The organism is Pseudomonas sp. SJZ074 (assembly GCF_007828215.1).
In the GTDB taxonomy this organism is placed as follows: Bacteria; Pseudomonadota; Gammaproteobacteria; order Pseudomonadales; family Pseudomonadaceae; genus Aquipseudomonas.
Map to the genome: position 1 here is coordinate 229,823 of NZ_VIUE01000002.1, position 57,671 is coordinate 287,493.

At 61.6% G+C, this 57,671-nt stretch carries 47 protein-coding genes and 1 pseudogene (2 of these 48 running past the window's edge); 28 read left to right on the top strand and 20 right to left on the bottom strand.

What is annotated here, in order from left to right; all coding sequences use genetic code 11:
* Both FBX99_RS03355 and FBX99_RS03360 read left to right on the top strand, forming a co-directional pair.
* Positions 1–591: the end of an autotransporter serine protease gene (locus FBX99_RS03355; RefSeq protein ID WP_144922122.1), read on the top strand. The gene continues 2,502 nt to the left of window position 1, outside the view; 591 of the gene's 3,093 nt are visible here — the last part of the coding sequence; the start codon falls outside the window, past its left edge; the stop codon is at positions 589–591.
* Between the two features lie 72 nt (positions 592–663).
* Complete coding sequence (locus FBX99_RS03360; RefSeq protein WP_145130614.1) at positions 664–2,514, top strand: polyurethanase; 1,851 nt, start codon at positions 664–666, stop codon at positions 2,512–2,514.
* Positions 2,515–2,854: 340 nt separating this feature from the next.
* On the opposite strand, the gene FBX99_RS03365 is transcribed toward FBX99_RS03360, so the two are convergent.
* Entirely contained in the window at positions 2,855–3,079 is a 225-nt protein-coding gene (locus FBX99_RS03365; protein WP_024776392.1) for a YgdI/YgdR family lipoprotein, read from the bottom strand.
* A 216-nt stretch (positions 3,080–3,295) separates the two neighbouring features.
* Between FBX99_RS03365 and FBX99_RS03370 the strand changes: the two genes are divergently transcribed.
* The 4 genes from FBX99_RS03370 (at position 3,296) to FBX99_RS03390 (ending at position 10,338) form a co-directional block, all read left to right on the top strand.
* Positions 3,296–4,948 carry a VRR-NUC domain-containing protein gene (locus tag FBX99_RS03370; RefSeq protein WP_145130616.1) on the top strand — a complete coding sequence of 551 codons (1,653 nt, stop codon included), beginning with the start codon at positions 3,296–3,298 and terminating at the stop codon, positions 4,946–4,948.
* A complete protein-coding gene (locus FBX99_RS03375) occupies positions 4,945–7,281 on the top strand; it encodes an ATP-dependent DNA helicase (RefSeq protein ID WP_144922131.1) in 2,337 nt (778 codons plus the stop codon). The genes FBX99_RS03370 and FBX99_RS03375 overlap by 4 nt, the downstream gene beginning before the upstream one ends.
* Before the next feature lie 145 nt (positions 7,282–7,426).
* The gene (locus tag FBX99_RS03380; protein ID WP_144922136.1) at positions 7,427–9,355 is read left to right on the top strand and encodes a PAS domain-containing sensor histidine kinase; all 1,929 of its coding nucleotides are present in this window, start codon (positions 7,427–7,429) and stop codon (positions 9,353–9,355) included.
* Between the two features lie 446 nt (positions 9,356–9,801).
* Positions 9,802–10,338 (top strand): hypothetical protein, encoded by a 537-nt coding sequence (locus tag FBX99_RS03390; protein ID WP_144922146.1) that lies wholly within the window; start codon positions 9,802–9,804, stop codon positions 10,336–10,338.
* Positions 10,339–10,349: 11 nt separating this feature from the next.
* Here the strand turns inward: FBX99_RS03390 and FBX99_RS03395 are convergent, their stop codons facing one another.
* On the bottom strand, positions 10,350–11,687 hold the full coding sequence (locus FBX99_RS03395) for a sodium:proton antiporter (RefSeq protein WP_145130618.1): 1,338 nt from the start codon (positions 11,685–11,687) through the stop codon (positions 10,350–10,352).
* A gap of 240 nt (positions 11,688–11,927) precedes the next feature.
* On the opposite strand from FBX99_RS03395, the gene FBX99_RS03400 reads away from it, so the two are divergent.
* From FBX99_RS03400 to ligD, 4 genes are read left to right on the top strand one after another with little or no spacing between them, the layout of a single operon-like run.
* Positions 11,928–13,322, top strand: coding sequence for an iron-containing redox enzyme family protein (locus FBX99_RS03400; protein WP_145130620.1), 1,395 nt, complete (start codon positions 11,928–11,930; stop codon positions 13,320–13,322).
* A 9-nt stretch (positions 13,323–13,331) separates the two neighbouring features.
* Positions 13,332–14,333, top strand: coding sequence for a class I SAM-dependent methyltransferase (locus FBX99_RS03405; RefSeq protein ID WP_144922163.1), 1,002 nt, complete (start codon positions 13,332–13,334; stop codon positions 14,331–14,333).
* Entirely contained in the window at positions 14,305–15,468 is a 1,164-nt protein-coding gene (locus FBX99_RS03410; protein WP_144922166.1) for a carboxylate-amine ligase, read from the top strand. Before FBX99_RS03405 ends, FBX99_RS03410 begins: the two co-directional genes overlap by 29 nt.
* Positions 15,465–18,068 (top strand): DNA ligase D, encoded by a 2,604-nt coding sequence (gene ligD / locus FBX99_RS03415; protein ID WP_145130623.1) that lies wholly within the window; start codon positions 15,465–15,467, stop codon positions 18,066–18,068. The genes FBX99_RS03410 and ligD overlap by 4 nt, the downstream gene beginning before the upstream one ends.
* Positions 18,069–18,152: 84 nt before the next feature.
* Here ligD and FBX99_RS03420 read toward each other — a convergent pair whose 3' ends face one another.
* The gene (locus FBX99_RS03420; protein ID WP_144922172.1) at positions 18,153–18,764 is read right to left on the bottom strand and encodes a Yip1 family protein; all 612 of its coding nucleotides are present in this window, start codon (positions 18,762–18,764) and stop codon (positions 18,153–18,155) included.
* Positions 18,765–18,932: 168 nt separating this feature from the next.
* On the opposite strand from FBX99_RS03420, the gene FBX99_RS03425 reads away from it, so the two are divergent.
* The 3 genes from FBX99_RS03425 to FBX99_RS03435 are packed head-to-tail and all read left to right on the top strand — an operon-like array spanning position 18,933 to position 20,253.
* A complete protein-coding gene (locus FBX99_RS03425) occupies positions 18,933–19,433 on the top strand; it encodes a CinA family protein (protein ID WP_144922174.1) in 501 nt (166 codons plus the stop codon).
* Between the two features lie 9 nt (positions 19,434–19,442).
* Positions 19,443–19,958, top strand: coding sequence for a hypothetical protein (locus FBX99_RS03430; RefSeq protein ID WP_144922177.1), 516 nt, complete (start codon positions 19,443–19,445; stop codon positions 19,956–19,958).
* A gap of 7 nt (positions 19,959–19,965) precedes the next feature.
* Positions 19,966–20,253, top strand: a complete 288-nt coding sequence (locus FBX99_RS03435; RefSeq protein ID WP_145130625.1) for a YetF domain-containing protein — start codon at positions 19,966–19,968, stop codon at positions 20,251–20,253.
* A gap of 71 nt (positions 20,254–20,324) precedes the next feature.
* Here FBX99_RS03435 and FBX99_RS03440 read toward each other — a convergent pair whose 3' ends face one another.
* Positions 20,325–21,182 (bottom strand): SDR family oxidoreductase, encoded by an 858-nt coding sequence (locus FBX99_RS03440; protein WP_144922183.1) that lies wholly within the window; start codon positions 21,180–21,182, stop codon positions 20,325–20,327.
* Between the two features lie 190 nt (positions 21,183–21,372).
* On the opposite strand from FBX99_RS03440, the gene FBX99_RS03445 reads away from it, so the two are divergent.
* On the top strand, positions 21,373–21,792 hold the full coding sequence (locus FBX99_RS03445; RefSeq protein ID WP_144922186.1) for a VOC family protein: 420 nt from the start codon (positions 21,373–21,375) through the stop codon (positions 21,790–21,792).
* A gap of 57 nt (positions 21,793–21,849) precedes the next feature.
* Here the strand turns inward: FBX99_RS03445 and FBX99_RS03450 are convergent, their stop codons facing one another.
* The 6 genes from FBX99_RS03450 to FBX99_RS03475 all read right to left on the bottom strand — a co-directional run bounded on the left by FBX99_RS03450 (position 21,850) and on the right by FBX99_RS03475 (position 28,548).
* Positions 21,850–22,998, bottom strand: coding sequence for a MalY/PatB family protein (locus FBX99_RS03450; protein WP_145130627.1), 1,149 nt, complete (start codon positions 22,996–22,998; stop codon positions 21,850–21,852).
* Between the two features lie 49 nt (positions 22,999–23,047).
* On the bottom strand, positions 23,048–25,285 hold the full coding sequence (locus tag FBX99_RS03455) for a xanthine dehydrogenase family protein molybdopterin-binding subunit (RefSeq protein WP_144922192.1): 2,238 nt from the start codon (positions 25,283–25,285) through the stop codon (positions 23,048–23,050).
* Positions 25,286–25,297: 12 nt separating this feature from the next.
* Positions 25,298–25,771, bottom strand: a complete 474-nt coding sequence (locus FBX99_RS03460) for a (2Fe-2S)-binding protein (RefSeq protein WP_144922195.1) — start codon at positions 25,769–25,771, stop codon at positions 25,298–25,300.
* 137 nt (positions 25,772–25,908) lie between these two features.
* Complete coding sequence (locus tag FBX99_RS03465) at positions 25,909–26,862, bottom strand: GGDEF domain-containing protein (RefSeq protein ID WP_144922198.1); 954 nt, start codon at positions 26,860–26,862, stop codon at positions 25,909–25,911.
* Between the two features lie 3 nt (positions 26,863–26,865).
* Positions 26,866–27,864, bottom strand: a complete 999-nt coding sequence (locus FBX99_RS03470; protein WP_145130629.1) for a response regulator — start codon at positions 27,862–27,864, stop codon at positions 26,866–26,868.
* A gap of 255 nt (positions 27,865–28,119) precedes the next feature.
* Positions 28,120–28,548, bottom strand: coding sequence for a DUF2628 domain-containing protein (locus FBX99_RS03475; RefSeq protein ID WP_144922204.1), 429 nt, complete (start codon positions 28,546–28,548; stop codon positions 28,120–28,122).
* Positions 28,549–28,748: 200 nt separating this feature from the next.
* On the opposite strand from FBX99_RS03475, the gene FBX99_RS03480 reads away from it, so the two are divergent.
* A complete protein-coding gene (locus FBX99_RS03480; RefSeq protein ID WP_145130631.1) occupies positions 28,749–29,675 on the top strand; it encodes a Gfo/Idh/MocA family protein in 927 nt (308 codons plus the stop codon).
* A 196-nt stretch (positions 29,676–29,871) separates the two neighbouring features.
* Here FBX99_RS03480 and FBX99_RS03485 read toward each other — a convergent pair whose 3' ends face one another.
* The 4 genes from FBX99_RS03485 to FBX99_RS03500 form a co-directional block, all read right to left on the bottom strand.
* Positions 29,872–31,023: an acyl-CoA dehydrogenase family protein gene (locus tag FBX99_RS03485; RefSeq protein WP_144922211.1), complete on the bottom strand. Its 1,152-nt coding sequence runs from the start codon at positions 31,021–31,023 to the stop codon at positions 29,872–29,874.
* A 4-nt stretch (positions 31,024–31,027) separates the two neighbouring features.
* Positions 31,028–32,134 carry an enoyl-CoA hydratase/isomerase family protein gene (locus FBX99_RS03490; RefSeq protein ID WP_144922214.1) on the bottom strand — a complete coding sequence of 369 codons (1,107 nt, stop codon included), beginning with the start codon at positions 32,132–32,134 and terminating at the stop codon, positions 31,028–31,030.
* A gap of 134 nt (positions 32,135–32,268) precedes the next feature.
* Positions 32,269–32,976 carry an HPP family protein gene (locus FBX99_RS03495; RefSeq protein ID WP_144922217.1) on the bottom strand — a complete coding sequence of 236 codons (708 nt, stop codon included), beginning with the start codon at positions 32,974–32,976 and terminating at the stop codon, positions 32,269–32,271.
* A 175-nt stretch (positions 32,977–33,151) separates the two neighbouring features.
* Complete coding sequence (locus tag FBX99_RS03500; protein ID WP_144922221.1) at positions 33,152–34,531, bottom strand: UDP-glucose/GDP-mannose dehydrogenase family protein; 1,380 nt, start codon at positions 34,529–34,531, stop codon at positions 33,152–33,154.
* A gap of 427 nt (positions 34,532–34,958) precedes the next feature.
* Between FBX99_RS03500 and FBX99_RS03505 the strand changes: the two genes are divergently transcribed.
* Positions 34,959–36,038 (top strand): FAD-dependent oxidoreductase, encoded by a 1,080-nt coding sequence (locus tag FBX99_RS03505; RefSeq protein ID WP_218570557.1) that lies wholly within the window; start codon positions 34,959–34,961, stop codon positions 36,036–36,038.
* Positions 36,039–36,047: 9 nt separating this feature from the next.
* Here FBX99_RS03505 and FBX99_RS03510 read toward each other — a convergent pair whose 3' ends face one another.
* From FBX99_RS03510 to FBX99_RS03525, 4 genes are all read right to left on the bottom strand, one after another.
* Entirely contained in the window at positions 36,048–36,968 is a 921-nt protein-coding gene (locus FBX99_RS03510; RefSeq protein WP_144922227.1) for a LysR family transcriptional regulator, read from the bottom strand.
* Between the two features lie 38 nt (positions 36,969–37,006).
* A complete protein-coding gene (locus tag FBX99_RS03515; protein ID WP_144922230.1) occupies positions 37,007–37,546 on the bottom strand; it encodes a hypothetical protein in 540 nt (179 codons plus the stop codon).
* Positions 37,547–37,689: 143 nt separating this feature from the next.
* Complete coding sequence (locus FBX99_RS03520; RefSeq protein WP_144922233.1) at positions 37,690–38,493, bottom strand: putative hydro-lyase; 804 nt, start codon at positions 38,491–38,493, stop codon at positions 37,690–37,692.
* Positions 38,494–38,584: 91 nt separating this feature from the next.
* Positions 38,585–39,532, bottom strand: a complete 948-nt coding sequence (locus FBX99_RS03525; protein WP_144922236.1) for a LysR family transcriptional regulator — start codon at positions 39,530–39,532, stop codon at positions 38,585–38,587.
* 254 nt (positions 39,533–39,786) lie between these two features.
* Between FBX99_RS03525 and FBX99_RS03530 the strand changes: the two genes are divergently transcribed.
* The 4 genes from FBX99_RS03530 to FBX99_RS03545 all read left to right on the top strand — a co-directional run bounded on the left by FBX99_RS03530 (position 39,787) and on the right by FBX99_RS03545 (position 44,497).
* On the top strand, positions 39,787–41,028 hold the full coding sequence (locus FBX99_RS03530) for an OprD family porin (protein WP_144922240.1): 1,242 nt from the start codon (positions 39,787–39,789) through the stop codon (positions 41,026–41,028).
* 313 nt (positions 41,029–41,341) lie between these two features.
* A complete protein-coding gene (locus FBX99_RS03535; protein ID WP_145130633.1) occupies positions 41,342–42,784 on the top strand; it encodes a coniferyl aldehyde dehydrogenase in 1,443 nt (480 codons plus the stop codon).
* Positions 42,785–42,803: 19 nt separating this feature from the next.
* A complete protein-coding gene (locus FBX99_RS03540; RefSeq protein ID WP_144922245.1) occupies positions 42,804–43,739 on the top strand; it encodes an alpha/beta hydrolase in 936 nt (311 codons plus the stop codon).
* A gap of 83 nt (positions 43,740–43,822) precedes the next feature.
* Positions 43,823–44,497 (top strand): TetR/AcrR family transcriptional regulator, encoded by a 675-nt coding sequence (locus tag FBX99_RS03545; RefSeq protein WP_144922248.1) that lies wholly within the window; start codon positions 43,823–43,825, stop codon positions 44,495–44,497.
* A 31-nt stretch (positions 44,498–44,528) separates the two neighbouring features.
* Here the strand turns inward: FBX99_RS03545 and FBX99_RS03550 are convergent, their stop codons facing one another.
* Positions 44,529–46,352: a sigma-54-dependent Fis family transcriptional regulator gene (locus FBX99_RS03550; RefSeq protein WP_145130635.1), complete on the bottom strand. Its 1,824-nt coding sequence runs from the start codon at positions 46,350–46,352 to the stop codon at positions 44,529–44,531.
* Positions 46,353–46,626: 274 nt separating this feature from the next.
* On the opposite strand from FBX99_RS03550, the gene FBX99_RS03555 reads away from it, so the two are divergent.
* From FBX99_RS03555 to FBX99_RS29475, 7 genes and pseudogenes are all read left to right on the top strand, one after another.
* Positions 46,627–47,394 (top strand): coniferyl-alcohol dehydrogenase, encoded by a 768-nt coding sequence (locus FBX99_RS03555; RefSeq protein WP_144922255.1) that lies wholly within the window; start codon positions 46,627–46,629, stop codon positions 47,392–47,394.
* Between the two features lie 94 nt (positions 47,395–47,488).
* Complete coding sequence (locus FBX99_RS03560) at positions 47,489–49,135, top strand: DUF1302 domain-containing protein (protein WP_144922258.1); 1,647 nt, start codon at positions 47,489–47,491, stop codon at positions 49,133–49,135.
* Between the two features lie 42 nt (positions 49,136–49,177).
* Positions 49,178–50,515, top strand: coding sequence for a DUF1329 domain-containing protein (locus tag FBX99_RS03565; protein WP_371921387.1), 1,338 nt, complete (start codon positions 49,178–49,180; stop codon positions 50,513–50,515).
* Between the two features lie 78 nt (positions 50,516–50,593).
* The gene (locus FBX99_RS03570) at positions 50,594–51,673 is read left to right on the top strand and encodes a YCF48-related protein (protein WP_144922264.1); all 1,080 of its coding nucleotides are present in this window, start codon (positions 50,594–50,596) and stop codon (positions 51,671–51,673) included.
* A 95-nt stretch (positions 51,674–51,768) separates the two neighbouring features.
* Positions 51,769–54,165, top strand: coding sequence for an RND family transporter (locus tag FBX99_RS03575; protein WP_256662459.1), 2,397 nt, complete (start codon positions 51,769–51,771; stop codon positions 54,163–54,165).
* Between the two features lie 4 nt (positions 54,166–54,169).
* Positions 54,170–55,270, top strand: a pseudogene (locus FBX99_RS29470) (methyl-accepting chemotaxis protein); the annotation flags it as partial.
* A complete protein-coding gene (locus tag FBX99_RS29475) occupies positions 55,265–56,128 on the top strand; it encodes a methyl-accepting chemotaxis protein (protein WP_371921388.1) in 864 nt (287 codons plus the stop codon). The pseudogene FBX99_RS29470 and the gene FBX99_RS29475, both read left to right, overlap by 6 nt.
* Positions 56,129–56,139: 11 nt before the next feature.
* On the opposite strand, the gene FBX99_RS03585 is transcribed toward FBX99_RS29475, so the two are convergent.
* Complete coding sequence (locus FBX99_RS03585) at positions 56,140–57,036, bottom strand: LysR family transcriptional regulator (RefSeq protein WP_178111853.1); 897 nt, start codon at positions 57,034–57,036, stop codon at positions 56,140–56,142.
* A gap of 131 nt (positions 57,037–57,167) precedes the next feature.
* Here FBX99_RS03585 and FBX99_RS03590 point away from each other — a divergent pair, with 131 nt between their 5' ends.
* On the top strand, positions 57,168–57,671 hold the 5' end (the start) of the coding sequence (locus tag FBX99_RS03590; RefSeq protein WP_144922273.1) for a CitMHS family transporter. It continues 789 nt past the right edge of the window; the window shows 504 of its 1,293 coding nt (coding positions 1–504); its start codon is at positions 57,168–57,170; its stop codon lies beyond the right edge, outside the window.

A 57,671-nucleotide genomic window follows, 5' to 3' on the forward strand; every position in this document is an offset into this window, starting at 1 on the left:
ATCGACGCGCTGCGCCTGAGCGTCGGTGGCGCCTACAGCTGGCATCGCATCGACGTCAAACGTGAGTTGCAGTGGGCCGAGGTCAGTGGCCGGGAGAAAACCAAGCGTGATGCCCGCACCGGCCAGGTCTTCACTGAAGCGGCCTATCGCCTCGACTTGCAACCCATGGTCCTGGAGCCGTTCGCCAACCTGGCCTATGTGCACCTGGACAGCGACAGCTTCCATGAGAAAGGCGACAGCGCAGCCCTGCACGGTGGCGATGACCGTCGCGATGCGCTGCTGTCGACGCTGGGCGTGCGGGCCAGCCACAGCCTGGCGCTGTCGCGGACCCAGCAACTGCAACTCTCCGGCTCCCTGGGCTGGCAGCACAACTTGAGCAACACCCGTTCCGAACAGGACCTGGCGTTTGCCGGCAGCACAGACACCTTCGCGGTGCAGAGCGTGTCCATGGACCGCAACGCCGCGGTGATCGGCGCTCGGGCAGGGCTCGCGGTGGCCAGGGATGTGCGCGTCAACCTGGACTACAACGGCGTGCTCGGTGCCCGGGATAAAAGCCATGGCGTCGGGCTGACCCTGGATTGGCAGTTCTGAGCCGAGGAGAAACGGCCGGCTGGCCCCTTCACTTTGCACCTATTCCAACAACAAAAAGAGAGGCAGCAACACATGGGTATCTACGACTACAAGAACCTCGGCACCACCGAGTCCAAGGCATTGGTCAGTGATGCGATGGCGATCATGCTGTATTCCTACCATAACCTCGACAACGGCTTCGCTTCCGGCTACCAGCACAATGGCTTCGGTGCCGGTCTGCCGGCGACCCTGGTCACGGCGCTGTTGGGCGGCACCGATTCCCAGGGAGTGATCCCCGGCGTGCCGTGGAATCCCGACTCGGAAAAGCTTGCCCTCGAAGCGCTGCAAAAGGCCGGCTGGACTCCCATCAGTGCCTCGCAACTGGGCTACGCCGGCAAGGTGGATGGTCGTGGAACGTTCTTTGGTGAGAAGGCCGGCTACACCACCGCGCAAGTGGAGATCCTTGGTAAGTACGACGCCCAGGGTCATCTACAGGAGATCGGCGTGTCGTTTCGTGGTACCAGCGGCCCCCGGGAAAACCTGATCACCGATTCCATCGGCGATGTAATCAACGACCTGATGGCCGCCCTGGGGCCCAAGGATTATGCGAAAAACTACGCCGGTGAAGCCTTCGGCAACCTGCTTGGGGATGTCGCCAGGTTTGCCCAGGCCCACGGCTTGACGGGCAAGGACGTGCTGGTCAGCGGTCACAGCCTCGGCGGGTTGGCGGTCAACAGCATGGCGGACTTGAGCGCGGACAAGTGGTCGGGGTTCTTCAACAGCGCCAACTACATCGCCTATGCCTCACCGACCCAGAGCGGCACCGACAAAGTGCTGAACATCGGCTATGAAAACGACCCGGTCTTCCGGGCGCTGGACGGCTCGACGTTCAATCTGGCGTCGGTGGGCATGCATGATGCGCCACAGGAATCGGCCACCAACAACATCGTCAGCTTCAACGACCACTACGCCTCCACGGCCTGGAACGTGTTGCCGTTTTCCATCCTCAATATCCCCACCTGGATTTCCCATCTGCCCACCGGTTATGGCGATGGCATGGGACGGATCATGGGGTCGGCGTTTTACGACCTGACCGAAAAAGATTCAACCATCATCATTGCCAACCTGTCGGACCCGGCCCGGGACAATACCTGGGTGCAGGACCTCAATCGCAACGCCGATGCCCATACCGGCAGCACCTTCATCATTGGCAGCGACCAGGCCGATCTGATCCAGGGTGGCCAAGGCAACGATTACCTGGAAGGCCGCGCCGGCAACGATACGTTCCGCGACAGCGGTGGCTATAACGTGATCCTGGGCGGGCAGGGCACCAACAGTCTGCACTTGCAGCAGTCGGTGAAGAATTTCAGCTTCGCCCATGACGGGGCCGGAACACTGTATATGCGTGATGCCCACGGCGCGATCAGCATCACCCGCGACATCGGTACGCTGGTCAGCCAGGAGCCCGGATCGCTCTGGGGAATGCTCAAGGATGAGGTGAGCCACAGCATCACCGCCAACGGCCTGTTGACCGGGGGCAACCTGACCGCGTACGCATCAGCGGCCAACGGCAGCGCGGCTGACGATACTCTGGTGGCGCGGGGCGCCGGTGACTGGCTGTTCGGCCTGGAGGGTAACGACCGGTTGCTGGGCGGTGCCGGGAACGACACGTTCGTCGGTGGTTCGGGCAATGACCAGATGCAATCGGGCGGCGGCAACGATACCTTCATCTTCAACGGCGTGTTCGGCCAGGACCGGATCAGCGGTTATGACGGAGGGGACACGTTGGTGTTCATTGGCGTACAGGGGGCCGGGGCGGGTTATGACTACAGCCAGCACCTGTCGCAGGTGGGCGCCGACACGTTGCTCACGGTGGGCGACAGTTCGGTGACTTTGGTGGGGGTAGGGTTGGGGCAGGTTGGGGAGAACATTGTGTTCGCCTGATGCCTCTGTGGAGCTGAGCTTGCTCGCGATAGCGGTGGACCTGCTTGCAGCGGTGTTGAATGTGCCGCCATCGCGAGCAGGCTCGCTCCCACATTATCTGGCGGTGACCGTGATTCCGTGATCACCGAAGATCCCCTGTGGGAGCGGGCTTGCCCGCGAAGGCGGCAGTACAGTCAACCTTTAAGTGACTGGTTCACCGCTTTCGCGAGCAAGCTCGCTCCCACATTGTCCGGCGGTGACCGTGATTCCGTGATCAAACCCCCCTGTGGGAGCGAGCCTGCTAGCGATGGCGGCCGTGCGGTCGCAAAATGGTGTCGGCTGACACTCGCCCACAGAGGGTTCAGTCTTCCTTGCGAATCGTCGCCACGTCATCGGCGCGCACCCGGACCTTCTTGCCGGCAATGTCTTCGAACTCGTAGAAGCCGTCGGACGTGCGGGTGTTGGGGGTGTCCTTGGTCAAATACTGGGTACCGTTCTGCAAGGTCACGACGGTCGGCGTCGAGCAACCGGCCAGCGCCAGGAACGCCGCGGCAGCCAAAGGCAGGCCCAGAAATCTGATATTCATATCCATACCTCTCGATCAAAAGGACGCAGCTCATCCGGCCGCGCCATCACTGTAATCAACCGCCATTGGTCCTGCTTACTGTAGGAAAGTTCATCGTCCACCACGGGATTTCACCTTTTAATTGAGGGAACCACTCATCCTTTGCTGTTGCCCGTGTCCTCCGTTGCTGGTATCTGTACGCATAACCAGTATTTCAGCACCATGGCGCTTCTTCCCGTGACAGCCAACCCTCTCGACGACCCCTTTTACTACCTGAACAATTTCCAGCAGGTGCTTGCCTGGCTGACGCAACGCTATGCCGACGTGCTCAGCATCGAGGAGCAGCGGTTCATCGACGACTTCGCGTCCTTGCCACGCTCGTCCCAGGGGCTGCTGGTGCGCATGGTGATGCGCAAGGGGTTACGCTTTCGGCACAGCAAATTGCATTACCTGGAAATCGGCGACATTGGCGCGGCGGTCGAGCCGCTGCTGGCCCTGGGCTGGGTTCAGGATCAGCAGCCCTTGAATCTTGTCGAACTGTTCGAAGTGCTGCTCAAGCCGGAAATCATCCTGTGCCTGGGCCACCTGATCGAACGCCCCAAGGCGAAAAAGACCGAATGGCTCCAGGCTTTGGGGGACCGCCTGGACGAAGCACAGTCATTCAATCAGTGGTGCCCGCAACTGCAGGACCGGTTGTACAGCCTGACGATCATGGAAACCTGCGACCGGCTGCGACTGATGTTCTTTGGCAACCTCTATCAGGACTGGTCGGAGTTCGTGCTGGCGGACTTGGGCATCTTTACCTATGAATCCGTGGCGTTCAGTGCCGAGTCCCGTGGCTTGCGCAGTCGTCAGGATGTCGATGCCTGTCTGTCCCTGCACGATTGCCAGCAGCGTTTCGAAGCCGGCGAGCCATTGCAAGACATCGTCGCCCAAGTCAATGCACTGGCCCTGGACAACCCATGGCTGGAGCGGCGGCGGGGCAAGTTGCTGTTCCAGATCGGCCAGCACGCCGAACGCATCGGCGATTTTGCCCAAGCTCTGTGCATCTATCGCGATTGCACCTACCCCGGTGCACGGCTGCGGATGATCCGCGTGCTGGAGCGCATCGGCGAGTACGTCCTGGCCCTGGAACTGGGTGAAATGGCTGCCCGCGCGCCGGAAAACGCCGCTGAAACCCAGGCATTGCTCAGGGTCCTGCCGCGTTTGCAACGCAAACTGGGCGGGCCGCCGGTGCCCCGTGCCGTGGCCCGGGAGGTGGAGCGGCTGGACCTGCACCTGCCCCGCGTCGATCCGGTCCTGTCGGTGGAGTATCACGTCCAGGCCCATTTGCACGACGACACCGCCCCGGTGCATTACGTCGAGAACAGCCTGATCAACTCGTTGTTCGGCCTGTTGTGCTGGCCGGCGATTTTCGCGCCGTTGCCGGGGGCGTTTTTCCATCCGTTCCAGCGCGGTCCGGTGGACCTGCTCAACGAGGATTTTCCCGTCCGCCGCGCCGAGCTGTTCTCAGCCTGCTTCGCGGAGCTCGACGACGGCCGCTATCGGGACACCATTGTCCGTCGCTATACGGAGAAATGGGGCATCCAGTCGCCTTTCGTGTTCTGGGGCGCGGTGTCCGAAGAATTGTTGCATCAGGCGCTCGATTGCCTGCCGGCCGAACACCTCAAGCACTGGTTCAATCGCTTGTTGCTGGACATCAAGGCCAACCGTGCCGGCATGCCGGACCTGATCCAGTTCTGGCCGCAGCACAAGACGTATCGCATGATCGAAGTCAAAGGCCCCGGCGATCGCCTGCAGGACAATCAATTGCGCTGGCTGGCGTTCTGTCACGAACATCGGATGCCGGTTGCGGTCTGCCATGTGCAATGGATGGAGCAGGGCGCATGACCCTGGAGCCGACCTACAGCATCGCCGTGCGGGCGTTATGCGAGTTCACCGCCAAGACCGGTGACCTGGACCTGCGCTTTACCCCGTCGCCCACGGCACTGGAAGGTATCGTTGGCCACCGCACCGTGGCGTCCCGGCGCAGCGAGACGTATCAGGCCGAGATCACTCTCGAAGGCCGTTACCGGAGCATGCGGGTCAAGGGACGGGCCGACGGCTACGATCCGCTGCGCAACTGCGTCGAGGAGGTGAAAACCTATCGCGGCGACCTGTCCGGGCAACCGGCCAATCATCGCCAGTTACACTGGGCCCAGGCGAAGATCTACGGCTGGTTGATGTGCCAGAAGCTGCAGCTGTCGCGCATCGACGTGGCTCTGGTGTATTTCGACATCGTCAGTGAGAAGGAAACCTGCCTGACGCAAGGCTTCGAAGCGACGCAGCTCGAAGCCTTCTTCGAACAGCAGTGCGCCTTGTTCCTGGCCTGGGCCGAACAGGAAATGGCCCATCGACAGGCGCGCAATGCCGGCGCACAAACGCTGGCCTTTCCCCACGCCGGCTTCAGGCCAGGACAGCGGCACCTGGCCGAGTCGGTGTTCAAGGCTGTCAGTACCGGACGGTGCCTGATGGCCCAGGCGCCTACCGGCATCGGCAAGACCGTTGGAACGTTGTTTCCGATGCTCAAGGCCCTGGCGCCGCAGCGATTGGACAAGGTGTTTTTTCTCACAGCCAAGACGCCGGGGCGCAGGCTGGCCCTGGATGCGGCGCGAGTGATCACCCATAGCGCGCCGTCGATGCCGCTGCGGGTCCTGGAAATGGTCGCCAGGGACAAAGCCTGTGAGCACCCGGACAAGGCCTGCCACGGTGAGTCCTGCCCGCTGGCCCGTGGCTTCTACGATCGCCTGCCCGCCGCCCGCGAGGCCGCCAGCAGGGTCACCTTGCTCGATCAGGCCGCTTTGCGCGAGATCGCGTTGGCCCATGGGATGTGCCCGTACTACCTCAGCCAGGAAATGGCCCGGTGGGCCGACGTGGTCGTTGCCGACTACAACTATTATTTCGATTTCAGCGCCTTACTGTTCGCCCTGGCCCAGGCCGATGGCTTGGCTGTCGCGACGCTGGTGGACGAGGCCCATAACCTGGTGGAACGGGGACGGCAGATGTACAGCGCCACTCTCGACCAGTCGACACTGGCCGCCGTGCGCAAAACCGCTCCCGAACCCCTGAAGAAGTCCTTGCAGCGGGTCAATCGCCAGTGGAACACCTTGCACGCTCCGCAGGTGGCGGCCTACCAGGCCTATGAGAAACCGCCGGAGAAACTGCTCCAGGCGCTGTCCCTGTGCGCCACGGCCATCGGCGATTACCTCAACGACCATCCCCAGGGCCTGGGCGGCGACTTGCAGGCGTTCTACTTCCAAGCCTTGCAGTTCGGCCGGGTGGCGGAATCGTTCAATGAGCATTTCCTGTTCGACATTCATAAGCGTGAACTCGGCCGTCAGCACAGCCTCTCCACCTTGTGCCTGCGCAACGTGGTGCCGGCCGGTTTCTTGCGGCCAAGGCTCACGGCGGCCCGCAGCTGTGTGCTGTTCTCCGCCACCCTGAGCCCGCGCCACTACTACGCCGACCTGTTAGGCACCCCGGCGGACACGGTGTGGATCGACGTGGAGTCGCCTTTCCATGCCGGGCAACTGGACGTCCAGGTCGTCAGTCGGATCTCCACCCGTTTTGCCCACCGCCAGGCTTCGCTGGAGCCGATTGTCGGTTTGATGGCGCGCCAGTTCGGCGAGCGTCCCGGCAACTACCTGGCCTTTTTCAGCAGCTTTGATTACTTGCAACAGGTGGCCGGGCTGTTTGCCGAACGGTATCCGGACATCGCCATCTGGAGCCAATCCCGGGGCATGGACGAAGCATCCCGACAGGCCTTTCTCGAACGGTTCATGGAACACAGCCAGGGCATCGGCTTCGCGGTGCTGGGCGGTGCGTTCGGCGAGGGCATCGACTTGCCTGGCTCGCGGCTGATCGGCGCGTTCATCGCCACCCTGGGGCTGGCGCAGTTCAATCCGGTCAACGAACAGATCAAGCAGCGCATGGCCGCGATCTTTGGCGACGGATACGACTACACCTATCTGTATCCCGGCTTGCAGAAAGTCGTCCAGGCCGCCGGTCGCGTCATCCGCACCCAACAGGACCGGGGGGTGGTGATGTTGATAGACGACCGGTTCGGCGAAGCCCGGGTGCAGCACTTATTGCCGGTTTGGTGGTCTGTCAGTCAAGAACGCAGCAGTCCTCCTGTGGGAGCGGGCTTGCTCGCGAAAGCGGTGGTACAGCCAACACCAACATAACTGACCCACCGCTTTCGCGAGCAAACCCGCTCCCACAAAGGGATTTGCGTCGATTTCCATTTTTGCTCCCGCCGGTTGATAATTTTTCCGAGGCAGGACTTGCACCATACTTCGCAAAGAATCTACACGGACACCCCGGCCAAAAATGCTTGAGAACAATCAGAAGACTGCCCGCATCAACGAGGAACAGCGTTTTCGCCTGTTGATCGACGCCGTGGTCGATTACGCCATCTACATGACCGACCCTACGGGCATCATCACCAGTTGGAATTCCGGTGCCCGGCGCTTCAAGGGCTATGAAGAGTCCGAGATCCTCGGCCAGCATTTCTCCCGTTTCTATACCGAGCAAGACCGCGCCGCCGGCCTGCCGCAACGGGCGCTGGACACGGCTCTGCGCGAGGGCCGTTTCGAAGGCGAGGGCTGGCGGGTGCGCAAGGACGGTACGCTGTTCTGGTCCCACGTGGTCATCGACCCGATCATCGACAGCCAGAGTGGCGCCTTGCTCGGCTTTGCCAAGATCACCCGCGACCTGACCGATCGCAAGATGGCCGAGGAAACCCTCAAGCAAAGCGAGCAGCAGTTTCGACTATTGGTACAGAGCGTCACCGACTACGCCATCTACATGCTCGATCCTGACGGCCAGGTGACCAACTGGAACCAGGGGGCGCAGCGCATCAAGGGCTATCTGCCAGCGGAGGCCATCGGCCAGCATTTTTCGATGTTCTACACCCCCGAAGACCGTGAAAACGGTGAGCCACAGCGGGCGCTGAGCATCGCCGCCAGCGCTGGGCGCTTCGAGAAGAAGGGCTGGCGCATGCGCAAGGACGGTACACGGTTCATGGCTCACGTGGTCATCGATGCGATCCGCAGCGACACCGGCACGCTGCTGGGGTTTGCCAAGATCACCCGCGACATTACCGACGCCACCCAGGCGCAGTTGGCCCTTGAGCAGACCCGTGAGGCGTTGTTCCAATCGCAGAAGCTGCAAGCCATCGGTCAGCTCACCGGCGGCATCGCCCATGACTTCAACAACCTGCTCACGGTGATCCTCGGCAATCTGGAGATCGTGCGCAAACGCATGCCCAGCGACCCGAAACTCGGCCAATTGCTGGACAACGCGACCCAGGGCGCGCTGCGGGGTGTTTCACTGACCCAGCGGATGCTGGCCTTTGCCCGCCGGCAGAAACTGACGTCCGAATCGGTCGAACTGGCGGCGTTGGTGCAAGGCATCAGCGGTCTGCTGCAAAGCTCCATGGGCCCGTCGATCCACATTCAGACCCGTTTCGCCGATGCGCTGTCGCCGGTCCTGGCGGACGTCAATCAGCTGGAGTTGGCCATCCTCAACCTGGCGACCAACGCCAGGGATGCAATGCCCCATGGCGGGCGCATCCTGATTGCGGCCAATGAGCGACGGGAAACCGGGGCACCGGAACTGCCCTTGAAGCCCGGGCGGTACGTCTGCCTGTCGATCACCGATGAAGGCGAGGGCATGGATGACGCGACGCTGGCGTCGGCCGTGGACCCGTTCTTCACCACCAAGGGGGTCGGCAAGGGTACGGGCCTGGGCTTGTCCATGGTGCATGGCCTGGCCGAGCAGTTGGGCGGTCGGTTGATTCTCAAGAGCCAGAAGGGTGTCGGCACTACCGCCGAGTTGTGGTTGCCGGTGGCTGATCACTCGGCATCGGAGACACCACCGGTCCAGGCGTCGGCGCCGTTGTCGCCCCAGGAATTGCTGGTGCTTGTGGTCGACGATGACAGTCTGGTGCTGACCAGCACCCGCTTGTTGATCGAAGACCTGGGGCACCGGGTGCTCTGCGCCCCGTCGGGCGCGCAGGCGCTGGAACTGTACGAGCGCAATCCGGACATCGACCTGGTGATCACCGACATGGCCATGCCGCAGATGGACGGTGCGCAACTGGCGAAGTTGCTGCGAGACCGACAACCCGCCTTGCCGGTGATTCTTGCCACCGGTTACGCCGAACGCCTGGAAGGCTTCGCCACACAACTGCCACGGCTGACCAAGCCGTTCAAACAGATTGACCTTGTGCAGGCTATTGGGCAGACGATGAAATAACCTGACTTGTGGTAACCCTTCTGTGGCGAGGGGATAAATCCCCTCGCCACAAGGGCGTGTCTTCTGACTATCCGGTGGTATTTTTCCTGAACCCCCGCAAATTCATCGCACACAAGCAGAACTGCAACACAATCAACGCATACGCATCCGAATGCAGCCCCCAGATCACCCACAGAATGTTGCTCGCGATGAAGCAACTGAAACCCATTACCCGTCGTCGCGGCTGGCGCGATCCGATCAGCCAGGCGGCGAGTACCGTCACCACCATCGCCGGCCACTGCACCCATCCAAGATAATCCACACCGCTGTCCTCACATGCCGTCGATGATCTACAGACCCTGGCGGCGGAACGGCGTTTCGTTGGACCTGCGGTCCATCGGCTTGAACTTGCCTGGCGGCGCGATCATCCAACAGGTTCGAACCATCACTGAGGGATAGCCCGCGCAATGCCCCGAATCCTGACCAGCCAGACCCAGGAAGAAGAACTGACGGAACACCAGGCCAAGCTGTTCGGCTCCCCCAAGGAGCGACTGGATTTCTATCGTCGGGAGATCCAGTACGAAACCAGCATCCTGGCCAATCGTACCGATGCGTACCTGGCCGCCCAGTCGTTCCTGGTGATTGCATTCGCCTCCTGTATGGCCAACCTGAACCCGGAATGGGGCAAGTTGTTCACCTTGATCGTGCCGCCATTCCTGGCCTTGCTGGGTTTTCTGAGCTCCCTCAATGCCTGGCCGGGCATTCGTGCCGCCTACGAGATCATCGATCATTGGCACTTCAAACAAAGTGAGTTGCTGCGCTCCGAGCCGATGATGGGCCTGGTCTATGACGAGTCGCCGCTGTTCAGCGAGCGGGAATCGACGCACAAGGGCTACCGCAAGTCGCTGCTGTTTTCGGTGCGCACGCCGTGGATCTTTGCGACCTTCTGGGTGTTGCTGGGGGTGTATTCGGTTTATATCCAGGTCAGCGACCCCGGGGCTTGAAGCCCGCTGGCCTAGCCTGATTGTTTATGGCGTTCATACCACGCCAGGGTCGGTTGGGTGCTCAAGCCGTGGACCAGAATGCTCAGTGACACCACCGAGAGCGTGAGGTTGATACACAGGCTCGCCAGCTCGGGTTGCAGGTGATGGTTCAAGGCAAAGAACAGGTAGAACAGACTGCCGATACCGCGGATGCCGAACCAACCGATCAGCAGCCGTTGCGCGCGATCCAGCAAACGCCCCCAGGGCATCGCCAGCACGCACACGGGACGGATGACGGCGAACAACAGGGCGCCGATGGCCAGGGCCCGCCAGTCCCAATGATTGGCCAGCACTACCCCGAGCAGCGTCACCAGGAATACTTCCATGGCGCGCTCCACCAGGCTGCCGAAGGCGAGCATGTCGCCCATCATCACACCGGCGGCCACCTGGCCGTCATCCAGGGATTCGGTGTCGCCCAGCACGGCTTGCCGAGGGGCAACCGTTTCGTGTCCCACCACCGGTTGCACCAGGTGTTCGGCCGGCGGCGAGTCCTTGTCGGTGGAAGCGACCTCGGCCTGACGCAACCCCAAGCCAGCGGCGAACACCGAGAGGAAGCCATAGCCCTGGACCGATTCGGCGGCGACATAAGCCAACGCGATCAGCGCCAGGGCCAGGTAATCGTTGGGTGACAGGGTGCTGTCGGCATTCTTGATGCGCATCGACAAGGTCAGGCGGCCAATGCCGCGGCCCATCGTGTAACCGATCAGCAAGCCTGCCGGTACAGCCCACAGCACATTGCGCAAGGCCCATTCGGCGAGGAAACCGCCATCGTCGTCGCGCAGCATCAACAGGCCAAGGATCACGAACGGAAACGCCGTGCCATCGTTCAACCCGGCCTCACCGGACAGCCCGAAACGTACCCGATCGTCATCCCGGGCATCGTTGACCTGCACCAGCGCCGCCAGCACCGGGTCGGTCGGGGCCAACATCGCGCCGATCAGCAGCGAAACGCCCCAACCGAGGCCGAACAGATAATGCAGAACCAGACACAGGCCGGCGATGCTCAGTATCATCACCGGACCGGCCAACCCATAGGCCACACGCCATGTACGGTCCTTGAAGGGCAGGCGCAGCTTAAGACCGCTGACGAACAGCGAAAATACCACGGCGATTTCGGTGAGATGCTCCATCCAGATCGTGGAGTCGCCGACGTCCAGCTTCAACAACCCCAGCCCGGCCGGCCCGATGGCGACACCCAGCGCCAGACACATCGCCGAAGTGGTTACCGGCATCCAGCGCAGGTAGGAAGAGGTCAGGGCCAGGGTCAGCAATACGGCACCGAGCACCGCAACCCACGCTGTGAACATCATTGGAGCTCCTTGGATAACCGCAACGCCAAACTGTTGGCAGAACCCTTGTGGCGAGGGGGGGACCACATCACCTGATGTCTTTCATTCGAGGGCATGGATGAAGCGAGGGTTCCCATTACAACAGCGCGCCCCGTTTATCCGGCTGCCTTTCAATCCGAGGGAATTTTTCGCCGCGCCCAAGGCTCTGCTCTGGAAGAGACGTGCTGATTCAGCGTCCTGCCAAGCACCCATGAGGCCCTTATGACTGCGCTGACTTCCCTTCACCGGCCCGCCACCGAGCGGCCGTTCACAGATCCGTTCACCGCCGCGGGGAACGTTCGCCAATGTTACGAGCGGCTGCTCCACGGCCCAGATGATGCCGACAGGCAAGCCGTGGCCCAGGCTTTCCTTCAATCATGCCTGGAGAAGGCCGAGGCGCTGCCCCAGGAAATGCCCGACGATCCGATGGCCCTGCAAGCCTGGGTCGAGCAACACAGTGCCGGCGTGGCCCGGCAATACGGCGATTACCTGGAACGGCGCAAGAGTGGCGGGGCACGGGAGTTCTTCACCCACAAAGCCCACGCCTTGTATTTCCTCCAGGCCGTCGCACCGACCAAGCTGGTGGACGGCGCCTGGTTGTATGGCGTGCTCAAGCACTGGCACGACCACCGCTTCGAAGGGTTACTGTGCACCTACCTGGAAGAGCTGGGCGATGGCGTCCCGGCGCAGAACCATGTGGTGATCTACCGCAAGCTGCTTGCCGAACACGGTTTGGCGGATGCGCCGGACATCGACGATGAGCGTTACCTGCAAGGCGCAGTGCAACTGGCCCTGGGATACGCCGGCGATGAATACCTGCCCGAGGTCATCGGCTACAACCTGGGCTATGAGCAACTGCCCCTGCATCTGTTGATCAGCGCCTATGAGCTGAGCGAGCTGGACATCGATCCGTATTACTTCACCCTCCACGTGACCATCGACAACGCCAGCACCGGCCACGCCCACAAAGCCGTGCAATCGCTGTTGCAACTGATGCCGATGGAAGCCGACCGCGAAGCCTTCTGGCGTCGGGTGACCCTGGGGTATCGCCTCAATGACCTGGGGCAGGGCAGCCGGACGATCATCGAATCGTTCGATCTGTATCGCGAAGTGTTGGACATGCTTGAACGCAAGCGCCCGTTCGGCCAGCACATGCACTCCGATTACTGCAAGTTCGAGGGCAAGACGGTCAACCAGTGGCTGGCGGCGCCGGGCCAACTGGAAGGCTTCCTTGACGCGCTGCAAGGCAAAGGCTGGATCCGGCGTCACGAGGACCCGCAGAACAGTCGGTTCTGGACTCTGATCGAAGGGGCCGGCGCGGCAATGTTCGGCGTGTTCAGCCCCTATGAAAAGCAACTGCTGCACGATTGGATCGCCGGTGATTGGCTGGAGAAAAGCACTCGTTCGACGCCCCGGCGCAACCATGGTGCCGCCGGCGAGCTCCCCGCGTCAGTGGAAGATCCCGATGTGCAAAGTCTGCGGCAGGCGCTGCGTGGCCAGACGCCCGACGAGCAGATGCAGACCTTGATGCCCTGGCTCTCGGCCCGCTGCCACAGCCATCCGGCCGGGTTGCTGGCGACCCGTCGGTTTATCGAACTCAAATCCGTACTGCGCTAGGAGCCCTGCATGAATCAGGAAGAACGCCTCTCTGAACCCGACCTGGCGCTGTTGCAGCTGGGCCGTCGGTTACAAGCCGATGGTTATCGCTTCATCACGCCAACGCCGCTGACCCATGAACGGGTCAACCAGCGGCCCGGAAACGAGCGTTCCAGGACATTGCGCGACGTGTTCGGCTGGTCGCGGCCATTTGCGCCGGGACTGATCTCCGCCGACGAACAGCGTCAACTGCAAGAAGCCGAGGTGCTGGAAGAGCGCCAGGGCCTGCTTCACAGCCGGGTGCGCTGGTCGAGCCTGGACGGGTTGCTGTTTGCCCATTCGGCATTCCCTACCCAGTCCAGCGATGCAGTGTTTTTCGGCCCGGACAGCTACCGCTTCGCACAACTGATCCATACCCATCTGCAACAGAATTTCACGGCGGTGCATCGCGCCGTGGATATTGGCTGCGGCGCTGGTGTCGGGGCGATCGTCATTGCCCGGGCCCGTCGCGAGGCCCAGGTACTGGCCCTGGACATCAATCCGTTGGCTCTGCGCCTGAGCGCGGTCAATGCCGCGTTGGCCGAGGTGGGCAACCTCGAGATTGCCCACAGCGACCTGCTGCAGAACGTCGACGGCCAATTCGACCTGATCGTCGCCAACCCGCCGTACATGGCCGATCCGGCGGAGCGTGCCTATCGCGACGGTGGTGGCGCCCTCGGCGCCGGGCTGTCGTTGCGCATTGTCGAGCAGGCGTTGCCCCGGCTCACCCCGGGCGGCTCGCTGGTGCTCTACACCGGGGTGGCGATGGTCGATGGTCGCGATCCGTTCCTGGAGGCGCTGGGAACATGGCGCGACTCGCCGGAGTTTGGCTGGACCTACAAGGAACTGGACCCGGACGTCTTTGGTGAGGAGCTGCTGACGCCTGGGTATCGGAATGTGGAAAGGATCGCCGTGGTGGCGTTGGTGGTAACCCGCATCGGCGCGGGTATCGGAGGGATTATCGATGAACAGGCGTCTGAAGTTCGGCATTGAAGAAGAATATTTCATCACCGATCTGCAAACCCGCTGCATGCCAGGTCAACCGTCCGAGGCTGCGGTGGCCGAGTGCCGGATCGAGCTGGGCAAGCACTTCGCCCATGAAATGTTCCAGAGCCAGGTCGAGGTGGCATCGCCCATCTTTCGCAGCCTGCCCGAAGCCGCCGACTACCTGAGCGAGGTACGCACAGGCCTGACGCGGCGTTTGGCGCCCCATGGACTGGGATTGCTCAGCGCCGGATCCCACCCCATGGCGGCCCAGGTTCTGCAACCCACCGATGAATTGCACTTCCAGCAACTGTTCGATGATTACCAGCGGGTGGCCCGACGCAGCGTGCTGTCGGGCCTGCATGTACACGTCGAGGTCCCGGCCGACCGGGATCGGGTCCGGGTGATGAACGAGGTCTTGCCCTGGCTGCCGATGTTTCTCGCGCTGAGTGCTTCGTCACCGTTCTGGAACGGCGCGTATAGCGGTTTCAGCAGCTACCGCCAGGTCGCCTGCGATGAGTGGCCGCGCATGGGCGTCCCGGAGTTCTTCGAAGACGAGTCGGCGTTTGCCGAGTACGTCGACTTGCTCATGCGCACCGGCTCGATTCGCCAGGCCAGCGATTGCTGGTGGGTGATTCGACCTTCCTCGCATTTTCCCACCCTGGAAATGCGCATCTGCGATGCCTGTCCACGGATCGACGATGTCCTTTGCCTGGTCTCGCTGTTTCGCCTGATGGTGGCCCACGCCATTGCTCAGCCCAAACCCGGGGCGCACTACAGCCAGACCTCCCAGTGGATCCTCAAGGAGAACCGCTGGCGGGCCAAGCGCCACGGGATCCTGGCGGAGTTCATCATCGAGGGCCAGGAGCAGCCGATGCTCATCGGTGAATGGCTGACCCTGGCCGAACAGACCTTTGGTGAAACGGCCGCGGCCCTCGGGGTCAGCGACGTGTTCAAGCAGGCGCGGCGGATCGTGCAGGAAGGCACCAGTGCCGACCGGCAAGTGGTTCTCTACGAACAGGGGTTGTTGCTGGGGGATACGCCTGCGCAGGCTTTGGGCCGGGTCGTCGATCAACTGATGTCGGAGACCGCCGGGTTGCCCGTGGCCGGTCCGACGCTCCAGCAAGCGGCAGGTGGCCGATGACCAGCAAGAACCTCGATGACTACAACCGCATGCGTGATTTCGCCGCCACCCCGGAGCCGGCGGCGAAGCGCTCGCGCAAGTCGAAGAAAACCGCTCACGCCTTGCAGTTCTGCATCCAGAAACACGATGCCTCGCGGCTGCATTACGACTTTCGCCTGGAACTGGACGGCGCCCTGAAGAGCTGGGCGGTACCCAAGGGGCCGAGCCTGGACCCCAAGTCCAAGCGCCTTGCGGTGCATGTCGAAGACCATCCGCTGGACTACGCAACGTTCGAAGGCAGCATTCCCGAAGGCCATTACGGCGCCGGCGATGTCATCGTCTGGGATCGGGGCGTCTGGATCCCCCAGGGCGATCCCCATGAGGCCTACGAAAAGGGCCGGCTCAAGTTCGAGCTGCAAGGCGAGAAGCTGGCCGGCTTGTGGAATCTGGTCCGCACCCACATGCCGGGCAAGCAGGAACAGTGGTTCCTGATCAAGCATCAGGACGACGCCGCCCGGCCCGAAAGTGAATACGATGTGGTGCAGGCCGAGCCGGACAGCGTGCTCAGCGACCGCACCATCATCCCCAAGCGCCGTGGCAAAGCTGCCGCTGCCGCAGTGGTGAAACAGCCGGATAAAGCCGCCAAGCCCACGTCATCGAAACAATCTTCGAAAAACATCCTCAGCGGCGCGGTGGCCGGGCCAATGCCCGAAACCCTCAAGCCGGAGCTGGCGACCCTGGTGGAAAGCGCCCCCGACGGCGAATGGCTCTATGAAATCAAATTCGATGGTTATCGGGTCATGGCCCGTATCGAAAACGGGGATGTGCGTCTGATCACCCGCAACGGCCACGACTGGACCCACAAGTTGCCCAGCCAGGCCGAGGCCCTCGCCGGGCTCGGGCTTGAGTCGGCCTGGCTGGATGGGGAAATGGTTGTGGCCAACGAAGAGGGCGTGCCGGATTTCCAGGCCTTGCAGAATGCCTTCGACGTCGGCAGCAGCGGCAAGATCGCCTACTACCTGTTCGACCTGCCTTATCTCAATGGTATGGACCTGCGCAAAGTGCCGGTGGAACAGCGCCGGGCTGCGCTGGCGGCGGTGCTGAAGGGCAACGAGGATCCGTTGCTGCGTTTCTCCGATGCCTTCGAGGAGACCCCGGATGCGTTGCTCAACAGCGCTTGCCAGATGAAGATGGAAGGGCTGATCGGCAAGCGCGCCGGCAGTGCCTATGTGTCCCGGCGCAGCAGTGACTGGATCAAGCTCAAATGCAAGAACCGCCAGGAGTTCGTGGTGGTCGGCTTCAGCGAACCCAAGGGTGCCCGCAGTGCCTTCGGCGCGTTGCTGTTGGGGTTGCATGACGCCGATAGCGGTGAGCTGCGCTATGCCGGCAAGGTTGGCACCGGGTTCAACGAAACTACCCTCAAGAGCATCCACCAGCAGTTACTGCCTCTGGAGACGAAAAAAGCCGCGGTGGTCAATCCGCCCACCGGCTACGAAGCCAAGGGCGTGCACTGGCTCAAGCCGACGTTACTGGCCGAGGTGGCATATGCCGAGATGACCAAGGAAGGGTCGGTGCGGCATGCGGTGTTCCATGGTTTGCGCAACGACAAACCGGCCAGGGAAATTACCCAGGAGCGCCCGAAAGCCGTGGACAAACCTGAGGAAGTCGAAAAAAAGCCGGCCAAGTCCACGACGAAAACCAAGGGCAAGGCCACCCAGGCCCCGGCGATGGACGGCAAGGTGCGGATCACTCACCCCGAGCGGGTTATCGACGCCACCAGCGGCACCACCAAACTGCAACTGGCCGAATATTACGCCAGCGTCGCAGAGTTCATTCTGCCGGAACTGGCCGAGCGCCCGGTGGCGCTGGTACGGGCGCCGGACGGGATCGCCGGCGAGCTGTTCTTTCAGAAAAACCCCGAGCGCCTGGCGATTCCCGGGATTACCAGCCTGGACAAGGCCTTGACCGGGCAGCCGGTGATGATCATCAATAATGCTGAGGCGCTGATCGGCGCGGTGCAGATGAGCACGGTGGAGTTGCACACCTGGAACGCCACCGCCGTCGATCTGGACAAGCCGGACCGTTTCGTCCTCGACCTTGACCCGGACCCGGCGTTGCCTTGGAAAAGCATGGTGGAAGCCACCCAACTGACGTTATCGGTGCTTGATGAACTGGGCCTCAAGGCATTTCTCAAGACCAGCGGCGGCAAGGGCATCCATGTGGTGGTGCCACTGACGCGCAAACTCGGTTGGGACGAGGTCAAGGGATTCAGTCACGCCATTGTCAGCCACATGGCGAAGCTGCTGCCGGATCGCTTCTCCGCGGTGTCCGGGCCGAAGAACCGCGTCGGGCGGATCTTCATCGACTACCTGCGCAACGGCCTCGGCGCTACCACCATCTGCGCCTACGCGGTCCGCACCCGCGAAGGGTTGCCGGTGTCGGTACCGATCTTTCGGGAGGAGGTGGCGGAGCTCAAGGGGGCGAATCTGTGGAATGTGCATAACGTCCACGAGCGCCTGGCGGAAGTGGGTCACGAGCCTTGGGCCGACCTGAAGAAAACCCGCCAGAGCATCACGGCGGATATGCGTCGGCGGGTTGGGATGAAGAAAACGGATAAATAGTAGGGATTTGCAGGGACTTCTGTGGCGAGTTTCGCTAAATCCCCTCGCCACAGAAGCATGAAGCCAAAGCGTCCAACGTTGTGATCAACCCACCGGAAACCGCAGATATTCCGGCTGCAACACGTTGAACCACAGCAGGATCATCTCCACCAGCATAGTCACCAGTACCAGCAACCCGACACCCCAGACACTTGCCGAGTACAACAGTCCCTGTTCCTTTTTGACGCCCATGAACTTGGGCAGGCCGATGAATAACAGGTAAGTCGAATAGGCCGAGGCGACCAGCAACACCGCCACCGCCAGCCAGCGGCTGGGGTAAAGCCCGGAAAGTCCGGCCAGGAAGTACGGGGTGGCGGTATAGGCGGCAAAGCCGATGCACTGGTTGACGCTCGGGCGCGCTTCGAAGGTGCGGGACATCCAGCGAATGAACAGCCCCATGAGCGCCACGCCGGCGACAATGGTCAGGTACAGCAGCACGCACAGTTGCAGTGCGCTGGCGGCAGTGAGCCGTACCGTTTCGTTCTCGGCCAGGCTCCAACCGGTCCAGGTGGTGCCGATGAACAGGCACACCGCCGGAATCAGTGCCAGCAACAGCAGGTGACCGAGGTAATGACGTGGATGGGCCTGTTCTTCTTCGCGGATGTCCTGCCAGGCGAATTCGGGATGCGTGAACAGTTTGACGAAAGGTGCGGACATGACGACCTCCTGATCGAGTCAGCCTCAGCGTGAGACCCTTATGGGTTTGAGGCGCAGGATCGGAGGACGGTTTCATTTATTTGTCGCGGCGCGTCGGGAAGCGATCGGAGGGAATGAATCCAAGCGGCAGGGGTCAACCCATCAGCACCTCAGAAGGACTTTCGCACCATGACTGTTGCCCAGACCCTGGTTGATTACCTGCGAGACCATGACTTGCGCCTGACCACGGCCGAATCCTGCACCGCCGGCCAGATCGTCACGCTGCTGGCCGAAGTGCCGGGCAGCGGCTCGCTGATCGAAAGCGGTTACGTGGTGTACTCCCCCGAGGCGAAACAGCGGTTGCTGGGCGTGAGCCCGCGCACCATCGCTACCTTCAACCTCACCAGTCGTGAAGTCGCGCAGGAAATGGTCCTCGGCGCCTTGCATGATGCCAATGCCAACGTGGCGGTGGCCACCACCGGGATCCTCGGGCCGGACGACATGGATGGCATTCCCGCTGGCACCGTGTGTTTTGCCTGGGCCTTCCAGATCAATGGCAAGCGGGCACTGTTCAGTCGCCAGGAGCGCTTTTTCGGCACGCGCGGACAAGTGCAGTTGCGGGCCGCCGAGCATGCGCTCGTGCAACTGCGGTACTTTCATCAGCGTGCCCTGGCGGGTGAGTACCGATAGGACAGCCGCATGAGCCATCACACCGAGCCGGAAGACTGGCGCAGTCGCGAGTTTCCAGTGCGTGAAGACATGGCGTATCAGCTCAAGGTCTGGCGGTTCGAGCGGGTCGGCTGGTATGGGCTGGTGCTGCTGGTGATTCTCACTTTACTGGGGCAGTTTTCACGGGGCCCGTTGAGCTCCCGCGACGTGCAGAGCAGCGATGGCCGTTTGGGGGCCAGGTACGAGTTTTTTCATCGCAACGGCTCCAACAACGCCATGATCCTTCATCTCAAGGGGACGCCCGGCGCGGTATTGGAGGTGGAGTTGGGCGGCGACTGGCTGGAAGGCTTCGACGTAGAGGCGTTGCATCCCCATCCCGTGCGTTCGGCGAGCGCGGGGCAGGGGATGAAGGTTTGGGTTCAGGCCGACGCCGAGGGTAAGGCAAGCCTGTACCTCTCATTGGTCAGTACCGGGCTGGGGATCTACCACAGCCGTATCGCCATGCCCGGCAGCGCGGTCAGTTTCGATCAATTCATTTTCCCTTAGGTGACCTATGGATTCCGTACTGTGCGCCGGCGCGATGTACCTGGCATTAATGGTGCTGTTCAAGATCGCCGGCCGCCGCTCACTGGCCGACCTCACCACCTTCGACTTCGTGCTGCTGATGATCATTGTCGAGGACGGCCGGATCCTCCAGGGTCGCATGCGCCTTGCCCGGCTGGTGGAAGCCGACATCATGGAAGCGGCGCGTTCGAGCCAGGGAATCGAGACCCTGGAGCAGATCAAGTTTGCGATTATCGAGCGCAATGGGAAGATTTCTGTGATTGCCAAGGAGTCCTGATTCTGGTGATTTGAGTGTTGCCTCTGTGGCGAGGGGATAAATCCCTTCGCCACAAAAGAACACACCAGGATTCAGAGGATCGGCTTACCCCCCGTTATCCCATACCGTGCCCCGGAGATGTAGCTGGCCTCGTCCGACGCCAACAGCACATAGATCGGCGCCACTTCCACCGGTTGGCCCGGGCGCCCCAGGGGTGTCTGGGAACCGAAGTTCTGCACCTCTTCCTCAGGCATGGTCGCAACAATCAGGGGGGTCCAGATCGGCCCCGGCGCCACGCTGTTGACCCGGATACCCTTGGGCCCGAGCATCTGCGCCAGGCCGCCGGTGAAGTTGGCGATGGCGCCCTTGGTGGTGGCATAGGCCAGCAGGGTCGGCTTGGGCATGTCGGAGTTGACCGAACTGGTGTTGATGATCGAACCGCCGGCCTTCATGTGCGGTACGGCGGCCTGGCAGATCCTGAACATCGACGTGATGTTGATATCGAACGTGCGCACCCATTCCTCATCCGGAATGTCCTCCAGATGCTCGTGGGTCATCTGGAACGCGGCATTGTTGACCAGGACATCGATACGTCCGAAGCGAGCGACGGTCTCATCGACAACCTTGCGGCACTGGGTCTTGTCTGCCAGATCGCCTGGCAACAACAGGCACTGACGGCCGGCCTGCTCGACCCAGCGCGCGGTTTCCCGGGCGTCTTCGTGTTCGTCCAGATAAGAAATGGCCACGTCCGCGCCTTCACGGGCAAACGCAATCGCCACGGCGCGACCAATGCCACTGTCGGCACCGGTGATCAGGGCGATCTTGCTCGCCAGACGCCCGGAACCGGTGTAACTCTGTTCGCCGCAATCGGGATACGGGTCCATTTTTCGCTGGGTGCCGGGCACCGGTTGGCTTTGCTTCGGGAAAGGTGGGGTAGGGTAGTCGACCATGGCATTCTCCAGGCAAGGTGTGGATGCGATGCAGGGTGGACCGCGGTTTTTTTGGCAGAGTTCGGTTGGATCATTCGGTCAGTCGATGAGCGTTGCGCAGGGCGTTTCGTCGAACAATAGTCATCGGCAAGCGAACGTCGGAGCACAGGAGTTCTCCAATGGCCATACGTATTCAACAAGGAGATGGAAATTGTTCAGTCATATACAGATCGGCGCGCGAGACTTGCCGAGGATGATCGCTTTCTATGACGCAGTCCTGGGGTGCCTGGGGCTGGTGCGCATGGACAGTGAAAACGATTCCGGACCGCCCGGGGAAGGTTGGCATCAACCCGGTAAGCGCTGGCCCCAGGTATTCGTGCAACAGCCCTTTAACGGCTTGCCCGCCACGTGGGGCAACGGCATGCAGGTGAGCTTCGCCGCCGACTCACCGCAGACCGTGCGCGCCGCCTGGGACCTGGCCATTGCCATGGGGGGGTATGACGAAGGCCCGCCGGGCCCGAGGCCGCAGTACTCGGAAGGTTACTTTGGAGCCTATTGCAGGGATCCGGAGGGGAACAAACTGTGTTTTGTGTATGCGCCGGATTTGCATGAGCATAACGCCCCGCTCTGAATCCAATGTGGTGAGGGAGCAAGCTCCCTTGCCACAGTTGATGATCACTTCTTGTGATCAGCGCCGAGCCTTCAGGCTTCTCTCCATCCGCGCGATCCCTTCCTCCAGCAAGGCCCGCGGGCAGCCGAAGTTCAGGCGCACGAACTGTTGGGCGTCGTCGCCAAAGTCCAGCCCGGCGCTGAGACCGACCTTGGCTTCATGGAGGAAGAAGGCGTGCGGGTCGTCCAAACCCAACCCCGAGCAATCCAGCCACGCCAGGTAGGTGCCCTGGGGCACGGTCATGCTGATGCCGGGCAGACGTGTCTGCACCGCATTGATCAGATAATCGCGATTGGCTTGCAGATACACCTTCAACGCTTCAAGCCACGGACCAGCCTCGCTATAGGCCGCCCGGGTCGCCTCGAGGCCCAGGGCATTGACGCTGTCAACCATACCGGCACGGGCATTGTTGACGCGTTCGCGCACCTTGGCGTTCTGGATGATGGCGAACGAAGTTTTCAGCCCGGCGATGTTGTAGGCCTTGCTGGCGGACATCAGGGTGATAGTGCGCTCAGCGATTTCCGGGCTCAGGGTCGCGGTGGGGATGTGCACCCGGCCGTCGAAGCACAGCTCGGCATGGATCTCGTCGGAGATGATCCAGGCAGCCTGCTCCAGGCAGATGTCTGCCACGGCCTTGAGTTCCTCCCGTCCGAACACCTTGCCCAGCGGGTTGTGGGGATTGCTCAGCAACAGGGCGCCACCGCCGTGCAGGGCCTCACGCAACGCCGCCAGGGGCGTATGGAATTCACCGCCGGCCAGGTTGAAAGGCAGCTCCACCTTGTTCAACTGCCAGTGGCCCGGCGCATTGCGCAGCGGCGGGTAGTTGGGCACCTGCACCACGACATTCTGCTGCGCTTCCACCAGCCCGTGCAGGGCCATGTTGAAACCCGGTTCCACACCCGGCAGGAACACGATCTGCTGGGGCTCGACGCGCCAGGCGTATTTGTTCCAGAGATCAGCCACAATGGCCGCCCGCAGGCTGTCCTGGGCCACGCTGTAGCCAAGCATCGGATGCTCGAGACGCTTGCGCAGCGCATCGATGACCACGGGTGGAGCAGCGAAGTCCATATCGGCTACCCACATCGGCAACACATCGGCCGGGTAGCGGCTCCATTTGGTGCTGCCGGTACCGTGGCGCTCGAACACGGGGTCGAAATCGAAAGTCATGGTCGTTCCATCAGGTCAGGGATTTGAAATGATGGTCATGATAACCCAGTCACGTCAGTTGGAACGGCAACTGACGCAACGGCTTGCCCGTCAGGCTCGCCAGCGCATTCGCAAAGGCCGGCGCCAATGCCGGCAGGCCGGGTTCACCCATGCCGGTGGGGGGCTCGGCGCTGGGCACGATGTGAATCGAAAACTCCGGCGTATCGGTAATGCGCGGCACGTTGAAGTCGGCGAAGTTGCTTTGCTGCACGACGCCGTCTTTCAACGTGACGGCACCGCCCGGCAGACACATGGACAAGCCCATCAGGGCCGCACCCTGTACCTGCGCCTCGACGCTGCGGGGGTTGACGGCCAGGTTGCAGTGCACGCCCGCAGTCACTTGATGCAGCACCGGACGGCCGTTCTGTACCGAGGCCTGGACCACGTAGGCCACCACCGAGCTGAACGACTCGTGCACCGCCACGCCCCAGGCTCGCCCTTCGGGCAGTTGATCCTTGCCGTAGCCACTCTTGTCCACCGCCAGTTGCAATGCGGCGCGATGACGTGGGTTTTGATCGGCAAACAGTTTCATCCGATAGGCCACTGGGTCCTGCCGGGTTGCCCGGGCTATTTCATCGATCAACGTTTCCATCACAAAGGCCGTATGCGTGGAGCCCACGCTGCGCCACCACAACACGGGTACGTTGAGCTTGGGATGATGCACCGTCAGACGCATCGGCAACGGATAAGGATTGCGCAAACCTTCCGTAGCCGTGGGGTCGATGCCGTTCTTCAAGCGGGCACCGAACATCGTGTCGGCGAGGATCGATTGCCCTACCAGGACGTGATCCCAGGCCAGTACGTTGCCGTTGTCATCGAAGCCGATATGCGCGCGATGCAGGTGCATCGGGCGGTAGTAGCCGCCCTTGATGTCGTCTTCACGGCTCCACAGGGTGCGAATGGGCGCATCGAGCCCGGCGGTGCGCGCGGCCTTGGCGACTTCGCAGGCGAGCACAACGAAGTCGCCGGAGGGGACGCCACGCCGGCCAAAGCCACCGCCTGCCGTCTGCACATTGACCTGAACTTGCTCCGGCTTGAGATTCAACACCCGCGCCGCCGCGACGCCGTCGCCACCGGGGAACTGCGTACCGACCCATAGCTGGGCGCGGTCCCCGGAAACCTGGACGGTGCAATTGAGCGGCTCCATGGGTGCATGGGCGAGGTAGGGAAACAGGAACTCGGCTTCCAGTTGATGCGGGGCCGTGGCAAGCGGTGTCATGTCGGCATCGAAATGAAGGGGGCCGGGTTGCTTGGCCAGATCCCGGTACTGGGCCAGTTGTTTTTCGCTGTCCACCTTTTCGACCGTTGAGGTATCCCATTGCAGCTTGAGCGCATCACGGCCTGTTTTCGCCTGCCAGTAGCCGTCCGCGACCACCGCTACACCTTCGGCCCCTCCGTCCACCGGCACCCGCAGGACGGCTTTTACCCCTTGGGTGGCACGCGCCGCACTGTCATCCAGCGAGGCGATGCGGGCACCGAATACAGGCGGGCGCGCCACCACGGCGGTGAGCTGTCCGGGCAGGTGCATGTCGATGCCGAAATCCTGCCGGCCGCTGCTCTTGGCCTTAGCATCGATGCGTGTGGTTGCCTGGCCGATGATGCGGAAATCCTTGGGATCCTTGAGGGTGATGGTTTCGGGCACGGGCAACGCCATCGCCGCTTCGGCGAGTTCCCCGTAGCTCGCTTTTCGGCCTCCAGGGCCGAGCACCATACCCGCCTGGGTGCTCAGGCTCGCCGCATCCACGCTCCAGCGTGCGGCCGCCGCCGCGAGCAACATGGCGCGAGCGCGGGCACCCAGTTCGCGGTACTGGGTGTAGCTGTTCTTGATCGAGTTGGAGCCGCCGGTGATGTGCATGCCGAAATTCGGGTCCTGATAAGCGGCGTCATTACTGCCGTTGCGCGTGCGCACCAGGCTCCAGTCGGCGTCGAGTTCTTCAGCGAGAATCATGGGCAGCCCGGTCTGCACACCCTGACCGAACTCCAGGCGGTTGATCGTGACCGTTACTTCGCCGCTGGGCGCGATCTGTACGAACGCCGACGGTTGCTGGGTAGGCTTGAGCGCTTGCGCGTTGTCACCGGTTTGTTGTGCCAGGGCCAGGTGCGGGAATGCGCCCAGGGCCAGCCCGCCGATGCCGACAATCTTGAGGAAACTGCGCCGGGGGAGGGTGGTGACGCTGCCGGTGTCGTCATCGGTGAAGATCGATTGCAGGGTGCGAGGGAGTTCGTCAGGGAAAATGTCGTTGAGCATGGCGCACTCCGGTCAGGCGAGGGCTTTGGCGGCATCGGCCACGGCAGCACGGATACGGGCGTAGGTACCGCAGCGGCAGAGGTTGCCGGCCATGGCCGAGTCGATTTCGGCGGCGGTGGGTTGCTTGCCCCTGGGTTGGGCCTTGAGGAACGCGGTCGCGCTCATGATCTGACCGCTCTGGCAGTAGCCGCACTGCGCGACGTCATGCTTGACCCAGGCTTCATGCACTGCCGTGCCGACCGGATCGCTGCCGTCGGTGGCGGCTTCGATGGTGGTGATTTTCTTGCCTTCGGCAGCGGCGATCGGCGTCACGCAGGATCGGATGGCCTGGCCGTCCAGATGGACCGTGCATGCGCCACACAGGGCTGCGCCGCAGCCGAACTTGGTGCCGGTCATGCCCAACGTATCACGCAATGTCCAGAGAATCGGGGTGCCAGGATCGACGTCGACCGTGTATTCACGGCCATTGATGTTGAGGGCGCTCATGGTGGGACCTGCTCCGCGAGGTTTGGCTCCGATCAACTATAGGAAGGAATCTGCAGGGCAACATTGCACAATTCAGGCTGATGATTGCCCGATCCTGCGAATTCCAGCCCGTAGCGTCCGCCGTCGCTTCCACGAGTCTATTCGTGCACTGTTACCCGATTGCGCCCGGTTTTCTTGGAGGTGTACAACGCTTCGTCCGCCCAGGCGATCAGCTCGGCGTGGCTGCTGGACGGCCGGCTCAAGTCGGCCACCCCCAGGCTGATGGTGAAACGGATGACCACGTCGCCGTACGGCACGTCCATTTCTTCGACGGCCTTGCGCAGGCGCTCGGCAAACATCCGTGCACCGGCCTTGTCGGTATCCGAAAGCACCACGCCGAACTCTTCACCGCCATAACGCCCGGCGACGTCGGAGTCGCGCACATGCTCGCGGACCAGGCGAGCGACCTGTTCGATGACCTTGTCGCCTGCCTGGTGACCGTAGGTGTCATTGACCCGCTTGAAGTGGTCGATGTCGAACATCACCAGGCTGGAGTTATTGCCATAGCGCTGATGCCGGGCATAGGCGGCCTTGAGGCTCTCTTCCCAATGGCCACGGTTGTACAGGCCGGTCAGTCGATCGGTGCTGGACAGTAGCTGCAACTGGGCGTTGGCGGCCTGGAGCTGATGCCGGTTGGTGGCGACGTCGGTGACGTCATAGATCACCAGGCAGATATGGTTGATATTGCTGTCGGGGGAACGCAGGGGCAGCAGGGTGGTGTTCTGGTACATGAACGCTTCGTGGCCGGTGATCGGCTGGTAGTTCTTGAACCGCACCAGATAGGGACGCTGCTCCCAGACCGTGAAGGCGGGTGTGCCCAGGGCGGCGACGCTTTCCACCTTGCGGCTGAACCACTGTTGGTCGACTTCGGGAAACAGGCTGAAGAAATGCTGGTTATGGGCATCCTTCGGTTGAACCCCGGAACGGTTCTCCATAAACGTGTTCCAGACCTGCACCCGATACTTGCGGTCAAGCACCACCACCCCGACGTCGATGCTCTGGACAATCGCCAGCAGCCAGTGGAATTCGTTCAGATCAACAGGATTGTTCATGGCTCAGCTCATCAAGTAGGCGAGTTTGTGGGTCAACCGCTCGATTGAGTCTTCCGTGAACAGCAATAACAGGTCGAAGCGAATGTCGTGGCCTTCCAGGCTGTAGCTGATTTCCACGGCGAGAGTCTTTTTCCAGCGGGTCTGGTTGACCCGGATCAGCTCGTCGATCGCCGCATGCTGGCCGAGCACCTGCGGGTGACCTTGGGAAAACACCACGTCGATCTGTTCGGCAATGCTGCTCAGGCACGCGCCGATCAGCACGCTGGAAAGATCGAGGACCATTTCCAGGTCCGAATAATCGGCGCTCTGGCGCTGCATCAGTTGCGCGATATCGGCGACTTCCGAGTCATGGAACATCAGCAGGGCCTCACCGGCGATGCCACTGCCGATAAAGCCCTGGCAGATGGCTGTGAGCTGCTGGGAGCTGCCGGCATCGGCGAGCGCCATGTGCAGTTCACCGACTTCGAGGACGTTCACATTCGGCACCGGCAACTGCACGAAGACCCCCAGGACCTTGGCGATCAGGGCGGCGGCCCGGCCGATGGCAACGTTGACCGTTTCGCGGAATGCATCATGGAAATGGATGGCGGTATTGGTTGTGGGGCGATGCTGTTGAGGTGCCTGAGCGGACTTGTTCAGCAGGCCCAGGCGGCTTAGGGTCTGGCGCAGTTCGGTTTCATCGAAAGGCTTTTTCAGGAAGGCCAGTGCGCCCAACTCACCGACGCGACGTACCGCTTCCTCCTGGACGTCACCGGAGATCACGATGACTTGTGCCTTCAATCCTTCGGTGCGCAGCGCGCTCAATACCTGATAACCATCCATCTCCGGCATGGTCAGGTCGAGCAGAACCACTTGGCCCAGCCCCTTGCGTATGGCCTCCATGGCCTGGCGGCCGTTACTGGCTTCGGTAATGGAGACCGACCAGTCCGCCGGCAATGCTCGTAAAACTTGCTTACGAGCCATGTTGGAGTCATCACATACCACTAGGGGAATCTCTGACACAACCAGCCTCTCATCAGGGAAAGTACTAGGGCATCATGCCATAGGCTGACAAAGACCACCTAATCGTCAGGGTTATGGACGCGCCAGAGCTTCGGCGGCCTTTCCTTTTTGAACAAACGATCGCCCGGGAAGTTCGACACGCATATTCGCAGCACGAACGACTGCATGGACTCATCCGGGATTCTTCGGCCTCGGAAACAAAAAGCCCGCATGCTCATGATGAGGTGCGGGCTCTTGGACGGCCGGAGGCTGCGGTCAGAAGCGCATGCCTTCGAACGGGTTCCAGCTTTGTTCGCCTTTGACTTCTTTCAGGTAGTACGCGTAGTTGGTCATGATCGCGTACATCACCGAGAAGGCGGCGCTCATGCCAGAATCCAGCGCCCTCGGGGATTCCATGCCCATCAGTCCGAAAATCACGCTCACTGCGATACTGAGTCCGATCATGATGCCGATCATGGCCAGGTTCTTCTTCCAGAGCCCCAGGACGAACAGGTAGATCGGGCCGAAGAAGAAGGCAATGACGTTGGCATTGATCAGGATCTTTTTCTTGAAGCCTGGCAGGGCCTTGAAGGCTTCTTTGTGTCGCGGGTCGTTCGGCGCACCATAGGTATCAAAGAAATTAAAGCGCTCCTGCCATTTGGCGCTGTATTTGCCAGTACCTTGTACTTGTTCGGTGGTGCTCATTGTTACGGCTCCTGAGGGTCCATGTAGGGGTAAAGCTTTTCTTCCGCGAATTCCTGAGCGTTTTATAAGCGTTTATTGAGAAAAAAGCCCTTCGACGGCTCAGGCGCCCGTTTGATCTGTGATGCGCATCACTATTGTCTGCCAAGCGTTTTACGTCTAGTTTGCTGGCCGATTACAAGTAAAAAAATCAGGAGTCTTTGATGCAACCGATTCGTCTCGGTCTGGTGGGCTACGGCAAGATTGCCCAGGATCAACATGTTCATGCCATCCACGCCAATCCCGCGTTTCAACTGGTGGCGGTCGCCACGCAAGGGCAGCCCTGTGCCGGGGTAGAGAATTTCAAGTCCCTGGGCGAGCTGCTTGCCAGCGGTCCCCAGGTTGATGCAATAGCGTTCTGCACGCCGCCGCAGGGTCGATTCGCGCTGGTGGAGCAAGCCTTGGCCGCTGGCAAACACGTGCTGGTGGAGAAACCGCCGTGCGCTACCCTCGGTGAAGCGATGGCGTTGGTCGGCCAGGCTGAAGAGCAGGGCGTCAGTGCCTTGTTTGCCTGGCACTCACGCTACGCGCCCGGCATCGAAGCGGCCAGGGACTGGTTGGCCAGCCGCACTCTGCAAAGCGTGCAGATCGACTGGAAGGAGGATGTGCGCAAATGGCATCCCGGCCAGGCGTGGATCTGGCAACCGGGCGGCCTCGGCGTGTTCGATCCCGGCATCAATGCCTTGTCCATCGCGACCCATCTGTTGCCACGGCCGCTGTTTGTCAAATCGGCGCAGCTGCGGGTTCCCGATAATTGCCAGTCGCCTATCGCCGCAAGCATCCAAATGTCCGACGCCCGCCACCTCGATATCCGCGCGGAATTCGATTTCGACCACGGTCAGGATGAACTCTGGAGCATCGAGATCCGCTGCGCCGAAGGCACCTTGCGCCTGGACAACGGCGGCGCCCTGTTGAGCATCGATGGAGTTCGCCAGGCGGTTTCGGAGGAGGGTGAATACGCGGCGGTGTATCGGCACTTCCAACAGCTGATCACCGACAAGGCCTGCGACCTGGATCTGCAACCGTTGCGGCTGGTGGCGGATAGCTTTTTTGTCGGCAGCCGGACGTTGGTTGAACCGTTCTACGATTGATCGCCGGAGCAACAGACATACCGCTACATGGGACCCATAGGGTACGCAGCATTTGTGTCCGCCGCCTGATCCTGTGGGAGCGGGCTTGCCCGCGAAGGGGGCGGCACATTCAGCATTTCAGTTACAGACAGACCGCTTTCGCGAGCAAGCCCGCTCCCACATGGGATCTGTGGGAGCGAGCCTGCTCGCGATGCTTTTATACCAGGTAGTTCTTCAATTCCCGGGCGATGACCATCCGCTGTATTTCGCTCGACCCTTCATAGATCTGGGTAATCCGCGCATCGCGGTAGTAGCGCTCCACCGGATAGTCTTCCAGGTAGCCGTAGCCGCCATGAATCTGCATCGCCGAGGAACAGACCTTTTCGGCCATTTCCGAGGCGAACAGCTTCGCCTGGGAGGCTTCCGAGAGGCAGGGTTTGCCGGCGCTGCGCAGGCGAGCGGCGTGGAGGATGAGCAGGCGGGCGGCATTCAGGCGGGTGTGCATGTCGGCCAGCAGGTTGGCGATGCTCTGGTGCTCGATGATCGGTTTGTCGAACTGCACCCGATCCCGGGAATAGGCCAGGGCAGCCTCGAAAGCTGCCCGGGCGATGCCGAGGGCCTGAGCGGCGATGCCGATGCGTCCGCCTTCCAGGTTGGAGAGGGCGATCGCCAGGCCTTTGCCACGGGCACCCAGCAGGTTGGCCTCGGGCACGCTGCAGTTGTTCAGGGTGACGGCACAGGTGTCCGAAGCGCGGATGCCCATCTTGTGTTCGGTGCGATCGACGATGAAGCCCGGTGTATCGGTGGGCACCAGGAAGGCCGAGATGCCTTTTTTGCCCAGATCCGGGTCTGTCATTGCGAACACGATCGCCAGCTTCGCCCGTTTGCCATTGCTGACGAACTGCTTGGCGCCATTGATGACCCAGTGGCCGTCCCGCAGTTCGGCGCGGGTGCGCAGGTTGTGCGCCTCGGAGCCGGCCTGGGGTTCGGTCAGGCAGAAGCAGCCAATGGCCTGTCCGCTCGCCAGGTCGGCCAGCCAGGTCTGTTTCTGTTCATCGGTGCCGAAATTCAGGACCGGCCCGCAGCCTACCGAGTTGTGGATGCTCATCAGGGCCCCGGTGGCGCCATCACCCGCGGAAATTTCCTCCACCGCCAGGGCGTAGGCGACGTAGTCGACGTAGGTGCCGCCCCACTCCTCGGGTACCACCATGCCCAGCAGGCCCAGCTCACCCATCTTCGCCACCAGGCCATCGTCGATCCACCCGGCCTTTTCCCACGCCTGGGCATGGGGCGCGATTTCGCCACGGGCGAAGTCCCGGGCCATGTCGCGGATCATCACTTGTTCTTCGGTCAATTCGAGGTCATGCATGGGCTCAGTTCCCGAGGTCGTCGAGGCCGACGAAGAAACTCGCCACCTGGTTCGCGTCCAGCGCATCCAGGGTCGGCGGGTTCCAGCGTGGCGTCTTGTCTTTGTCGATCAGCAGGGCGCGCACGCCTTCGATCAGGTCGCCGCGCTCGAACCATTGCCGGTCCAGGTGCAGCTCCAGGGCGAAACAGTCTTCCAGGCTCAGGTGGCGGCCACGTCGCAGCATCTCCAGGGTGACCGCCATGGCCAGGGGCGAGCGGGTTTCCAGCAGATCGGCGGTTTGCAGCGCCCATTCATGGCTGTTGGCGACAGTGACCTGGCGCAGTTGCTCGACCATGCTCGGCACATCGGGCAGGGCGAAGAAGTGATCGATGGCCGGGCGCAGGTCGTCCAGCGGTGGGGCCGGCAGTTGCTGCACGGCGAGTTTCGCCAGCAGGCTCTGCAGGTCCTTGAGCGGCATGTCGCTCCATTCCAGGCGGTCGAGACGCTCGTCGAGTTGGGTGAGTTTGCGGCTTTCCAGGTACCAGTCGGCCAGCCCGCAGTACAACGCGTCGGCGGCCTTTATCTGGACGCCGCTGACCCCCAGGTAGATGCCCAGTTCGCCAGGGATACGCGGCAGGAAATAACTGCCGCCGACGTCCGGGAAATAACCGATGCCGACCTCGGGCATGCCCAGGCGGCTGCGTTCGGTCACCACCCGCAGGTCTGCGCCTTGGGCCAGGCCCATGCCGCCACCCAGGACGAAGCCATCCATCAGGGCGAGAATCGGTTTGCGGTAATGGTGGATCGTCAGGTCGAGGGCATACTCCTCGACGAAAAAGTCTTCGTGCAGCGTGTCGCCCTGTTTGTGGCTGTCGTATAGCGAACGGATATCGCCACCGGCGCAGAACGCCTTGTCGCCGGCGCCGCGCAACACCACCGCGTGGATCTGAGGATCGGCAAGCCAGGCATCGAGTTGTTGCTGCAAGCTGCGCACCATGCCCAGGGTCAGGGCATTGAGGCCGGCGGGGCGGTTCAGGGTCAAATGGCCGATGTGGTTGCGAACCTCGACCAACACCTCACAGGCCACGACTTCGACGCTCCCTGTGGCTTGGGATGAAACCTGAGCAGTCATCGCTAACTCCCTGCTTTTATTGTTTTTTGTCAATTGTGTCGCGCGTATCCGGTCGGGATCGTAACAGTGCAAAATTGCCTCGCACAACCGGTATACGTGCAGGTCCTGTCTGCATATTTATAGCAGCCACAGGTTCAGTCGCGACCCGACAGCACCTCCGTGATGCTGCGGCGCTTGGCATTTCGCTCGCTGGCATGGATCAATTGTTCGAGATCTTCAGGGGTTACGTCGAAGAATGCTTCCATTTCCGCAAGAGCCAGCTTCAAGTCCTCGGCGGTAATGGCCTGACGGTCGACGGGAGGATGGTCGGCGGGGATGACCGCCACCGGTTCGCTGGCTCGCTTCGGATAGCGCACCCGGGTCAGGTTGTTGTAGGCCAGCGCACTGACCAGCAGTGCGGAACCTGCCAGCATGGCCGCGCCGAGTGCCTGCCAGTCCAGGGCGGCAATGGACGAATCCGCCAGCACCAAGGTCGCCGCCAGGGCACCAGCCGGGGGATGAATACAGCGCAGCCAGCACATCAATACCAGTGCCATGCCGCCTGCCAGGCAGGCGCTGCCCAACGTGCGCCCCAGCACGTGGGCCACCAGCAGGCCCACGACCGAGGCACACAGGTAACCGCCGAAAATCGACCAGGGCTGGGCAAGGGCGCCCGAAGACACCGCGAACAGCAGCACCGCAGAAGCCCCGAGAGGGCCGATCAGGTGTTGCGCCACTTCGAGGCCATACACCTGGCCGCAGAGCCAGACACTGAACATGACCCCCAGGGCCATGCCGATGGCGGCGCGGCTCCATTCGGTGGGACGGGTATTGATAGCAGCGGGGAACCAGCGAGAAAGCATCGAGCAAAAATCCGAAAAGCGAACAAAAAAAGGGGCTTACGGGAGAATCCCTGAAAGCCCTTTAAGTGTTCCAACAATTGGGGAAGGAACGCTGCACAGTGTGACGTTCGTCATCCCCGCTTACAAATTCATATTAATGCTGTTTGAGATCATTTATTTTGAAGTAAGAGTGTGCTCAAGCGCTTCGCGGGATCGGGTGGCGGGCTTGCGGTGCGATGGGCAACTCGCATGACCGCCCGCGCCCCATCGGGAAGTAGGTAAAGCCCTTGTCGGCCATGCGCTCCGGGTCGTACAGGTTGCGACCATCGAAGACCACGGGGGCCTTGAGCCGTTGCCGGATCAGCGCGAAGTCCGGCGCCTTGAAAGGCTGCCACTCGGTGCAGATGATCAGCGCGTCCGCCCCTGGCAAGACCGATTCCGGGGTGCCCATCAGCATGAGTTTCGACTCGTTGGGGTAGAGCTGCTGAGTCTGATGCATCGCCTCCGGATCGTACGCCCGTACAGAGGCACCGGCGGCCCACAGCGACTCCAGGAGCACGCGGCTCGGTGCGTCGCGCATATCGTCGGTATTGGGCTTGAAGGCCAGCCCCCACAGCGCAAAGGTTTTGCCGCGCAGATCGCCGTTGTAGAACGCCTTGATCCGCTCGAACAGCTTGTGTTTCTGCCTTGCGTTGATGGCTTCCACCGCTTGCAGCAGATCACTGGCGCAATGGGCCTGCCTGGCGCTATGGATCAGGGCGCGCATGTCCTTGGGAAAGCACGAGCCGCCGTAGCCGCAGCCTGGGTAGATGAAGTGGTAGCCGATGCGTGAATCGGCACCGATGCCCAGGCGCACGTTTTCAATATCGGCCCCGAGGTGCTCGGCCAGTTCCGCGATCTGGTTGATGAAGCTGATTTTCGTGGCCAGCATGGCGTTGGCCGCGTACTTGGTCAGCTCGGCACTGCGCAGGTCCATGAACAAGACCCGGTCGTGATTACGGTTGAAGGGGGCATACAGGTCGCGCATGGTTTCGCGCACTTCATCGCGCTCGCAACCGATCACGATGCGATCCGGCCGGCGGCAATCGGCGACCGCCGAGCCCTCCTTGAGAAACTCGGGGTTGGACACGATATCGAACTGCAACAGGCGGCCGGCCTTGATCAGGCATTTATCGATGTGGGCCCGCAGCACGTCACCGGTGCCCACCGGCACAGTGGATTTCTCCACAAGAATGAGCGGTTGTTCGCGGTGACGGGCGACGGCTTCACCCACCGCCAGGACCTGGCACAAATCCGCTGCACCATCGTCCCGCGATGGCGTGCCCACGGCGATGAACAGTACCTGGCCGTGCTGAACCGCGAGCTGTTCATCGCAAGTGAAATGCAGGCGCCCGGCGTCCAGCCCTTCGCGCACCAGCGCCGCTAACCCGGGTTCGAAGATGCTCACCTGTCCCTGGCGCAGATGGTCGACCTTGCGCTCGTCGACGTCCATGCACACCACGTCGTGGCCCACCTCCGCCAAGACAGCGGCTTGCACCAACCCTACATAGCCACTTCCGAATACGCTGATTTTCATGGAACTCCCTGGCCCCTTCCGAGCGCGGACATGCACAACCAGCAGTTCGCCGCAGTGCGCTCGTCTCAGAATAAGTCGGGAATGTTGCAGTTCACTGACAGCCCGGAGCTCCTCAGCGTTTCAGCGGAAAATAGACCTGACCCAGCTTCGCCTGGTTATGGCACCGAGTGAAATCGGCTGTTTCTGATTTTTAGAGAAACTTCTCACGCACACTTCGGAAGTTGCTCATTTCTTCTGTGTCTTCTTGTTGAACAGACTCGCTGACAGCCTCGGAAAGAGCGCGCTGACAACGTGACTCTGGAACGCACGATCAGAGATATCCAAAACCATGAAAAGACGTTCTTTCATTCAAGGAGCAGGTGCCACGTTGGCCCTGACATCAACCACCCCTCAGGTGATCGGCGTAGCGGCCCGACAGGATGAGTCCATGAGCAATCGTGTTACCGGTCGAGCGGGTGTTTCCTGTGTTCCGGTAGATGCTCGCGTAGACCGGATTACCGAAATTTATGCTTGCCTCAGACCGTTTCGCTTGAGCGGGCCACGGATTGAAACACAGCGGTTGGGCAATAAGCTTTTAGTGCACAACTATGGGCATGGCGGTAGCGGTTGGTCGCTATCCTGGGGGGCGAGCAAGCTCGCTCTGCAACTTCTGCAGAAAACGGCCGAAACGATCAGCCACGTGGCCGTCATCGGCTGTGGTCCGATGGGGCTCACCTCAGCCATCCTTGCTCAGCGTGCCGGGTTGTCGGTGGCGCTTTATGCAAAGGAGATTCCGCCTCAGGTTTCATCCATGGGAGCGACGGGGCATTGGTCGCCGGACTCCCAGTTCTGCGCCGCACAATATGCTTCCCAATGGGGTAGTCGCTGGATTGAAATGGCCGATTTTTCTTACGGCATGTACCAAGGACTGTTGGGGCTTCCCGGCGATCCGGTGGAGTGGTATCACGGCTATAAGCTCTCCAATTCGCCGTTTGACTCAACACCCTCCCGCGAGGAGCCGGACTTTGCCAAATTCAATAATTCCAATCGCCGCTATCAGCCGATACAGGTAGACCTTTCGCCAGATGAGCACCCTTTTTCGTACCCTTACGTTCGGCGCTGGCAAAATCTTTTGTTCAATATCAATAGCTATGCGCGCCTGTTGTTGTCCGACTTCCTGACGGCGGGAGGAAAGATTCATATACGCAATTTTGAACGCGTGGATGAGCTGTTGAGCCTGCCCGAGAAAGCCATCATCAACGCTACGGGGTATGGCGCAAGGGCCTTGTTCAACGATACGGACATGGTCGCCATACGCGGACAAACGGCCAGGCTCATCCAGCAGCCAGACGTCAAGTATGCAATCAGGGCTGAAGACTTCCTCTTTCTTCCCAGACGCGACGGCCTGGTGGTCCAGTACATCGACCGGGCAGGGAGCTATAACAACAGCGATGATCGTCCTGATTTTCTGGAAGCATCCGAAGCCGTAGGGCAATTGGCTGCCGTCATGGAGGGGCTGCGCCGTTGAAATTGAAACTCAACTTGCATCCAAGCGATATGCGGCAGGCAATTGCGTCACGAATTCGGCCACCACCTCGCGGGTCAGGCTCACGATGTCCTCGACCCGCTCCATGCCTGCGCCAGTGCGCCAGCTGGCAACGATGTCCATCACCGAGGGCAGCGGTATGCCGGTCACCAGGGTCAATGTGCCTTGAGCCAGTTCGCCCTGTACCAGCGCCGCCGGCATGGCGCCGATGCCGAAGCCATCGCGAACCAGGCGGGTGATGGCCGAGGCTGAGTTCACGCAGTTGATGCGCGGTGACACGATGTTCGCCGAGTGCAAGAGGTTGAGGATGTCCTGGTGGGGCCGCGAGTTGCGCGAGAACGTCACGATGCGTTCCTGGGACAGATCCTCCAGCGAAGCGTATCGGCGGTCGTAGACAGAGCCGGTGCGCACCACCCAATGCATTGGATAGCGGGTCAGGAGAGTGTTGCGCACGCTGTCCAGACGCAGGATATCGGTCTGGAAAATGATGTCCTGGTAGCCTTTCTCCAGTTGGGAACACAGATTGCTCGCCGTGTCGGCCGACAGTTCTATTTCCAGCGCCGGATAACATTCCATCAGGCGCGTGACCAACGGGCTGAGCCAGGTATGGATGACCGTATCCATGGCGCCGATGCGGATCCGGCCGCGGACCTGGCGCGGATCCTTGATCACGGCCTTCATGCTCTGCATGGTGTCCATGATGCGCTCGGCATATTCCAGCACCCGTTGTCCTTCGGAAGTCAACGACACACCTTTGGAGTCACGCACGAACAATCGCACGCCCATTTCGTCTTCCAGGGCTGCGATCCGACTGGAAATGGACGCCTGGGTGGTGAAGAGTTTCTCTGCCGTGAGCCGGAAGCTCTTCAGGCGAGCGACCCAGACGAAGGTTTCCAGAAACTTGATATTCACGTCGGCGGCTCCTTGGAGCTGAGGTTGCAATGAGTCGTTTACAGCGTTTCGGCCGCCACATACTGGAGCACCGCTTGAAGCCCGGCTGCATCCGGCACGTTGTCCATAACCGCGCGGACATCACACCATGGATAGTCCAGCGCCGAGACCCACGCCATGACCGACGCCAGGTCGGCTGCCGGCAACGTAGCCATGTGCTCGATGGTGATCGTCAATCGTTCAGCCCGATGCGATGCAGGCTCGAACTGCCAGTCATATACCCCACAACCGACCCGGACCTCGCCGCTGTGCTTGTCCGACATCGCCACCAGCCATTTGCATTGGAATGTCTTGGCATTCTCGGAAGGCGGGACGCCCAGGCAGAACGTATAGACGTTTTCGAAGGTCTGGCCAAAGCGCCTGACCAGGACACCGCCGATGGCCTCCCGGCCTTCCACATGCCTCGGAAAAGAGATCGAACCGGTGCGCACGATCATGTCCAGGGTGGCATCGGCCGTGAAAGCCTGGTCCAGCAGATGAGGGCGGTTACCGTCCTTGGCGTTGATGTACTGTTGGATCGATCGTTGGGCTGTGCTCATCGGGGGGCCATGTCGGGTTGAGAAGGGCGATGCAAAACCCTGTGGGAGCGGGCTTGCTCGCGAAAGCGGCGGCATGGTCGCCATATAGGCTGCCTGACACACCGCTTTCGCGAGCAAGCCCGCTCCCACAAGTTGTGTGGGGCCTACAAAGCACTATTCCACAAATCCGTCACCAGCATGCAGCCCGGCGCGTGGGTGATGCACAGCGGCGGACGCGAGGCCTGGACCACCGATTGCGGGGTCACGCCACAGGCCCAGAACACCGGGATCTCGTCCGCTTCGATCGGCACGGCGTCGCCGTAGTCCGGTGTGTCCAGGGATTGAATGCCGATCAGCGACGGGTCGCCGATGTGTACCGGGGCGCCATGGACATTGGGCATGCGGCCGGTGATCTGGATCGCCTGGATCGCGGCGGCGGCTTTCATCGGCCGCATGGTCACCACCATCTTGCCGGAGAGACGGGCGGTGGGGCGAGTGTCGATGTTGGTCCGGAACATGGCGATGTTGCGGCCCAGATCAATGTGCCGCAGCCGAATGCCGGCTTCCAGCAGCGGTTGTTCGAAAGAGAACGAACAGCCCAGGGCGAAGGCCACCATGTCGTCCTGCCACAGATGCTCGATGTCCAGCGGCTCTTCGCTCAACTCGCCGTCGCGAAAGACCCGATAGCGGGGCACTTCGTGGCGGATATCGATGGCGTTGCCCAGGTTGCGCAAGTACGGATCCCCGGGTTCGGTCACGTCCAATATCGGGCAGGCCTGGCGATTGAGGGTGCAGTAGCGCAGGAACTCGTTGGCCCAATCGCCGGGCAGGATCACGATATTGGCTTGTACCCGTCCCTTGCCCAGGCCGCTGGTGTGCCCCTGATACTGGCCGGCCGCAATGCTCTGGCGCAGGGCGAGGGGGGCGTACTGTTGCAGTTGTTCAAACGACAGGGCGGGAAGGGACATCAGGGTTTCTCCTTGTGGTTGTCGGTCCTTTTTAGAAAACCCAGGCGATGACGTCCAACAAGGAATGTTGGTACCCCGTGACAAATAAAAGTTATTCAAGCGAGAGCGGACCGTTCAGGCCTGGAGCCGCCACCATGCGTTGCGGACCCACATCCAGGGCATATTGTCCAACCACCTGGCGGCTCATCTGGACGATGCTCTCGATCAGTTCCAGCCCCACGCCCGCGCGCCAGGACGCGACGACGTTCAACTGAGGCAGAGAAGTTCCCGGTTCCAACTGGATCAGATCACCGCTCGCCAGGGGCTTGGCCACCAACGCTGCGGGCAGGGCGCCGATGCCGAAACCGTCGCGAATCAACCGCGTCATGGCCGACACCGAGTTGACGCAACTGACCCGTGGCGCGTTGACCCCCTGGGCATACAGCAGGTTGAGTACATCCTGATGGGGGCGTGACTGCTTGACGAACGTGATGATGCGTTCACTCGCCATCTCGGCCAGCGAAGCATAAGGCCGGGCATAGATCGAATGACTGGCGGCGATCCAATGCATGGGGTAGTGCCCCAGTTCGAGGTTGCGCACACTTTCGTGGCGGACCAGGTCGGTCTGGAAGGCGATGTCCAGGTAACCCTTCTGCAACTGGTCGCATAGATTGCGTGCAGCGTCGGCGGTGATTTCGATTTCCACCGCCGGAAACGCCTGCATCAGCATCGACATCAACGGGCTCAGCCACGTGTGGATCACCGTATCCATCACGCCGATGCGCACCAGGCCTTGCTGTTCGTTGCCGGTGTCCAGCGACTGTTTCAGCGCACGCTGGACTTCGAGCATCTGCTCGGCGTAGTTGAGCACCTTGAAGCCTTCGGGCGTCAGCGATACCCCCCGGGAATCACGCACGAACAGGCGCAGACCCAACTCGTCCTCCAGCGATGCGATCCGAGCGGAAATCGCGGCCTGGGTGCTGAACATCTTTTCGGCGGTCAGGCTGAAGCTTTGCAGGCGGGCCACCCAGACGAAGGTTTCGAGGAACTTGAGGTTCATGACGGTTCTCTTGGCGCTTGTCGTTCTTATGATTGCAATTGTTACTCCAGGTCGGGCCATTGGATGCATCAATTTTTTTTATGTCCGATCTGCCTTTTTTCCCGTTTGACCCTTTCAAAGCGTGGCGCGAAGAATCCACCCCGACGACGCAGCTCACTGCGCGGAGTCCCAACGACAACGTCTTCACACAAGAATAACGAGGCGCCCGCAAAGCCCCCCGAGAGGGTTCGCTCGCGCCGATAAAAGGAGCACGCATGCAACACTTCAGATCCTTCCCACGGATATACGCCCCAATCGGCACGGTGCTTGGCTTGAGCCTGATCGGATTGCCTGCTGCCCGGGCGGATTTCATCGCCGACAGCAAAGGCAGCCTGGAGGCACGCAACTTCTACTTCAACCGCGACTTCCGCCAGCAGGGTTCGCGGGACAAGGCCGAGGAATGGGCTCAGGGCTTTTTGCTGCGAATGGAGTCGGGCTATACCGCCGGCACTGTCGGTTTCGGCATGGATGTCTTGGGCATGGCCGGTTTCAAGCTGGATTCCGGTGGCGGTACGGCGGGCACCAACCTGTTGCCAGCGGACTTGTCCGGAGGCTCGCAAGACCGCTACGGCGAACTGGGCCTGACCGCCAAGGTGCGCGTGTCCAACAGCACCCTCAAGGCGGGAACATTGCAGATCAAGGACCCGGTAGTGAGTTCCAACGATACGCGGCTGTTGCCGGCGACGTTCAAGGGCGGACTGCTGAATGTACAGGAAATCGATCGATTGAAGCTGACCGGTGGGCAGTTCACTCAGATCAACGTGGTCGATTCCACCGATTATCAGGACATGACCGCCAACCGCATCGGCGGCACCAGCGACAAGTTCCAGTTCGCCGGAGCGGACTACCAGTTCCTGCCGAACCTCACGGCACAGTACCGTTACGGGAAACTGCAGGACATCTATCAGCAAAACTACCTCGGATTTGTCCATACCCTGGACCTGGGAGCCGGTCAATCGCTCAAGAGCGACGTGCGCTATTCGCGCAGCACCGAGGACGGCAACTTCCGCAACATTGACAACCAGGCCTTTGGTGCACTGTTTACGTATAGTCTGGGGGGGCATGCCGTGGGGCTGGGTTACCAGCGCATGAGTGGCGACGATCCTTTCCCTTACATCAGCCGCAGCGACCCGTACCTGGTCAACTTCGTCCAGATCGGCGACTTCGCCAACATCGACGAGCGCTCCTGGCAAGCCCGCTATGACTACAACTTTGCCGCCCTTGGTGTCCCCGGGTTGACGTTCATGACCCGCTACATTTCCGGTGACAACGTGCAGCGCACGGCGCCGGGGGAGGGCAAGGAGTGGGAGCGCAATACCGACATTGCCTATGTGGTGCAGGACGGCACGCTGAAAGGGCTCGGGTTGAAATGGCGCAACGCCTCGGTGCGCTCGAACTTTGGCAATGACCTGGATGAAAACCGGTTGATTGTCAGTTACACGATGGCGCTCTGGTAGGCGAGGGCAGCGCAGAGATAAGTTATTAAATGTAATCAATTTTTCAGATGTCGTGACTTTCAACCGAGGCCCCAGGTTTTCAGATGACGACACGGTCCGGTTGTTCACTTGCGCGACACAATCCGTCCTTGGATGTTGTGATCCAGTATTTGCTGGCTTAAGTGGTCATTCATCCGCCTGCGAAAAATAAGGAAACCTACGGGTTTCCTTTGTTTCGTTTTTTGTCATACTCCACCCTGCGAGTCGGCAGAGGTGCCTGCTTGCCCGGTATTAGTACTGGCTAATAACAATTCCACCAGCAGGTACCCACGCCATGAGTATTCTCGCTCACCACGCTACAGCGGCCCCCGCCGAACAACTCGCTACCACGCTCGCACGTATGAAGCAGGCGCACCTGGACGAAGGGCCCGCAAGCCTGGAGTTGCGCCGTGACCGTCTGGATCGGGCGATTGCCCTGTTGCTAGACAACCGTGAAGCCATCGTCGCGGCGGTGTCTGCGGACTTCGGCAACCGCAGCCGCGAACAGACCCTGCTGTCGGATATCGCCGGTTCGGTGGCGAGCCTCAAGCATTGTCGCGAACACCTGGCCGAGTGGATGCGGTCAGAGACGCATCCGGCTCCATTCCCCGGTTGCGAAGCGCGGGTCGACTATCAGCCGTTGGGTGTCGTGGGGGTGATCAGCCCGTGGAATTTTCCCATCGTGCTGGCCTTCGGGCCGCTGGCGAGCATTCTCGCTGCGGGCAACCGGGCCATACTCAAGCCTTCGGAACTGACCCCGCGGACTTCGGCGCTGCTGGATGAGCTGATTGCCCGCTATTTCGACGAGCGCGAACTCTGTACGGTATTGGGCGATGCCGAAGTCGGGGCGTTGTTCAGTGCGCAACCCTTCGACCACTTGATCTTTACCGGTGGCACGTCGGTGGCCCGGCACATCATGCGTGCTGCCTCGGACAACCTGGTGCCAGTGACGTTGGAGCTAGGAGGCAAGTCTCCAGTGCTGGTTTCCCGTAGCGCCGACCTGGCTACCGTGGTGCAGCGGGTCCTGACGGTGAAGACCTTCAACGCCGGGCAGATCTGCCTGGCCCCGGACTATGTATTGCTGCCGGAAGAGTTGCTGGAAGACTTTGTCGACGAGGCCATTCGTTTCGTCAGCGCCATATATCCGACCCTGCGCAGCAACGCTGACTACACGTCGATCATCAACCCGCGCAACTTCGATCGTCTGCGGGGTTACCTCGTCGATGCCGAGGCCAAGGGCGCGCGACTGGTGGAAATCAACCCCGCACAAGAGGACCTGAGCGACCGCGAGATCCGCAAAATTGCTCCGACCCTGGTGCTCGATGCCGCTGAGCAGATGCAGGTACTGCGCGAGGAAATCTTCGGTCCGTTGCTACCGATCAAGACCTATCGCGACTTCGCCACGGCCATCGACTACGTCAACGGGCAGCCCCGGCCGTTGGCGGCCTATTATTTCGGCGAGGATGCGCATGAGCGCGAACAGGTGCTGGAGCGCACGACGTCAGGCGGCGTGGTGATCAACGACGTAATGAGCCATGTGCTGTTCGAGGCACTGCCCTTTGGCGGGGTCGGTCACTCCGGCATGGGTGCCTATCATGGTGTCTATGGTTTCCGTACCTTCAGTCACGCCAAGGCGGTGGTGGTGCAGAGCGCTATCGGTGAGTCCAACCTGGCGATGCGCGCGCCTTACGGCCCGATGATCCATGGTCTGCTCGACCACTTGCTGACGGCCAACTGAGCCATCTGGGAGCCTTATCATGAACCTGTTGCAAACGCTCAAGGCCAAGCTGCTGCGTGCCCTTGCCAAGCGCATGAAAGCCAAGTTTATCTACGACGCCGCACGTTATCCGTTGCGCTCGGTGAACGAACAGTACATCCCGACGACCTGGGGGGCGGCGCGGGCGTTGTTCTACTGGCCCGATGTGGCATCCGGCGAACCACTGCCGGTGTATCTGAACCTGCATGGCGGAGGATTCGTCGCCGGGGTGCCGGAACACGACGACAGCTATTGCCGACGCCTGGCCCATAACCTGGGTTGCCTGGTGGTCAACCTGGATTATGTCCTGGCGCCCGAGCATCCCTTTCCGGCGGGTTTGCGCCAGAGTTTCGAGGTGCTGGAGTGGCTGGCCGGGCAGGGCGCGGCGCTGGGTATCGATCCGCAGCGCATCGCTGTCGGCGGGCATAGCGCCGGCGGCAATCTGGCCGCGGGGTTGGCTAGTCTGGCGCGAGGACATAAGCGGTTAAGGGTGGTGCATCAAGTGATCGACTATGCGGCGTTGGACCTGTCCCAGGCTCCTGAGCTGAAGCTTTCGAGCCTCGACAAACCGTTACTTCGTCCCGGCCTGATGCATTTCTTCAACAGCTGTTACCTGAGCGATCCGGCCCAGGCCCGCGACCCTCTGGTTTCGCCATTGCTGGCGCCGGTCGAGGCACTGCGGGGCCTGCCTGCCGCCACGTTGATCACTGCCGAGTACGATATCCTGCGCGCCGAAGGCCAGGCCTATGGAGAAAAACTCCGTCAGGCCGGCGTTGCGGTGAACGAGAGAGTCTTCCCAGGCTGCGATCATATGTTCACTCACCTGGGACCGGATGCGTCCGCGGATGAGGCGTGGCAGTTCATCGAGGATGCGTTGCGCAGGGCTTTTGAGGGGGTGGTGGAAGAGGTCGATGGTGCAATGGTTAGGAGTCGCTAACACTCTTGTGGCGAGGGGATAAATCCCCTCGCCACAGGTTACTATGTTGCTTGTTTGATTAACGCTAGCCAGGATCTTGCATCATGTCCGTCATGCCTGAAACCACCCCACAGGCCGTCAGGCGCGGTCGTCCGCCGCTGCGCAGTCGCGAGGAGCAGATGAGTCTGTTGCTCGACGCGGCGGCGCAGATACTCGGCAGCGGCAACTTCGCCAACGTCACCATGGACACCATCGCCCGCGCCGCCGGCATCTCGAAGAAAACCTTGTATCAACTGGTGACGAGCAAGGAAGCGCTGCTGTCGCAATTGGTGGCCCGGGACCTGTCGACCCTTGAGTTGTTGTTGGAAAGCGGTATCGACTGCGCCGAGAATCTGCTCAGCGAACTACGCATGTACCTGACCCTTTGGGCGCGCCTGACCTTGTCGCCGTTGGCGCTGGGGCTCTACTTGATGGCCGTGCAAGGACGTGAGACCGCACCCGACATCGCCAGGATCTGGTACCAGGAAGGCGCCGAGCGATGCCTGGGCCTGTTGCGCAGTTGGTTGGACAAGGCAGCGGGCAAGGGGCTTCTGGTTCAGGAGGATGTCGAGCCGGCGGTCGAACTGATCGATGCGTTGCTGATCTCGCAACCGCTCAAGTTGTTCACCCTTGGCGTGCAGCAGAGCTGGTCCGACGAACAGATCGGCCAACGGGTCGACGTGGCCCTCGGCATGTTTGGGCGTTGTTTCATCCAGCGTGGCCAGTCCAATAATCTGTGACGAAGAAACTTGCTGTGGCCTTGAGCTTGCGTTATTTCCCCCCCGACCGCCGCGACAGCCGATACGACAATTGAGCACGGGTCAGCCCAAGACGCCGCGCCGCCTCGGAAACATTGCCTTTCACCTCGGCCAGGCAATGGTCGATCATCGTTTCCTCGATCTCCTGCAGCGACAACCGGCTCAGGTCCTTGCCACCGAACAGGGCCTGGATCGCGTCATTACTGGCATGGGCCGGCGCGACAGGCGCAGAGGTGGCGGGGTCATTCGGGGCGGCCGCCAGTTGACCGCGGGTGCCAATGGAAAACATCGGTTGGGCCAGGCGTTCGCCGCTGGTGAACAGATGGGCCAGGTCGATGGCCCCGCCATCCGGCGCGCTGATCACGCCGCGCTCCACCAGGTTCTGCAGCTCGCGGATGTTGCCCGGAAAGTCGTAGGCGAGCAGGGTGTCAGCCGTGCGCGGGGTGAAGCCGCTGATCTGCCGACCGTGATGGCGGGTGAAGCGATGCAGGAAGTGGGTCATCAGTAGCGGGATGTCTTCCTTGCGCTCGCGCAGGGGTGGCAGATGGATCGGGAAAACATTCAGGCGGAAGAACAAGTCTTCGCGGAACTCACCGCGCTGGGCGGCGGCGCGCAGATCGACGTTGGTCGCGGCGACTACCCGCACATCGACCTTCAAGGTACGGCTGCCGCCGACCCGCTCGATCTCACCTTCCTGTAAGGCCCGCAGCAGCTTGCCTTGGGCGACCAGGCTGAGGGTGGCGATTTCGTCGAGGAACAGGGTGCCGCCATCGGCGCGCTCGAAACGCCCGGCGCGGGATTGGGTGGCCCCGGTGAAGGCTCCGCGTTCGACGCCAAACAACTCCGACTCCATCAGGTTTTCCGGAATGGCGGCGCAGTTGATCGCGACAAAAGGCGCATCGTGCCGCGGGCTGATGCGGTGCAGCATACGTGCGAACATTTCCTTGCCGACGCCGGATTCACCGGTGAACAACACCGTTGCCTGGGTCGGAGCGACTCGGCGCAGCATGTGACAGGCAGCGTTGAAGGCCGAGGAGATGCCAACCATGTCGCCGTCCTGGGTCTGTTGCGGATCGGCTAGCGGACCGGGCGGCAATACGCCCTTGCCGCCAGGGCTGGGCGGTACCGTACTACGCCCGCTGCTGCTGACGAAAGGTTCGGCTTTCAGCGCGGCCAGGTCTTCTTCCGCATCATCCCACTCTTCAGCAGGTTTACCGATCAGCCGGCAGATGCTGGAGCCGGTGGAACGGCATTCGACTTCCCGGTAGAGGATCAAGCGACCGACCATCGCCGAGGTGTATCCGGTGGCGTAGCCGGTCTGCATCCAGCACGCCGGTTCGGTGCCGATGCCGAACTGGGCGATGTGCTCGTCATCCTCGCTGGAATGATGCCAGAGGAACTCGCCGTAATAGGTGCCCAGGTTCATATCGAATTCGAAATGCACCGGCTCGACTTTAACCGCGCCTTCGATGGCGTGGATGATCGGGCCGGCGGCGAACAGCGCCAGGAAGTCAGCCTCGGGGAAGCGTTCCTTGATCAGTGCCGCATCCCGCGCACCGCAGTGGTAGCCGGTACGCAGCAGGATGCCTCGGGCGCGGGCCAGCCCCATGCTTTCGATCATCTCTCGACGAAGCGCGCCGACACCGCTGCTGTGCATCAACAACATGCGTGCGCCGTTGAGCCAGATACGCCCGTCGCCCGGGCTGAACATCAGGCATTCGGTCAGATCCTGCAGGGTAGGGGCCATGCCGGGAGGCAGTTGTTCGCTGGCGCCACGCACATGTTTCTTTCGGACTCCGCCGGAGAGTTCGGCCAGGGAGATCAGCTTGTCTGCCATCGGAAATCCTTAATATGAGTAATCATAATCCGCATAGTGCAGCATGAATTTGCTGAAATCATCACTTTTTTTGGTTCTCGTTTTCCCCCGCATCACGCCGTTTTTCATCAAGAACCTCTGTATGCCGCGAGTTTGAGCGGTCGCCTGGTCATTGCCGGGAGATGGCATATCGCTTGCTACAACTAGTTACCGAGCTTAACTAGTTCGGCAATAACAACATGGCTTGGCTGCCGTCCTCGCAGGAGGCAGTACAAGCACGAACCGGGAAATCCGTATGAAGCTGACCAGCAAAAGGATTGTCGTGACCGGGGTCTCCTCGGGCATCGGCGCCGAGACCGCCCGAACCCTGCGTGCCCATGGAGCGATCGTGATCGGCATGGATCGCAACGAGCCCAACCTGAGCCTGGATGAGTTCGTCCAGGCCGATCTCAGTCATCCCGAAGCCATCGATGCGGCCGTGCGCCGCTTGCCGGAACAGATCGACGGCTTGTGCAATATCGCCGGGGTGCCAGGGACTGCCGATCCGCAACTGGTGGCCCAAGTCAATTATCTCGGCCTGCGCCACCTTTGCGCGGCGGCGCTGCCGCGGATCCGCGCCGGGGGCAGCATCGTCAACGTGGCCTCGATCCTCGGCGCGCAATGGCCGCAGCGGTTGGAACTGCACAAGGCCCTGGCCCGTACCGAAAGTTATTTCCAGGGACAAGCCTGGCTGGCCCAGCACCCGGTGCCCCAGGAGAGTTGCTATCAGTATTTCAAAGAAGCCCTGATCGTCTGGAACTACGTGCAGGCCCAGCCCTGGTTCCTGCAGACCTCGGTGCGCATGAACAGCGTGGCGCCGGGCCCGGTGTTCACGCCCATTTTGGGTGATTTCGTCAGCATGCTCGGCCAGGAGCGCGTCGAGGCCGATGCGCACCGCATGAAACGTCCGGCCTATGCCGATGAGGTGGCGGCTGCCATCGCCTTCCTGAGTGCAGACGAGTCCCGGTGGATCAATGGCGTCAACCTGCCTGTCGATGGCGGCCTGGCGTCCACCTACATCTGAACGAGGAACCACCACCTGCGTATTTGCGGGCCACTCATTGCCGGTCGCTTTTCAGACAACACGTTTCCAAACAACAAGAACAATGAGGAACACCATGCACAACACTCGATGCTATCCGGGCTTCAAGCGTTCCACCCTCGCACTCTCGGTGTGCCTCGCCGGGCTGGCCTCCCAGGCCCAGGCCGCACAGATCGATCTGGGCGACAGTGACTGGCGCCTGCGCTGGGACAACACCATCAAATACAGCCAGGCCTGGCGCCTGCAAGGTGCCGATGACCACTTGACCAACGCCTCCACGGCGGGTGGTTTGTACCCTTCGATCCAGGGGCAGGGTGACAGGAATTTCAGTCGCGGCCTGGTCTCCAACCGGCTGGACCTGTTCAGTGAAATGGACCTGAGCAGGGAGAACTACGGGCTGCGGCTCAGCGGGGCAGCCTGGTATGACGATATCTATAACAAGGACACCGACGACAGCGCGAATCCGCACTTCCTCAGCGACACCCGCGAACTGCACGGGCGCGACGCCGAACTGCTGGATGCCTTCGTGTTTCTGCGCGGTGATGTCGGCGACGCAAGCCAGGGCACCCTGCGCCTGGGCCGGCATAGCCTGATCTATGGCGAAAGCCTGTTCTACGGCAGCAACGGCATCGCTGCCGCCCAAGGACCCACCGATGTCGTCAAGCTGCTCAGCGTACCGGGAACCCAGTTCAAGGAAATTCTGCGCCCGGTCAATCAAGTGTCCGGCCAGTTGCAGATCAACCCGCAGCTGTCCGTCGGAGCCTATTACCAGTTCGAGTGGGAGCGTTCCAACGTGCCGGGGGCGGGCAGCTACCTGAGCGACAACGATGGCATCGGCAAAGGGGCAGGGGACTGGACCGAGGTGTTTGGCAACACCACCGTCCATGCTTCCGATATCGAGGCCAAGAACTCGGGGCAGGGCGGCCTGCAACTGCGTTTCAAGCCCGAAGGCACCGAACTGGAGCTGGGCTTCTATGCCGCCCAATACCACGACAAGACCCCGAGTGCGCTGTATGCCTACCTGGACGGTGCGGCGGCGGCCGCTACCGGGCTGCCGATCCTGAGTTCCTATCGCCAGGTCTACGCCGAAGACATCAAGACCGTCGGCGCCAGCTTCTCCACGGCTTATGGCCCGTTCAACTTCGCTGGCGAGACTTCGGTGCGCTGGAATGCGCCCTTGGTGAGCAACCTGCAGGTGGTGACACCGGGGACCGCGGCAGACAACAGCGGCGACGCACTCTACGCCAAGGGCAAGACCGCCCACGTCAACCTGTCGACGATCTACCTGCTGTCGCCCGGCGCGTTGTGGGACGGCGGCTCGGTGCTTGCCGAACTGGCCTGGAACCGCACCCTCAGCGTAACTGACAACCCGGGGGCACTGGACCCCAACACCACCCGCGATGCCACCGCGCTACGGGTATTGGCCGAACCGGCTTACTTCCAGGTGGCCGACGGTCTCGACCTGAGCGTACCGGTCGGTTTCGGCGTGGGTCTGGATGGTCGCTCCTCGGCCGTCAGCAAGGGCGGTTTCGGCAACTCCCACGCCGGTGACTGGAGCGTAGGGCTCAAGGCCACTTACCTGCAGCGCTGGGACTTCGGCATCAACTACGTGAACTTCTTCGGCAAGGCTGCGGCAGGGCTGAACGAGGCGGGAAACTTCAGCTATGCGCAATCGCTGGCCGACCGTGACTTCGTCTCCATGTACGTGAAAACCACATTCTAATAAGAGGTTTCATCCCCTATGCAAAGCCAATTTTCCTTGCGTATGTCGGCCCTGGCCATTGCCTTGCTGAGTGCCGGAATGGTGCAGGCGGCGGTTTCCCCCGATCAGGCCGCACGGCTCAATACCGATCTGACCCCCATGGGCGCCGAACGCGCGGGCAACAAGGACGGCAGCATTCCGGCGTGGACCGGGGGCTATACGACAGCGCCCGCGGGCTACAAGAACGGCGACAAACGCGCCGACCCCTTTGCCGCCGACAAGCCGCTGTACTCGGTCAGCGCGACCAACATGGCGCAGTACGCCGACCAGCTGTCCGATGGCGCCAAAGCCTTGCTGCAGAAGTACCCGGGGTATCGCCTGGACGTCTATCCGACTCACCGCAGTGCTGCCGCGCCGCAATGGGTGTATGACAACACGTTGAAAAACGCGACCCGTGCCACCCTCGAAGTGGACTCGGAAAAGGTCAGCGGTGCCTACGGCGGCATTCCGTTCCCGTTGCCGCAGAACGGAGCCGAGGTGTTGTGGAACTACCGCCTGTCCTGGCAAGGGGCCGACACCTTCTACTCGCCGTTCGACACCTGGCTGATGACCGCCGGCGGCAAGAAGATCCAGGCCACCCGGGCACGCTTTTGGTATCAGAACCCTTACTACTTCAAGGAAGGCAGCCTCGAAACGTTCGGGGGCAAGTTCCTCATCGGCAAGTTGGCCACGGAGCTGCCATCGTCCAAGGCCGGCGAGGGTCTGATGACCCACTGGGACATGGACCCCGGCAAGCGCGCCGCCTGGCAGTACCTGGTCGGCCAGCGCCGGGTGAGGCGTGCGCCGAACATTGCCTACGACACACCGGATTTTGTTACCTCGGGGGTGGGTTTCTTCGATGAGGCCTTCATGGTCTTCGGCCCGACCGACCGTCACGACCTCAAGCTGGTGGGCAAGAAAGAACTGCTGGTGCCTTACAACAACAACCGTGCGGCCGCGGCTAAAAGTGACGACCTGGTCAAGCCGAACTTCCTCAACCCGGATCTGGTGCGTTGGGAGAAACACCGGGTCTGGGTGGTAAACGCCACACTCAAGGAAGGTAAGCGTCACGTAGTGCCAAAACGCACCTATTACGTCGACGAGGACTCCTGGCAAGTGTTGCTGGTGGATGGCTATGACGCCCAGGGCAAACTGGGTCGCACCAACTACTCGCTGACCCTGCTGGCCCCGGAAATGCCGGCGCTCACCGCACAGATGTCGTGGGGCAGCTACAACCTGGAGACCGGCGCCTACTTCCTGAACTCAGCGGCCAACGACCTGGATGTGCAGTACCAGAGCTACCCGCGTCCGCCATCTTCGTTCTTCACGCCTGACGCCATGGCCAACGACAGTTCGCGTTGAGTCGTTGCACAACGCGCCGGGGCCCTGGCATCGGCGCGTTGCGTTTGGATAACTCTTGAGTGGTGGTTGGAGCGGGATATGAACGGTAACTTTTCACTCGGGCGGGCGTTGTCGGTGATCCTGGCGCTGACGGTCTTGCTGATGTCGGGCTGGACAACGGCCAGCCCCCAGATTGTCTTGCTCGATCAGGCGGCATTGCAGAGTGCCAAGGCCATCCACGCCGCGTTGCTGGCGGTGACTCGCGCAGGCGATCGGTTGGTGGCGGTCGGCGAGCGCGGCATCGTCCTGCTTTCCGATGACTCCGGCCAGAGCTGGCGCCAGGCAAGGGTGCCGGTCAGTGTCAGCCTGACGGCGGTGCAGTTCGTCGATGACGAGCAGGGTTGGGCCGTCGGCCACATGGGCGTGGTGCTGCACAGCACTGACGGTGGCGAAACCTGGGTCAAGCAACTCGATGGCGTCGCTGCGGCACAGTTGGCGCTGGTTGCCGCGCAACAGGGCGGCGATGCCAAGCATGTGGAAGACGCCGAGCGTCTGGTCGCGGACGGGCCGGACAAGCCGTTTCTCGATCTGTACTTCAGCGACCGTCGCAACGGCTATGTGATCGGTGCCTATGGCCTGATCCTGCATACCGTGGACGGTGGTGGGACCTGGAAACCCTGGATGCAGCAGGTGGACAACCCCGAGGGCCTCAACCTGTACGGCATTCGTGCAATGGGGGGCGAACTGTTCATCGTCGGCGAGCGGGGCCTGTTATTGCGCTCCAAAGACAACGGCAGCAGCTTCCAGGCACTCGAATCGCCCTATGACGGCAGTTTCTTCGGTCTGCAAGGCAGTGCCAGCGGCGAACTCATTGCCTTCGGCCTGCGCGGCAATGCCTTCTGGTCGGGTGACCAGGGGACTAGCTGGCGACGCATCGAAACCGGCCTGGAAGTGGCCTTGTCCGCCGGCACTCAACTGAAGGATGGGGCGCTGGTCCTGGCCAGCCAGGCCGGTGACCTGTTGCTCAGTTCCGGTCGAGGAAGCCGCCTGCGGCATCTTTCCGGCCCGGCCGGCACCTCGATCGCAGGTCTGGTGGCCGCCCCGGATGGCAGCGTGATCTGCGTCGGCCTGGGCGGGTTGACCCGCCTCGATCAAGCCCTTGTCTCGGCGCAACGCTGAACCTACTGGCCAGAGCACTATTTGCACAGCCCATGCGGCCGTATTTGGAGTCCGATGTGAACGACCATAATTCCTCCCTCGAACAGCAAGTGGTGATGGCCCGCCTGGAGGATTTCGATCCGCGCTCCGGCAACCTCGGCGAACGGGCGATTTTCAACCATCGGCCCTGGGTCATGGTGCTCTGCCTGCTGGTGACCCTGGTGCTGGGCTACCAGGCCAGCAAGATCGGCCTCAACGCCAGTTTCGAGAAAACCATCCCGACGTCCCATCCCTACGTGGCCAACTTCCTTGAACAGCGCAGCGAACTGAGCGGCCTCGGCAACTCAATCCGCGTCGCCGTTGCGGTCAAGGAGGGCACTATTTTCGACAAGGATTACCTCGATACCCTTGCCAGGCTCAACGACGAGATCTACCTGCTGCCAGGTGTCGACAAACCCTACATGAAGTCCTTGTGGACGCCGACTACGCGCTGGACTGCCGTGACCGAAGACGGCCTGGATGGCGGCACGGTGATTCCGGACAGTTACGACGGCTCGCCGGCCAGCCTGGAGGAGGTGCGGACCAACGTCGCCCGTTCCGGCGAGATCGGCCAATTGGTGGCCGGCAACTTCCAGTCCAGCGTGATCTTCGTGCCGCTGCTGGAAATCAACCCAGCCACCGGCAAGGCGCTGGACGCCGGTGAGTTTTCCCGGCAACTGGAAGCCTTGCGCGACAAATACCAGAACGAGCACATCCAGATTCATATCACCGGCTTCACCAAGATCATCGGTGACCTGATCGCCGGTCTGGGCCAAGTCATGCTGTTCTTCGCCGTCGCCGTGCTGGTGACCGTGGCAGTGCTCTACTGGTACACCCGCTGTGCCCGCAGCACGGCGTTGGTGGTGCTCTGTTCCCTGGTGGCGGTGCTCTGGCAGATCGGCCTGCTCGCCACCCTTGGCTACGACCTGGACCCGTACTCGGCGCTGGTTCCGTTCCTGGTGTTCGCCATCGGCATGAGCCACGGCGCACAGAAAATGAACGGCATCATGCAGGACATCGGCCGTGGTACCCACCGGGTGGTCGCCGCACGCTACACCTTCCGCCGTCTGTTCGCCGCTGGCATGACCGCGCTGCTCTGCGATGCGGTGGGTTTCGCCGTGCTGATCGTAATCAAGATCCAGGTGATCCAGGACCTGGCGATCACCGCGAGTATTGGCGTGGCGGTGCTGATCTTCACCAACCTGATCCTGCTACCGATCCTGCTCAGCTACATCGGCGTTGGTGCCAAGGCCGCTGCCCGCAGCTTGCGCGCGGAAACCGCCGAGTTGAGCGCGAACACCAAGCATCCGTTGTGGAGCTTTCTCGACCTGTTTACCCGGCGCTCCTGGGCCATTGCCGCCTGCCTGTTCGGCCTGGCCCTGGCGGCTGGTGGATTCGCCGTCAGCCTGCACCTGAAGATCGGCGATCTGGATCCCGGCGCCCCGGAGCTGCGTCCAGACTCGCGCTACAACCGTGATGCGGCGTTCATGACGCAAAACTACGCGGCCAGTTCGGACATCTTTGTGGTCATGGTGAAAACCCCGGAGGACCAGTGCACCCGCTATCCGACCCTGGCCGCAGTCGACTCGCTGGCCTGGCAGCTGGAGCAGCTGCCAGGCGTGGAATCCACCAACTCCATGGCCGCCATGAGTAAAGTTGCCGCCGCCGGTTACAACGAGGGTAACTTCAAGTGGTACGAGTTGATCCCCAACGACGGTGCCCTGGGCGCCGTGCAGACTCGGGCACCGCGTGAACTGTTCAACCAGGGTTGTTCGCTGCTTTCGCTCTACGTGTACCTGGCCGACCACAAGGCCGACACGCTGGAACGGGTCGTGCAGACCAGCGAAGCGTTCATCGCCCAACAGAAACTGCCAGAAGTGAAGTTCATGCTGGCTGCCGGCAGCGCCGGGATCGAGGCGGCGACCAACATCGTGGTGAAGAAGGCCATGCACGAGATGCTGTTCTGGGTCTACGGCGCGGTGATCCTGCTGTGCTGGGTGACCTTTCGTTCCTGGCGCGCGGTACTGGCGGCGGTGCTGCCGCTGGTACTCACTTCGATTCTGTGCGAAGCGCTGATGGTCGGCCTCGGCATGGGCGTCAAGGTGGCCACCTTGCCGGTGATCGCCCTCGGTGTGGGCATCGGCGTCGATTACGCGCTCTACGTGTTGAGCATCATCCTGGCGCACATGCGTGCCGGTGCCTCGCTGTCCGAGGCGTATTACCGCGCCTTGCTGTTCACCGGCAAGGTGGTGCTGCTGACCGGCATTACCCTGGCCATCGCCGTAGCGACCTGGGCCTGGTCACCGATCAAGTTCCAGGCCGACATGGGCATCCTGCTGGCGTTCATGTTCCTGGTGAACATGCTCGGCGCCTTGATCCTGTTGCCGGCGCTGGCTTACTTCCTGTTGCCGCAGAGGTTGTTTGCAAAAAAGCCTGAGGCGTGCGGCGTGTTGCAGGCGGTCGAGGAGCGGTAGAAGCATGCTGAAGAAAACGGCCCGGCTGCTCGCCGACTGTTCGGTGGGGCAGAAGCTGCTGCTCGGCTTCGGCCTGGTTTCCTTGCTCGCGGTGGCCGCCATCGCCCAGGGCTTGTATGCCACCGCCAGCCTCCTTGAACACGGCCGGCAGGTCGGTGACATGGTGGAGATCAATCGTCTAACGCTGCAGATGCGCAATGCGGAAAAAGCCTACGCGCTCGATCCCACCCCTTCGGCAATGCGCCAGGTGCGGGAGCTGATCCAGGCGCTGGATGCTCAACTGCAGAAAGTGGAGACGGGCGCATCGAACAAGGATGTGCCGGTACTGACCGCTATGCAGCAATCCGTCGATGGCTATGAAGGCCAATTCGCACACTTCATCGATCATCGGCGCCTGGCGGCGGATGCATTGGGCCATATGCAGGAACAGGCGGAACAGGCCCGCCTGCAGTTCGAGGCTGTCGAACTGGATATGTACGACCAGGTTCGTGGCGTATTGAACAGCGGCCAGGCCCTGGAAGGCGATCCACTGAGCCTCGCGGAACAGGCCTCGGCGTTGCAGCGAAAACTGCTGGTCACCCGCAACCGGGAGTTTCTCTATGTAGAGGAGGGCGCAGCGCAGGCGCTCCAAGGCTGGACCGAGTCAGTGGAGGAAATGAGTGACGCGCTGGAACTGCTTCAAGGCCGGGTGGACGAGAACTCCGAAGAATCCCTGGCAGCGGCTCGGACGGCGCTGGTCGAATATCGCAAGGCATTCCAGCGCTATCGAGACAGTCGAGCGCTGAGCAAGCAGACGGCCACGCAGATGGACGCTCAGGCCCAGGCTGTGCTGACCCAGGTCGAACAAGCCGCCGCCGACCGGCAATTGCAGATGAGCGAGCGGGGCCGTTCGATGATGCGTCTGCAAGCAGTGGGAGCAGTGATTATCGTGGTCCTGGCGTTGTTGGCATCGCTGGTTATCCGCCATCTGATCGTCGCGCCTCTGCGCCAGGCGCTGCAGATTGCGCGGCGCATCGCCCAGGGCGATCTGAGTGAGGCTGCCGAAGGCATGACGATGCGCCGGGACGAGCTGGGTCAGTTGATGGTGGCAGTTGCAGAGATGACGACCAATCTGCGACGACTGGTGGCGCGTATCGGGCTGAGCGTCGAGGGACTGGGGCAAACGACCCGGACCCTGAACACCGCGAGCGCGCAAAGTAGCGGGGCGGCGCAACGCCAAAGGGTCGAGACCGAACACGCGGCCACGGCCATGCAGCAAATGAGCAGCACAGTCGCGCAAGTAGCGCAAAATGCCGAACAGGCCTCCCAGGCCGCCGGCGAGGCCGACCACCAGGCACGCAATGGCGAGCAAGTGGTGCAGATGGCAAGCCAACAGATTCATCGTCTGGCAGCGGAAATGACTCTTTCCGAACAGGCCATCGAGTCCTTGCAGCGGCAGGTCGAAACCATCGGCACGGTGGCCGACGTAATCGCGTCCATTGCCGAGCAAACCAACCTGCTGGCACTCAATGCAGCCATCGAAGCCGCTCGGGCGGGAGAGCAGGGCCGTGGCTTTGCCGTGGTCGCCGATGAGGTGCGGGTATTGGCGCGGCGAACCCAGGCCTCGACCAGCGAGATCGAGACGCTGATCGTCGGACTGCAACGTCTTTCGCAGCAGAGCGTCGGGCAGATCCAGGGTTGTGGCCGCCTGATGATCGACACTGTGTCGCTGGCCGATCAGGTGAGCACAGCCTTGGTTGGCATCACCGGAGCGGTGTCACTGATCGAGCAGATGAACCAGCAGAACGCCGCCAGCGCCGAGCAGCAGAGCATCGTCGCCGAGGAGGTCAGCCGCAACGTCATGCAGGTGCGCAATGAGGCCGAGCATTGTGTCGGGGTGAATCAGCAGGTGGTCCTGGCCTGTGAAGACTTGGCCGGGCTGGAACACGAGCTGCAGGAGGCTGTTGCCCAGTTCCGGACCTGAAGCCATGCCGCTCAGGCTCTTGACATCGCCTCAAAAAAAACTTTGGACATCTTGATGAACTGTTCGGCTGCCGGTGCCATCGTCTGGCCCTGGCGGAAGATCAAGCCGATCTGGCGGGTTACGCCCGGATGATTCACGGGGATTTTGACCAGTCCCTCCCGACCTTCGTCCGCCGACTCCGGCAGCAGACTGACACCAAGGCCCTGGCGTACCAGCGCCAGGACCGTCGACATGTAATTGGCTTCGAGGCCAGGCGACAAGGCAAGGTTGGCGTCGGCGAACAGTTGCTCCACCAGCTCTCGAACGCTGCTGTCGCGCCCAGTGAGAATGATCGGCTGTGTCGTCAGCTCGCTTAGCTTGACCTTGCGTCGACTGGCCAGGCGGTGATCGGCTGGAATGAACAGACATAGCCGATCTTCCAACACCGACTGAAATTCCAACCCATGGCTCGTCCGTGCTCGAACGCCGAGGCCGAAGTCCACCTCGCCGTCGCGCACCAGTGTATCGATTCGACGCGCCACCACGTCCCGCAGGCGCACCTCTATCCCTGGGAACTGCTCACGAAATTGTTTCAACAGCGGCGGTAGCGCACCGGCGCAGAGCGAGGGCAGGGCGGCGATGGTGACGACGCCCCGACGCAACGCCGCCAGGTCCCGGGAGGCGCTGACGATGTTGTCCAGGTCCAGCAACAGCTTTTCCATTGGCAGCAGGTTGTTCTGTCCGGCACTGGTCAGGGTCACGTGACGTGGGCTGCGTTCGAGCAGCGCGACGCCGAGCCAATCTTCCAATTGCTGGATCTGCACGGTCAGGGCCGAAGGCGAGAGGTTCAGCGCCGCAGCGGCCTTGGCAAAGTTGCCGGTGTGCGCCACGGCCAGGAAGGCGCGGATGTGCTGGATCGAGTTCTTCATTTTGTTTTTCCGAACATAGACAGCCGAACATTTCAATTTACAAAGAATACCGGCAATTCCAATACTCGGTGAAAACAACAACAGCGCATTTCATCGCCACCGCGGACAGAAATGCCGAACAGGACCCACCCATGCTCGCCATACTCGGTGTCATTACCATTCTCTGTCTGCTCATCTGCGTGATGAGTAAACGCCTGTCGCCCCTGGTTGCGCTGATCGCGTTACCGATCATCGCTGCACTGATCGGGGGTTTTGGCCTGCAAACCAGCGCGTTCATCATCACCGGCATCAAGAACGTCGCCCCGGTGGTGGGGATGTTTGTGTTCGCGATTCTGTTCTTTGGTGTCATGACCGACGCCGGGATGCTTGACCCGATCATTGACCGTATCTTGAAACGCGTCGGCACCCGCCCGACGCGCATTGTTGTAGGCACCGCGTTGCTGGCACTGCTGGTACACCTGGACGGCTCCGGCGCAGTGACCTTCCTGGTGACCATTCCGGCCATGCTGCCGTTGTATACGCGCCTGGGCATGGATAAACGTATCCTGGCTTGCGTCACGGCGATGGCGGCCGGGGTCAACTTCCTGCCATGGACCGGACCGGTGCTGCGCTCATCAGCGGCCTTGCACGTGCCG

Bases quoted from the DNA above. Each gene is read 5' to 3' on its own strand.
- FBX99_RS03450 (WP_145130627.1), bottom strand. From the start codon at position 22,998: ATGACTTTCGATTTCGACCCCGTGTTCGAGCGCCACGGTACCGGCAGC.
- FBX99_RS03515 (WP_144922230.1), bottom strand. From the start codon at position 37,546: ATGAGCACAGCCCAACGATCGATCCAACAGTACATCAACGCCAAGGAC.
- FBX99_RS03475 (WP_144922204.1), bottom strand. From the start codon at position 28,548: ATGAGCACCACCGAACAAGTACAAGGTACTGGCAAATACAGCGCCAAA.
- FBX99_RS03430 (WP_144922177.1), top strand. From the start codon at position 19,443: ATGAGCCATCACACCGAGCCGGAAGACTGGCGCAGTCGCGAGTTTCCA.
- FBX99_RS03495 (WP_144922217.1), bottom strand. From the start codon at position 32,976: ATGCTTTCTCGCTGGTTCCCCGCTGCTATCAATACCCGTCCCACCGAA.
- FBX99_RS03390 (WP_144922146.1), top strand. From the start codon at position 9,802: ATGCCCCGAATCCTGACCAGCCAGACCCAGGAAGAAGAACTGACGGAA.
- FBX99_RS03360 (WP_145130614.1), top strand. From the start codon at position 664: ATGGGTATCTACGACTACAAGAACCTCGGCACCACCGAGTCCAAGGCA.
- FBX99_RS03535 (WP_145130633.1), top strand. From the start codon at position 41,342: ATGAGTATTCTCGCTCACCACGCTACAGCGGCCCCCGCCGAACAACTC.
- FBX99_RS03375 (WP_144922131.1), top strand. From the start codon at position 4,945: ATGACCCTGGAGCCGACCTACAGCATCGCCGTGCGGGCGTTATGCGAG.
- FBX99_RS03395 (WP_145130618.1), bottom strand. From the start codon at position 11,687: ATGATGTTCACAGCGTGGGTTGCGGTGCTCGGTGCCGTATTGCTGACC.
- FBX99_RS03400 (WP_145130620.1), top strand. From the start codon at position 11,928: ATGACTGCGCTGACTTCCCTTCACCGGCCCGCCACCGAGCGGCCGTTC.
- FBX99_RS03455 (WP_144922192.1), bottom strand. From the start codon at position 25,285: ATGCTCAACGACATTTTCCCTGACGAACTCCCTCGCACCCTGCAATCG.
- FBX99_RS03410 (WP_144922166.1), top strand. From the start codon at position 14,305: ATGAACAGGCGTCTGAAGTTCGGCATTGAAGAAGAATATTTCATCACC.
- FBX99_RS03545 (WP_144922248.1), top strand. From the start codon at position 43,823: ATGTCCGTCATGCCTGAAACCACCCCACAGGCCGTCAGGCGCGGTCGT.
- FBX99_RS03500 (WP_144922221.1), bottom strand. From the start codon at position 34,531: ATGAAAATCAGCGTATTCGGAAGTGGCTATGTAGGGTTGGTGCAAGCC.
- FBX99_RS03460 (WP_144922195.1), bottom strand. From the start codon at position 25,771: ATGAGCGCCCTCAACATCAATGGCCGTGAATACACGGTCGACGTCGAT.
- FBX99_RS03530 (WP_144922240.1), top strand. From the start codon at position 39,787: ATGCAACACTTCAGATCCTTCCCACGGATATACGCCCCAATCGGCACG.
- FBX99_RS03575 (WP_256662459.1), top strand. From the start codon at position 51,769: ATGGCCCGCCTGGAGGATTTCGATCCGCGCTCCGGCAACCTCGGCGAA.
- FBX99_RS03425 (WP_144922174.1), top strand. From the start codon at position 18,933: ATGACTGTTGCCCAGACCCTGGTTGATTACCTGCGAGACCATGACTTG.
- FBX99_RS03480 (WP_145130631.1), top strand. From the start codon at position 28,749: ATGCAACCGATTCGTCTCGGTCTGGTGGGCTACGGCAAGATTGCCCAG.
- FBX99_RS03465 (WP_144922198.1), bottom strand. From the start codon at position 26,862: ATGAACAATCCTGTTGATCTGAACGAATTCCACTGGCTGCTGGCGATT.
- FBX99_RS03440 (WP_144922183.1), bottom strand. From the start codon at position 21,182: ATGGTCGACTACCCTACCCCACCTTTCCCGAAGCAAAGCCAACCGGTG.
- FBX99_RS03505 (WP_218570557.1), top strand. From the start codon at position 34,959: ATGAGCAATCGTGTTACCGGTCGAGCGGGTGTTTCCTGTGTTCCGGTA.
- FBX99_RS03560 (WP_144922258.1), top strand. From the start codon at position 47,489: ATGCACAACACTCGATGCTATCCGGGCTTCAAGCGTTCCACCCTCGCA.
- FBX99_RS03405 (WP_144922163.1), top strand. From the start codon at position 13,332: ATGAATCAGGAAGAACGCCTCTCTGAACCCGACCTGGCGCTGTTGCAG.
- FBX99_RS03565 (WP_371921387.1), top strand. From the start codon at position 49,178: ATGTCGGCCCTGGCCATTGCCTTGCTGAGTGCCGGAATGGTGCAGGCG.
- ligD (WP_145130623.1), top strand. From the start codon at position 15,465: ATGACCAGCAAGAACCTCGATGACTACAACCGCATGCGTGATTTCGCC.
- FBX99_RS03525 (WP_144922236.1), bottom strand. From the start codon at position 39,532: ATGAACCTCAAGTTCCTCGAAACCTTCGTCTGGGTGGCCCGCCTGCAA.
- FBX99_RS03540 (WP_144922245.1), top strand. From the start codon at position 42,804: ATGAACCTGTTGCAAACGCTCAAGGCCAAGCTGCTGCGTGCCCTTGCC.
- FBX99_RS03585 (WP_178111853.1), bottom strand. From the start codon at position 57,036: ATGAAGAACTCGATCCAGCACATCCGCGCCTTCCTGGCCGTGGCGCAC.
- FBX99_RS03550 (WP_145130635.1), bottom strand. From the start codon at position 46,352: ATGGCAGACAAGCTGATCTCCCTGGCCGAACTCTCCGGCGGAGTCCGA.
- FBX99_RS03365 (WP_024776392.1), bottom strand. From the start codon at position 3,079: ATGAATATCAGATTTCTGGGCCTGCCTTTGGCTGCCGCGGCGTTCCTG.
- FBX99_RS03485 (WP_144922211.1), bottom strand. From the start codon at position 31,023: ATGCATGACCTCGAATTGACCGAAGAACAAGTGATGATCCGCGACATG.
- FBX99_RS03420 (WP_144922172.1), bottom strand. From the start codon at position 18,764: ATGTCCGCACCTTTCGTCAAACTGTTCACGCATCCCGAATTCGCCTGG.
- FBX99_RS03435 (WP_145130625.1), top strand. From the start codon at position 19,966: ATGGATTCCGTACTGTGCGCCGGCGCGATGTACCTGGCATTAATGGTG.
- FBX99_RS03570 (WP_144922264.1), top strand. From the start codon at position 50,594: ATGAACGGTAACTTTTCACTCGGGCGGGCGTTGTCGGTGATCCTGGCG.
- FBX99_RS03555 (WP_144922255.1), top strand. From the start codon at position 46,627: ATGAAGCTGACCAGCAAAAGGATTGTCGTGACCGGGGTCTCCTCGGGC.
- FBX99_RS03520 (WP_144922233.1), bottom strand. From the start codon at position 38,493: ATGTCCCTTCCCGCCCTGTCGTTTGAACAACTGCAACAGTACGCCCCC.
- FBX99_RS29475 (WP_371921388.1), top strand. From the start codon at position 55,265: ATGACGACCAATCTGCGACGACTGGTGGCGCGTATCGGGCTGAGCGTC.
- FBX99_RS03380 (WP_144922136.1), top strand. From the start codon at position 7,427: ATGCTTGAGAACAATCAGAAGACTGCCCGCATCAACGAGGAACAGCGT.
- FBX99_RS03490 (WP_144922214.1), bottom strand. From the start codon at position 32,134: ATGACTGCTCAGGTTTCATCCCAAGCCACAGGGAGCGTCGAAGTCGTG.